Source organism: Vibrio hyugaensis (assembly GCF_002906655.1).
Lineage (GTDB): Bacteria > Pseudomonadota > Gammaproteobacteria > Enterobacterales > Vibrionaceae > Vibrio > Vibrio hyugaensis.
On the sequence record NZ_CP025794.1, the window covers coordinates 2,188,331 to 2,246,001 of the forward strand.

At 47.0% G+C, this 57,671-nt stretch carries 47 protein-coding genes, 3 tRNA genes and 3 rRNA genes (1 of these 53 cut by a window edge); 20 read left to right on the forward strand and 33 right to left on the reverse strand.

Translation table 11 applies throughout. From position 1 onward, the window contains the following. From glmU to C1S74_RS10915, 23 genes are all read right to left on the reverse strand, one after another. A protein-coding gene (gene glmU, locus C1S74_RS10805) for a bifunctional UDP-N-acetylglucosamine diphosphorylase/glucosamine-1-phosphate N-acetyltransferase GlmU (RefSeq protein WP_045401047.1) crosses the window boundary here: on the reverse strand, positions 1–735 show its 5' portion. 627 nt of this gene lie to the left of the window's left edge; only the first 735 of its 1,362 coding nucleotides appear in the window; the start codon lies at positions 733–735; its stop codon lies off the left edge, out of view. 148 nt (positions 736–883) lie between these two features. Next, positions 884–1,306, reverse strand: coding sequence for a F0F1 ATP synthase subunit epsilon (locus C1S74_RS10810; RefSeq protein WP_005429758.1), 423 nt, complete (start codon positions 1,304–1,306; stop codon positions 884–886). 18 nt (positions 1,307–1,324) lie between these two features. Beyond that, positions 1,325–2,728 (reverse strand): F0F1 ATP synthase subunit beta, encoded by a 1,404-nt coding sequence (gene atpD / locus C1S74_RS10815; RefSeq protein ID WP_038870187.1) that lies wholly within the window; start codon positions 2,726–2,728, stop codon positions 1,325–1,327. Positions 2,729–2,763: 35 nt separating this feature from the next. Next, a complete protein-coding gene (atpG, locus tag C1S74_RS10820) occupies positions 2,764–3,630 on the reverse strand; it encodes a F0F1 ATP synthase subunit gamma (protein WP_038870188.1) in 867 nt (288 codons plus the stop codon). A gap of 44 nt (positions 3,631–3,674) precedes the next feature. Continuing rightward, positions 3,675–5,216, reverse strand: coding sequence for a F0F1 ATP synthase subunit alpha (gene atpA / locus C1S74_RS10825; protein ID WP_038870189.1), 1,542 nt, complete (start codon positions 5,214–5,216; stop codon positions 3,675–3,677). Positions 5,217–5,229: 13 nt separating this feature from the next. Next, on the reverse strand, positions 5,230–5,763 hold the full coding sequence (gene atpH / locus C1S74_RS10830) for a F0F1 ATP synthase subunit delta (RefSeq protein WP_038870190.1): 534 nt from the start codon (positions 5,761–5,763) through the stop codon (positions 5,230–5,232). A 14-nt stretch (positions 5,764–5,777) separates the two neighbouring features. After that, the gene (gene atpF, locus C1S74_RS10835; protein ID WP_005451032.1) at positions 5,778–6,248 is read right to left on the reverse strand and encodes a F0F1 ATP synthase subunit B; all 471 of its coding nucleotides are present in this window, start codon (positions 6,246–6,248) and stop codon (positions 5,778–5,780) included. Positions 6,249–6,304: 56 nt separating this feature from the next. Beyond that, positions 6,305–6,562 carry a F0F1 ATP synthase subunit C gene (gene atpE, locus C1S74_RS10840; protein ID WP_005372317.1) on the reverse strand — a complete coding sequence of 86 codons (258 nt, stop codon included), beginning with the start codon at positions 6,560–6,562 and terminating at the stop codon, positions 6,305–6,307. A gap of 55 nt (positions 6,563–6,617) precedes the next feature. Further along, positions 6,618–7,430, reverse strand: coding sequence for a F0F1 ATP synthase subunit A (gene atpB, locus C1S74_RS10845; RefSeq protein WP_020195196.1), 813 nt, complete (start codon positions 7,428–7,430; stop codon positions 6,618–6,620). A gap of 8 nt (positions 7,431–7,438) precedes the next feature. After that, positions 7,439–7,828 (reverse strand): F0F1 ATP synthase subunit I, encoded by a 390-nt coding sequence (locus C1S74_RS10850; protein ID WP_038870191.1) that lies wholly within the window; start codon positions 7,826–7,828, stop codon positions 7,439–7,441. 191 nt (positions 7,829–8,019) lie between these two features. Then, positions 8,020–8,901 carry a ParB/RepB/Spo0J family partition protein gene (locus C1S74_RS10855; RefSeq protein WP_038875194.1) on the reverse strand — a complete coding sequence of 294 codons (882 nt, stop codon included), beginning with the start codon at positions 8,899–8,901 and terminating at the stop codon, positions 8,020–8,022. A 23-nt stretch (positions 8,902–8,924) separates the two neighbouring features. Then, positions 8,925–9,698 carry a ParA family protein gene (locus C1S74_RS10860; protein WP_038870193.1) on the reverse strand — a complete coding sequence of 258 codons (774 nt, stop codon included), beginning with the start codon at positions 9,696–9,698 and terminating at the stop codon, positions 8,925–8,927. 10 nt (positions 9,699–9,708) lie between these two features. After that, entirely contained in the window at positions 9,709–10,344 is a 636-nt protein-coding gene (gene rsmG / locus C1S74_RS10865; RefSeq protein ID WP_045401043.1) for a 16S rRNA (guanine(527)-N(7))-methyltransferase RsmG, read from the reverse strand. Next, positions 10,345–12,240 (reverse strand): tRNA uridine-5-carboxymethylaminomethyl(34) synthesis enzyme MnmG, encoded by a 1,896-nt coding sequence (gene mnmG, locus C1S74_RS10870; protein ID WP_045401041.1) that lies wholly within the window; start codon positions 12,238–12,240, stop codon positions 10,345–10,347. A 469-nt stretch (positions 12,241–12,709) separates the two neighbouring features. Then, positions 12,710–13,150, reverse strand: a complete 441-nt coding sequence (gene mioC, locus C1S74_RS10875) for an FMN-binding protein MioC (protein WP_045401038.1) — start codon at positions 13,148–13,150, stop codon at positions 12,710–12,712. A 99-nt stretch (positions 13,151–13,249) separates the two neighbouring features. Continuing rightward, the gene (mnmE, locus tag C1S74_RS10880; protein WP_045401036.1) at positions 13,250–14,611 is read right to left on the reverse strand and encodes a tRNA uridine-5-carboxymethylaminomethyl(34) synthesis GTPase MnmE; all 1,362 of its coding nucleotides are present in this window, start codon (positions 14,609–14,611) and stop codon (positions 13,250–13,252) included. 132 nt (positions 14,612–14,743) lie between these two features. Beyond that, the gene (gene yidC / locus C1S74_RS10885; RefSeq protein ID WP_039977916.1) at positions 14,744–16,366 is read right to left on the reverse strand and encodes a membrane protein insertase YidC; all 1,623 of its coding nucleotides are present in this window, start codon (positions 16,364–16,366) and stop codon (positions 14,744–14,746) included. 2 nt (positions 16,367–16,368) lie between these two features. Continuing rightward, a complete protein-coding gene (yidD, locus tag C1S74_RS10890; RefSeq protein WP_005451046.1) occupies positions 16,369–16,626 on the reverse strand; it encodes a membrane protein insertion efficiency factor YidD in 258 nt (85 codons plus the stop codon). Continuing rightward, positions 16,593–16,916 carry a ribonuclease P protein component gene (gene rnpA, locus C1S74_RS10895; protein ID WP_009699098.1) on the reverse strand — a complete coding sequence of 108 codons (324 nt, stop codon included), beginning with the start codon at positions 16,914–16,916 and terminating at the stop codon, positions 16,593–16,595. The genes yidD and rnpA overlap by 34 nt, the downstream gene beginning before the upstream one ends. Before the next feature lie 46 nt (positions 16,917–16,962). After that, positions 16,963–17,097, reverse strand: a complete 135-nt coding sequence (gene rpmH, locus C1S74_RS10900; RefSeq protein WP_005378825.1) for a 50S ribosomal protein L34 — start codon at positions 17,095–17,097, stop codon at positions 16,963–16,965. Positions 17,098–17,339: 242 nt separating this feature from the next. Beyond that, on the reverse strand, positions 17,340–18,077 hold the full coding sequence (locus tag C1S74_RS10905; RefSeq protein ID WP_045401032.1) for an amino acid ABC transporter ATP-binding protein: 738 nt from the start codon (positions 18,075–18,077) through the stop codon (positions 17,340–17,342). Next, positions 18,074–18,745, reverse strand: coding sequence for an amino acid ABC transporter permease (locus C1S74_RS10910; RefSeq protein WP_045401029.1), 672 nt, complete (start codon positions 18,743–18,745; stop codon positions 18,074–18,076). The genes C1S74_RS10905 and C1S74_RS10910 overlap by 4 nt, the downstream gene beginning before the upstream one ends. A 104-nt stretch (positions 18,746–18,849) precedes the next feature. After that, on the reverse strand, positions 18,850–19,611 hold the full coding sequence (locus C1S74_RS10915) for an amino acid ABC transporter substrate-binding protein (RefSeq protein WP_045401026.1): 762 nt from the start codon (positions 19,609–19,611) through the stop codon (positions 18,850–18,852). A 430-nt stretch (positions 19,612–20,041) separates the two neighbouring features. Between C1S74_RS10915 and dnaA the strand changes: the two genes are divergently transcribed. From dnaA to C1S74_RS10945, 5 genes are all read left to right on the forward strand, one after another. Then, complete coding sequence (gene dnaA, locus C1S74_RS10925; protein ID WP_038870205.1) at positions 20,042–21,448, forward strand: chromosomal replication initiator protein DnaA; 1,407 nt, start codon at positions 20,042–20,044, stop codon at positions 21,446–21,448. A 63-nt stretch (positions 21,449–21,511) separates the two neighbouring features. Further along, a complete protein-coding gene (gene dnaN, locus C1S74_RS10930) occupies positions 21,512–22,612 on the forward strand; it encodes a DNA polymerase III subunit beta (protein WP_045401023.1) in 1,101 nt (366 codons plus the stop codon). A 9-nt stretch (positions 22,613–22,621) separates the two neighbouring features. Next, positions 22,622–23,701, forward strand: coding sequence for a DNA replication/repair protein RecF (recF, locus tag C1S74_RS10935; RefSeq protein WP_038870208.1), 1,080 nt, complete (start codon positions 22,622–22,624; stop codon positions 23,699–23,701). 13 nt (positions 23,702–23,714) lie between these two features. Continuing rightward, positions 23,715–26,132 carry a DNA topoisomerase (ATP-hydrolyzing) subunit B gene (gene gyrB, locus C1S74_RS10940; protein ID WP_038875180.1) on the forward strand — a complete coding sequence of 806 codons (2,418 nt, stop codon included), beginning with the start codon at positions 23,715–23,717 and terminating at the stop codon, positions 26,130–26,132. 469 nt (positions 26,133–26,601) lie between these two features. Then, positions 26,602–27,039 (forward strand): Hsp20 family protein, encoded by a 438-nt coding sequence (locus C1S74_RS10945; protein WP_045401021.1) that lies wholly within the window; start codon positions 26,602–26,604, stop codon positions 27,037–27,039. Positions 27,040–27,175: 136 nt separating this feature from the next. Here the strand turns inward: C1S74_RS10945 and C1S74_RS10950 are convergent, their stop codons facing one another. The 4 genes from C1S74_RS10950 to glyQ all read right to left on the reverse strand — a co-directional run bounded on the left by C1S74_RS10950 (position 27,176) and on the right by glyQ (position 33,958). Continuing rightward, entirely contained in the window at positions 27,176–28,429 is a 1,254-nt protein-coding gene (locus C1S74_RS10950; RefSeq protein WP_045401020.1) for a valine--pyruvate transaminase, read from the reverse strand. A gap of 229 nt (positions 28,430–28,658) precedes the next feature. Continuing rightward, complete coding sequence (locus tag C1S74_RS10955; protein WP_045401017.1) at positions 28,659–30,743, reverse strand: alpha-amylase; 2,085 nt, start codon at positions 30,741–30,743, stop codon at positions 28,659–28,661. A 217-nt stretch (positions 30,744–30,960) separates the two neighbouring features. Beyond that, positions 30,961–33,027: a glycine--tRNA ligase subunit beta gene (glyS, locus tag C1S74_RS10960; RefSeq protein ID WP_045401015.1), complete on the reverse strand. Its 2,067-nt coding sequence runs from the start codon at positions 33,025–33,027 to the stop codon at positions 30,961–30,963. A gap of 13 nt (positions 33,028–33,040) precedes the next feature. Then, a complete protein-coding gene (glyQ, locus tag C1S74_RS10965) occupies positions 33,041–33,958 on the reverse strand; it encodes a glycine--tRNA ligase subunit alpha (protein WP_045401012.1) in 918 nt (305 codons plus the stop codon). 483 nt (positions 33,959–34,441) lie between these two features. Here glyQ and C1S74_RS10970 point away from each other — a divergent pair, with 483 nt between their 5' ends. Both C1S74_RS10970 and C1S74_RS10975 read left to right on the forward strand, forming a co-directional pair. Further along, positions 34,442–34,996 (forward strand): TMEM165/GDT1 family protein, encoded by a 555-nt coding sequence (locus C1S74_RS10970; RefSeq protein WP_045401010.1) that lies wholly within the window; start codon positions 34,442–34,444, stop codon positions 34,994–34,996. Positions 34,997–35,155: 159 nt separating this feature from the next. After that, a complete protein-coding gene (locus C1S74_RS10975) occupies positions 35,156–35,416 on the forward strand; it encodes a hypothetical protein (RefSeq protein ID WP_045401007.1) in 261 nt (86 codons plus the stop codon). Between the two features lie 109 nt (positions 35,417–35,525). Here C1S74_RS10975 and C1S74_RS10980 read toward each other — a convergent pair whose 3' ends face one another. After that, positions 35,526–36,962 carry an IS1182 family transposase gene (locus C1S74_RS10980; RefSeq protein ID WP_103415277.1) on the reverse strand — a complete coding sequence of 479 codons (1,437 nt, stop codon included), beginning with the start codon at positions 36,960–36,962 and terminating at the stop codon, positions 35,526–35,528. Between the two features lie 117 nt (positions 36,963–37,079). Continuing rightward, positions 37,080–37,328, reverse strand: a complete 249-nt coding sequence (tusA, locus tag C1S74_RS10985) for a sulfurtransferase TusA (RefSeq protein ID WP_005426051.1) — start codon at positions 37,326–37,328, stop codon at positions 37,080–37,082. Positions 37,329–37,460: 132 nt separating this feature from the next. Here tusA and C1S74_RS10990 point away from each other — a divergent pair, with 132 nt between their 5' ends. Further along, complete coding sequence (locus tag C1S74_RS10990) at positions 37,461–37,643, forward strand: hypothetical protein (RefSeq protein WP_005458692.1); 183 nt, start codon at positions 37,461–37,463, stop codon at positions 37,641–37,643. 278 nt (positions 37,644–37,921) lie between these two features. Here the strand turns inward: C1S74_RS10990 and C1S74_RS10995 are convergent, their stop codons facing one another. Next, positions 37,922–41,353: a DUF7151 family protein gene (locus C1S74_RS10995; RefSeq protein WP_156145315.1), complete on the reverse strand. Its 3,432-nt coding sequence runs from the start codon at positions 41,351–41,353 to the stop codon at positions 37,922–37,924. Between the two features lie 219 nt (positions 41,354–41,572). Here C1S74_RS10995 and C1S74_RS11000 point away from each other — a divergent pair, with 219 nt between their 5' ends. The 3 genes from C1S74_RS11000 (at position 41,573) to C1S74_RS11010 (ending at position 44,134) form a co-directional block, all read left to right on the forward strand. Beyond that, complete coding sequence (locus C1S74_RS11000) at positions 41,573–42,514, forward strand: LysR family transcriptional regulator (RefSeq protein ID WP_045398029.1); 942 nt, start codon at positions 41,573–41,575, stop codon at positions 42,512–42,514. A 69-nt stretch (positions 42,515–42,583) separates the two neighbouring features. Continuing rightward, on the forward strand, positions 42,584–43,147 hold the full coding sequence (locus tag C1S74_RS11005) for a c-type cytochrome (RefSeq protein WP_103415278.1): 564 nt from the start codon (positions 42,584–42,586) through the stop codon (positions 43,145–43,147). A gap of 66 nt (positions 43,148–43,213) precedes the next feature. Further along, entirely contained in the window at positions 43,214–44,134 is a 921-nt protein-coding gene (locus tag C1S74_RS11010; RefSeq protein ID WP_045398035.1) for a c-type cytochrome, read from the forward strand. Between the two features lie 67 nt (positions 44,135–44,201). On the opposite strand, the gene acuI is transcribed toward C1S74_RS11010, so the two are convergent. The 3 genes from acuI to fadB all read right to left on the reverse strand — a co-directional run bounded on the left by acuI (position 44,202) and on the right by fadB (position 48,810). Next, positions 44,202–45,182, reverse strand: a complete 981-nt coding sequence (gene acuI / locus C1S74_RS11015) for an acrylyl-CoA reductase (NADPH) (protein ID WP_045398013.1) — start codon at positions 45,180–45,182, stop codon at positions 44,202–44,204. 266 nt (positions 45,183–45,448) lie between these two features. Beyond that, on the reverse strand, positions 45,449–46,624 hold the full coding sequence (gene fadA, locus C1S74_RS11020; RefSeq protein WP_045398016.1) for an acetyl-CoA C-acyltransferase FadA: 1,176 nt from the start codon (positions 46,622–46,624) through the stop codon (positions 45,449–45,451). A 14-nt stretch (positions 46,625–46,638) separates the two neighbouring features. Continuing rightward, a complete protein-coding gene (gene fadB, locus C1S74_RS11025; RefSeq protein ID WP_045398019.1) occupies positions 46,639–48,810 on the reverse strand; it encodes a fatty acid oxidation complex subunit alpha FadB in 2,172 nt (723 codons plus the stop codon). Positions 48,811–49,079: 269 nt separating this feature from the next. Between fadB and C1S74_RS11030 the strand changes: the two genes are divergently transcribed. The 9 genes from C1S74_RS11030 (at position 49,080) to C1S74_RS11070 (ending at position 57,565) form a co-directional block, all read left to right on the forward strand. Further along, a complete protein-coding gene (locus C1S74_RS11030; RefSeq protein ID WP_045398021.1) occupies positions 49,080–49,703 on the forward strand; it encodes a YigZ family protein in 624 nt (207 codons plus the stop codon). A gap of 46 nt (positions 49,704–49,749) precedes the next feature. Beyond that, positions 49,750–51,207 (forward strand): TrkH family potassium uptake protein, encoded by a 1,458-nt coding sequence (locus C1S74_RS11035; RefSeq protein WP_045398023.1) that lies wholly within the window; start codon positions 49,750–49,752, stop codon positions 51,205–51,207. A gap of 9 nt (positions 51,208–51,216) precedes the next feature. Continuing rightward, entirely contained in the window at positions 51,217–51,744 is a 528-nt protein-coding gene (gene hemG, locus C1S74_RS11040; protein ID WP_045398026.1) for a menaquinone-dependent protoporphyrinogen IX dehydrogenase, read from the forward strand. Positions 51,745–52,262: 518 nt separating this feature from the next. After that, positions 52,263–53,815: ribosomal RNA gene (locus C1S74_RS11045) — 16S ribosomal RNA — on the forward strand. A gap of 65 nt (positions 53,816–53,880) precedes the next feature. Further along, positions 53,881–53,957: transfer RNA gene (locus C1S74_RS11050), tRNA-Ile, on the forward strand. 36 nt (positions 53,958–53,993) lie between these two features. Next, positions 53,994–54,069 (forward strand) — tRNA-Ala (locus C1S74_RS11055). A 291-nt stretch (positions 54,070–54,360) separates the two neighbouring features. After that, positions 54,361–57,251: ribosomal RNA gene (locus tag C1S74_RS11060) — 23S ribosomal RNA — on the forward strand. 88 nt (positions 57,252–57,339) lie between these two features. After that, positions 57,340–57,456 (forward strand): 5S ribosomal RNA (rrf, locus tag C1S74_RS11065). Together the 16S, 23S and 5S rRNA genes with 3 tRNA genes alongside form the textbook arrangement of a ribosomal RNA operon. A 32-nt stretch (positions 57,457–57,488) precedes the next feature. Next, positions 57,489–57,565, forward strand: a tRNA-Asp gene (locus C1S74_RS11070). Positions 57,566–57,671 lie beyond the last annotated feature (106 nt).

The following is a 57,671-nucleotide window of genomic DNA, read 5'->3' on the forward strand; positions in this document are numbered from 1 at the left end:
TAGCAGTTTCTGTGCTTGCATTGATTGGAATGCACGCTCTAAACGAGCCAGTTGAGCACGATCGTTAACGCCTTCCACTTCAATCGCGTTTACTGGGTGTACTGCCTCTACCGCACGACCTTCATCGTGCGCGGCCGCGATAACGTCAGTTAGGTAATATTCACCTTGCGCGTTTTCATTGTTCAAGCCAGCAAGCCAGCGTTTTAGATCACCACCAGTTGCTACCATTACGCCAGTGTTGATTTCTTTGATGAGCTTCTGCTCTTCTGTCGCATCTTTTTGTTCAACGATAGCCACAACAGGGCCATTTTTACGAATGATACGACCATAGCCCATTGGGTTATCCAGTATCACCGTTAGCAATGCGATACCACCCGTAGGCTGTGCATCTAAAAGGTTTTCAATAGTTTCCGCAGAAATCAGTGGAACATCGCCGTACAGTATTAGTACTTTCTCGTCATCTTCGAATTGCGGTGCAGCTTGATCAACCGCGTGACCAGTACCTAATTGCTCTGCCTGAAGCACCCATGTTACTGGCTCCTCTGCAAGCGTCTGCTTCATTTGATCACCACCGTGACCAAATACGAGGTGGATGTTTTGTGCGCCTAGGCCAGTACATGTATCGATAACATGTTTTGCCATCGGCTTCCCTGCCAAAGTATGTAGCACTTTAGGCATGTTCGAATACATACGAGTACCTTTACCCGCAGCAAGAATCACAGCACTGAATTTCATTATCAACCTATTGACGTTCTATTTTAATTGGGCGTTATTTTAAACAGCTTGAAGGGAATAGTTAATGGTGGGAGGTAAATTTCCTACTAAAATTAATCAAAAAGGCGACCAAATGGCCGCCTTTTTCATGCAACGTTGCTAATAGAGCTTAGCGACGCTTTTTGGTCAGCTCGATAACTCGTAGCTGAGCAATGGCTTTAGCCAGTTCACTGGCCGCTTGTGCGAAGTCCATGTCGCCATGCTGATTCTGGATTTGCTCCTCAGCGCGACGCTTGGCTTCTTCTGCCTTCGCTGCGTCTAGATCTTCACCACGAATCGCTGTATCAGCCAGTACTGTAGCAGTACCAGGCTGAACTTCGACCATACCACCAGAGACATAAATGAACTCTTCGTGGCCGTGCTGTTTCACAATACGCACCATACCAGGCTTAATAGCGGACAGGAGCGGAGTGTGGCCGTGGAAAATACCCAGCTCACCTTCGCTACCGGTCACCTGAAACGTTTCAACGCGACCTGAGAAAATGCGTTTCTCAGCGCTTACTACGTCTAGGTGAAAGGTTATTGGTGCCATATCGCCTCCTAGTTAGCCTTATAGCTTCTTCGCATTCTCGATAGCATCGTCAATCGAACCGCAGTACATGAACGCTTGCTCTGGAATGTCATCGTATTCACCAGCTAGTAGACCTTTAAAGCCACGTAGAGTCTCTTTAAGAGGTACGTAAACACCAGGGTCACCTGTAAATACTTCCGCTACGTGGTAAGGCTGAGTTAGGAAACGCTCAATCTTACGTGCACGAGATACAACTTGCTTATCTTCTTCAGATAGCTCGTCCATACCTAGAATCGCGATGATGTCTTTCAGCTCTTTGTAACGCTGAAGAGTCTGCTGAACACCACGAGCTGTGTCGTAGTGGTCTTGACCAACAACCAATGGATCTAGCATACGAGATGTAGAATCTAGTGGGTCGATCGCAGGGTATAGACCCATTGCTGCGATGTTACGGTTAAGTACAACCGTTGCATCCAAGTGCGCGAACGTTGTTGCTGGAGATGGGTCAGTCAAGTCATCCGCTGGTACGTATACCGCCTGTACAGACGTGATAGAACCTTGCTTAGTTGACGTGATACGCTCCTGCAGTACACCCATTTCTTCTGCAAGTGTAGGCTGGTAACCTACCGCAGATGGCATACGACCTAGAAGTGCTGATACTTCTGTACCTGCAAGTGTGTAACGGTAGATGTTATCGATAAACAATAGAACGTCACGACCTTCATCACGGAAACGCTCAGCCATCGTTAGACCTGTCAGAGCAACACGTAGACGGTTGCCCGGTGGCTCGTTCATCTGACCGTAAACCATTGCTACTTTTGATTCTTCAGGCTTCTCGATGTTTACAACACCCGCTTCCTGCATCTCAAAGTAGAAATCGTTACCTTCACGAGTACGCTCACCAACACCTGCAAACACAGATAGACCTGAGTGTTGAAGTGCGATGTTGTTGATAAGCTCCATCATGTTAACGGTCTTACCTACACCAGCACCACCGAATAGACCGATTTTACCACCCTTAGCGAATGGACAAATCAAGTCGATTACTTTAACACCGGTTTCTAGAAGTGCAGTTTCGTTTGATTGCTCTTCGTAGCTTGGTGCTTCACGGTGGATAGAGTAAAGCTCTTCCGCACCGATCTCACCACACTCATCAATCGCGTCACCTAGAACGTTCATGATACGACCTAGGGTTTTAGTACCTACTGGTACTGAAATTGGAGCGCCAGTGTTAACCACTTCAACTCCGCGACGTAAACCATCAGAGCTACCCATTACGATACAACGAACTACGCCACCGCCTAGCTGTTGCTGAACTTCAAGAACAAGACGCTCTTTTGAGTCCGTAACGTTTAGAGCGTCATATACACTAGGTACATTGCTCTGTGGGAACTCTACGTCGACTACCGCACCAATGATCTGTACGACCTTACCTGTAGCCATCGTTAATCCTCTAAACTATTTCGTTTAACCTAAGCTTAAACCGCTGCAGCACCTGATACGATTTCAGACAGTTCTTGTGTAATCGCAGCCTGACGGGCTTTGTTGTACACAAGTTCTAAGTCTTCAATCAGGTCACTCGCGTTATCCGTTGCAGCTTTCATCGCAATCATTCGAGCCGCTTGCTCACAAGCAAGGTTCTCAACCACACCTTGGTAAACCTGAGACTCTACGTAACGCACTAGAAGTGTGTCCAGTAGAGGCTTTGGTTCAGGTTCATAGATGTAATCCCATGAATGCTCACGCTGCATCTCTTCGCTGTCCGATTTAGGCAAAGGTAGCAATTGATCGATCGTTGGTTGCTGAACCATAGTATTCACAAATTTGTTAAACACTACGTACAGGCGATCCAATTCACCCTCATCGTATTTCTTTAGCATTACGCTTACAGAACCGATTAGGTCTTCAAGGCTTGGGCTATCACCCAGACCTGAAACCTGAGCAGCAACTTTTGCGCCACTGCTTTTGAAAAATGCTGTCGCTTTTGAACCAACAACTGCCAGTTCAACTTCTGCACCTTTCTCTTTCCAAGCCTGCATATCTGTCACAGCTTTTTTGAACACGTTAATGTTCAAGCCGCCACACAGGCCACGGTCTGTAGAAACGATGATGTAACCAACACGCTTGGCTTCACGCTCTTCTAGGTACGGATGACGGTACTCTAGGTTTGCGTTTGCCACATGACCGATCACTTTACGCATTGTTTCAGCGTATGGACGAGAAGCTTCCATTGCATCTTGAGAACGACGCATTTTTGAAGCTGCTACCATTTCCATCGCTTTCGTAATTTTCTGCGTGCTTTTAACACTACCGATTTTATTACGTATCTCTTTTGCGCCGGCCATCGTTACTCTCCGTTAGTTGGTGGCAGAAACTGCCACCGACCTAATTACCAAGTTTGGGTTGCTACGAAGTCGTCAGTCAGCTTCTTCAACTGAGCTTCAACTTCATCGTTGTACGCACCCGACTTGTCGATCTCAGCTGCAAATTCAGCGTATTGACCGCGAGCATACGATAGTAGAGCCGCTTCAAAATCTAGCAGTTTGTTTAGTTCAACATCTGCTAAATAGCCGCGCTCTGCCGCGAAGATAACTAGTGCTTGGTCAAATACAGACATTGGAGCGTACTGCTTCTGCTTCATTAGTTCTGTTACTTTTTGACCGTGGTCTAGCTGTTTCTTCGTCGCTTCATCAAGGTCAGACGAGAACTGTGCGAATGCAGCTAGTTCACGGTACTGAGCTAGTGCAGTACGGATACCGCCAGATAGCTTCTTGATGATTTTCGTCTGAGCTGAACCACCTACACGAGATACTGAGATACCTGGGTCAACGGCTGGGCGAACACCCGCGTTGAATAGCTCAGTTTGTAGGAAGATCTGACCATCGGTAATCGAGATTACGTTAGTCGGTACGAATGCTGAAACGTCACCTGCTTGAGTTTCGATGATAGGAAGAGCAGTTAGAGAACCAGTCTTACCTTTCACTTCACCGTTAGTGAAACGCTCTACGTACTCTTCGTTTACACGAGCTGCACGCTCTAGTAGACGAGAGTGTAAGTAGAATACGTCACCTGGGAATGCCTCACGGCCTGGTGGACGTTTTAGTAGTAGAGAGATCTGACGGTAAGCTACCGCTTGCTTAGATAGATCATCGTAAACAATCAGTGCGTCTTCACCGCGATCGCGGAAGTATTCACCCATCGCACAACCTGCGTATGGCGCTAGGTATTGTAGCGCTGCAGATTCAGAAGCGGATGCAACAACAACGATAGTGTTAGCTAGCGCGCCGTGCTCTTCTAGTTTGCGAACTACGTTAGCGATAGTCGATGCTTTCTGACCGATTGCTACGTAGATTGAGAAAATACCAGAGTCTTTCTGGTTGATAATCGCGTCGATCGCCATTGCTGTTTTACCAGTCTGACGGTCACCGATTACAAGTTCACGCTGACCACGACCGATTGGGATCATTGAGTCAACTGATTTGTAACCAGTTTGTACAGGTTGGTCTACCGATTTACGGTCGATTACACCTGGTGCGATTACTTCTACAGGCGAAGTCAGTTTTGCTTCGATTGGACCTTTACCATCGATAGGTTCACCTAGCGTGTTTACTACGCGACCTAGTAGTTCTGGACCAACTGGCACTTCAAGAATGCGGCCAGTACCTGTAACTTTCATGCCTTCCTTAAGGTCAGCATATGGGCCCATTACTACCGCACCAACCGAGTCACGCTCAAGGTTAAGTGCTAGTGCATAACGGCCACCCGGTAATTCAATCATTTCACCTTGCATCACGTCCGCTAGGCCGTGGATGCGGATGATACCATCGCTTACCGATACGATAGTACCCTCGTTGCGAGCTTCACTAACAACATCGAAAGATTCGATGCGTTGTTTGATTAGATCGCTAATTTCCGTGGAATTAAGTTGCATGCTCCAATCCCCATTAAGACTGCAATGCATCGCTCAGGCGGTTCAAACGACCTCGCGCTGAGTCATCGATGACTAGGTCTCCGGCTCGAATAATAACCCCACCAAGTAGGGTCTCATCTACGCTGCAATTCAGCTTCACTTTGCGTTCAAGACGCACTTCAAGTTTGCTGCCAATATTTGCTAGCTGTTCATCAGAAAGTTCGCTTGCTGAAATGACTTCAACATCGATTTCTTTCTCATGTTCTTTCTTCAATAAGAAGAATTGCTCACAAACATCGGGAAGGGCCGTTAAACGACCATTCTCAGCCATAACCTTAATCAGGTTTTGACCGTGCGCATCAACTTGTTCACCGCAAACTGCAACAAAAATTTCTGCCATTTTCTCGGCGGAAACAGAACCGGTTAAAAGTTCATTCATTTGTTCGTTTTTGGCAACTTCAGTAGCGAAAGACAACATTTGGCCCCATTGGTCCAACTGGTCTTTGTCTACAGCAAAGTCAAAAGCTGCTTTAGCATAGGGGCGTGCGATTGTAGTCAAATCAGACATATGCGCCCCCAGACTTAAAGTTTTGCAGTAATGTTGTCGAGAATATCTTTCTGAGCGTCTTTATCGATAGTACGCTCAAGGATTTTCTCGGCACCAGCTACAGCCAGAGTAGCAACTTGTTTGCGCAGCTCATCGCGTGCACGATTACGTTCAGCTTCAAGTTCTGCTTCCGCTTGCGCTAGGATTTTCTGGCGTTCTGCCTGAGCTTCCTCGCGAGCTTCATCAATAATTTGAGACTTACGCTTATTCGCTTGGTCGATGATCTCAGTTGCTGTGCGCTTCGCTTCTTTCATCTGATCAGAAGCGTTGGCTTGTGCTAGATCCAAGTCTTTTGCAGCACGTTCTGCTGCTTGAAGACCATCAGCAATTTTCTTCTGACGTTCTTCGATCGCTTGCATCAACGGTGGCCATACATACTTCATGCAGAACCACACAAATAGTGCGAACGAGATTGCTTGACCTAGCAGAGTTGCGTTTATATTCACAACAGCTACTCCCTTTTAAGAATCAACTACAAAAATACAATTAACAGAGTTGTTAATTAGCCTGCTAGTTGACCCACAAATGGGTTTGCGAAAGTGAATAGTAGCGCGATTACGATACCGATCATTGGAACCGCATCAAGTAGACCTGCGATGATGAACATCTTAACTTGTAGCATAGGAGCCATTTCTGGTTGACGTGCAGCACCTTCTAGGAATTTACCACCTAGCAGTGCGAAACCAATCGCTGTACCAAGAGAAGCAAGACCGACGATAATACCTACGGCGATTGCAGAAAAGCTCAGTAAAGTTTCCATTACTATCTCCAATTTATAGTTGTTGGCTTAGTGCCCAAATAAAAAGCTTAAAAAATTAATGATCAGCGTCTTCGTGTGCCATTGACAGGTAAACAATTGTCAACATCATGAATACGAAGGCTTGAATCGTAATAACCAAGATATGGAAGATTGCCCACGGTAGTGAACCCATCCATTGTAAGTACCATGGTAGCATTGCCGCACAAAGAATGAATACAACCTCACCCGCGAACATGTTACCGAATAGACGCATACCAAGAGAAAGAGGCTTCGCTAGTAGCGATACCACTTCGATCAGTAGGTTAAACGGAATCATTAGTGGGTGATTGAATGGATGTAGTGCAAGTTCTTTTGCGAATCCACCTAGACCTTTCACTTTGATGCTGTAGTAAATCATCAATGCGAAAACGCCTAGAGCCATAGCCATGGTGATATTCACATCAGCAGACGGTACAACCTTAAGGTAAGGAATACCTAGCCAATGCTCTGCTGGGTAAGGCAAGAAGTCGATCGGGACTAAGTCCATCACGTTCATCAAGAATACCCAACAAAAGATAGTCAGTGCTAAAGGCGCGATCAGTGGGTTGCGTCCATGGAACGTGTCTTTGACGTTTTCCGCGACAAATTCAACGATCATTTCTACAGCACACTGAAGCTTACCCGGTACACCCGCTGTTGTTCCCTTCGCTACTTTGTAAAAAATTCCGAGGAAAATTAAACCAGTAAACCAAGAAAAAAACAGGCTATCGATATGTACGTTCCAGAAACTTGCTTCATCCGCTACCAAGCCTAACTTAGCTAAAGAAAGGTTTGATAAGTGGTGGGCAATGTATCCGGACGATGTTAGCGCTTCACCTGGCGCAGCCATAACTCATCCTATTTTTTGTTGTTAATGAATAGCACTGGTGCACAGATATTAATACCTAGTACCAGCAAATAGGTTAGTTTGAGGGGAACAAGTTCCACCTGCATATACATGTAGGCAACGTAGAATAGCGCAACCGTGATGAGAATTTTCAGAGCTTCGCCTGTGAAAAATGAAGCTGCAATACGCTTTGCAGCGCGAGCCCCACTAAACATAAAAGCAAAGAGCGCGAATACTGCATTGGCAACGACAAAAATGCCACCACCAACCAACGCTGAAAATCCCCATTCAGGATTCACGGCCACCGCCATTCCTGCCGCCACAAAAATAACCGCGCCAGACTGGATCATTAACAATTGCTTTGCGAGCTCTCGTCCTGGTCTAGCTAACGCAGCTACCATGTATTCGTACCTCTAGTAATATCCACTTCGCACTAAACTCTATATGTGCAGGGAAATTGGCGAAAATTATACGGTGAGAACAATTGAATGCAATTATATTGCATCAAAAATTTACAGTTTTGTTTACAATCCGACAACTTTCACACAAAATTCGATTAAATTGATTAATTGACCTAAATCAATTATCTCATCTAGGCCTCTAGCTTGGCAATCAGTTGATCCAATTTGTGAGGCTCATCAAGACTTATCGTCACTTTCGCTTTGCCGTTTGCAGAACGGACCAAAGAAACCTTAGCATCAAGCAGTTGACTCAATTTATGCGACATTTGCTCCGCTTCGGTATCTTCTTGTTGCGCTTTTTGCTCATTTTGTGGCGCTAAGCACTTTTTTACTAACTGTTCGGTTTGGCGAACTGTCATTTGCTTCTTAGCGACTTGCAGGGCTACTTCAATTTGTTGTTCGCCTTCTAAAGCCAACAATGCTCGAGCATGACCCATTTCTAATTTTTTATTGGCGACCAGACCTTTTACGTCAATTTCTAATTGATTCAGACGTAATAAGTTACTGACGGTCGTTCTTGATTTGCCAATCACATCGGCCACTTGCTGATGAGTCAGCGTAAATTCATCTTGCAAACGCTCAAGCGCTTGCGCTTCTTCAATCACATTCAAGTCTTCACGTTGAATGTTCTCAATCAGCGCCATTGCGATGGCTGCTCGGTCTTCAACCTTTTTCACCAAGCAAGGAACACGTTTCAACCCTGCTTGCTTAGCAGCGCGCCAACGGCGCTCACCAGCGATAATTTCAAACTGACCGCCTGCGACTTGACGTACAACGATAGGTTGAATGATACCTTGTGATTGAATCGAAGCCGCTAGCTCTTCTAGGGCTTCTGGCGCCATATCTTTACGCGGTTGGTAAACACCCGGTTGCAATTGACCGATCGCTAAATCCGTCAGTTCACCATCTGCCGACAATGCTTGGCTGTGCGATGCAATATGCTGTTTTTCACGAGCCAGCGAACTGGTCGACAACAGCGCATCCAGTCCTTTTCCTAGACCACGCTTAGACATGGGATGAATTCCTTAGGTTAGAGTTAAACTGGGATTTCTTCGCGGCGGAGCATTTCGCCCGCTAGAGCAAGATACGCTTTGGCGCCTGCGGAGTACTTGTCATAGTACATTGCAGGTTTACCGTGGCTCGGCGCTTCGGCCAAACGCACATTACGTGGGATCACGGTACGGTAAACTTTACTACCAAAGTGTTTTTTAAGTTGATCGGATACTTCATTAGACAGGCGGTTACGTGGATCGTACATCGTACGCAGTAAACCTTCGATTTTGAGGTTTTCATTGACCACGGCCGCTAACTTGCTGATTGTATCCATAAGAGCAGTTAAACCTTCTAACGCAAAGTATTCACATTGCATCGGCACCAGCACAGAGTCGGCTGCGGCCATGGCATTGATTGTAAGAAGGTTTAGAGAAGGAGGACAATCAATAAAGATGAAATCATAGTTATCGCGAACTGGCGCAAGTGCGTTTTTTAAACGAACTTCGCGAGCGAACACTTCCATCAATTTGATTTCCGCAGCGGTAACATCTCCGTTCGCAGCGATAAGATCGTATTTACCAGTGGTTTCAGTGCAAACCACTTGTTCAAATGGGGTATCTTCAACCAGAAGATCATACGCCGTGGCGTCAACCATGTATTTGTCGACACCACTGGCCATAGTAGCATTACCTTGAGGGTCGAGATCGATCACCAAAACCTTGCGCTTTGTTGCCGCCATCGAAGCTGCTAAGTTAATGCACGTTGTTGTTTTGCCGACCCCACCTTTCTGGTTGGCGATTGCTACTATTTTACCCACGATTACCTCGCTAATTTTCCTTGCGCGATAAGATTACTAGATGACGATCACCTTCCAACTCAGGAACAGCTAAAGATATGATCTCTGTCACACTACACCATTCAGGAAGCTGATCCATTTCATCTTTAGGGTGCTGTCCTTTCAGTGCTAGGAACACCCCGTTATCTTGTTTAGGCAGATGGTGACACCATTCCACCATGTCCGTCATTGAAGCAAAAGCTCGACTCAGAACGCCATCAAATTTTTCTTCTGGTTGGAATTCTTCGACACGACTTTGAATAGGCGTCACATTTTTCAGACCTAGCGTATGAACCACTTGTTTAATAAAACGAATGCGTTTGCCTAGGCTATCTAGCAAGAAGAACGTTTTATCAGGACTCATTATGGCCAGAGGAATACCTGGTAAACCAGGACCAGTACCCACATCGATAAAACGCTCGCCTCGTAAGTGAGTGCTAACCACTATGCTATCAAGAATATGTTTCACTAACATCTCAAGTGGATCACGAACCGATGTGAGGTTATACGCTTTGTTCCACTTGTCGAGCAGTTCGACATAACCGACCAACTGCTCGCGTTGTTTTTCAGATACCTCTAAATCGGTTTTTTCGATTAGGGCATCCAGTTTTGTGCGTAGTGCGCTCATTTACTCGTCCTCGCCTTTTTTCAGCAAGCCGTGTTTTTTCAAATGAACCAGCAAAATAGAAATCGCCGCAGGGGTAATACCTGAAATTCGAGAGGCAATCCCGATACTTTCCGGTTTTGCTTCCGTCAACTTAGCTACAACTTCATTAGAAAGACCTTTCACGTCTTTGTAATCCAGATCGGTCGGTAACTTGGTATGCTCATGACGCAATGATTTTTCAATCTCTTCTTGCTGGCGCTTAATGTAACCGTCGTATTTCACTTGAATTTCAACTTGCTCTGATGCTTGTTGATCGTCGAGTGCTGGTGCGAACGCATCAAGTTGCGTCAGTTGTGAATACGAGATCTCAGGACGACGAAGAAGATCTTCACCGCTAGCTTCACGTGCCATTGGCGTTTTCAATAGCTTGTTTAGCTCATCGATACCTGCAGAATTCGGATTCATCCACGTCGATTTCAGACGTTGACGCTCGGTTTCCATGTTGTCGATTTTTTCATTGAAACGTGCCCAACGAACATCATCAATCAAACCAAGTTCTCGCGCTTTTTCCGTCAAACGTAGGTCGGCGTTATCTTCACGCAGCAACAGACGGTATTCAGCACGAGACGTAAACATGCGGTATGGTTCTTTGGTGCCCATGGTCGACAAATCGTCAATCAACACGCCCATGTAAGCTTGATCACGGCGTGGGCTCCAACCTTCTTTGTCTTGACTATGCAGACTGGCGTTCAGGCCAGCCATTAAACCTTGCGCTGCAGCTTCTTCGTAACCAGTCGTACCGTTGATTTGCCCAGCAAAGAATAGACCACTGATGAATTTGGTTTCGTACGTTTGCTTCAAATCACGAGGGTCGAAGAAATCGTACTCAATCGCGTAGCCTGGACGAACGATATGTGCGTTTTCAAAACCTTTCATTGAACGAACGATTTGTACTTGTACGTCAAATGGCAGGCTGGTGGATATACCGTTCGGGTATAACTCGTGCGTCGTTAGACCTTCTGGCTCGATGAAAATCTGATGGCTGTTTTTGTCTGCAAAGCGCATCACCTTGTCTTCGATAGAAGGGCAGTAACGTGGACCGATACCTTCGATCACACCCGCATACATTGGGCTACGATCGAGGTTATTACGGATCACCTCATGAGTTTGCTCATTGGTGTGCGTAATAAAACATGGGATTTGACGTGGATGTTGATCACGATTACCCATGAAAGAAAATACAGGCGTTGGATTATCACCATGTTGTGCTTCAAGCACTGAGAAATCAACACTGCGTGCATCAATACGTGGTGGTGTGCCCGTTTTTAGACGATCCACACGGAACGGCAGTTCGCGTAGTCGATCCGCTAATGCGATCGACGGTGGATCCCCAGCACGGCCACCAGATGAGCTTTCCATACCAATGTGGATCTTTCCGCCAAGGAAAGTACCAACGGTGAGCACCACCGCTTTCGCTCGGAATTTAAGACCCATTTGCGTAACCACACCAACCGCTCGATCTTGCTCAACAATCAGATCATCAACCGATTGCTGGAACAAAGTAAGGTTTGGGGCGTTTTCTAATGCATCGCGAACATACGCTTTGTACAACGCTCTGTCCGCTTGTGCACGTGTCGCACGTACTGCCGGACCTTTAGAGGCGTTCAGTGTTCGAAATTGAATACCTGCATGGTCGATAGCTTCTGCCATCAAACCGCCCATAGCATCCACTTCTTTTACTAAGTGACCTTTACCGATACCACCGATAGCTGGGTTACAAGACATTTGGCCTAATGTATCGATGTTATGGGTAAGGAGAAGCGTTTTTTGTCCTGTGCGTGCAGATGCGAGCGCGGCTTCCGTTCCTGCGTGTCCGCCACCGACAACAATGACGTCAAAGTTTTCGTGATAAAGCATGAACTGACCTCAGGTATTCAAAGGATTTAATGGACAGATAAAAAAGAGCGGTATTTTACCTTTTTTCTCTGTTAGAGAGAATCGTTTTCTCGCTTTTCAAATTTTAGTCTCCAAGACTATATATATAAGATCTATATATATGATCTTTTATTGGATCTATTATTAGGATCGACCATTTCTGTGGATAAGTAGAAAATGATCAACAAGATCATGGATCTTCTTTGGATCAAAAGTTGTGATCATGATTTGATCTGATCGAGGATTACCTGAGATCAAAATCGCTACTTATACACAGGGGTAAAAATGGATCAAAGTTATTATTTGGATAACTAAAGGAAAGTCACCGGATCTTAGTATACTTATCCACAGATGGCTTGCGCATTTTTTGAGCGGTTGAACGAAGGTTTTCGAGAAGAGTTATTCACAAAGAGGGAAATCAGAGCCGCCATGCGACTCTGAGAAAGGGAAATTACGCAGAAAAGCGCGATAGATTTTCGTTTAGCCACACTTCGGCAGCGTCTTCTGGTACGTCGTGATTGAGTACATCTATCTTAAGGCAATCAGTAAGTGGGGTGGCCCCAATATCTTCCAGCAAATCGTAAGCATGTTGGCCTGCTGCGCAGAACGTATCGTAACTTGAGTCGCCAATAGCAACGACGGCGAACTTCACGTCTGCCATCTTAGGTGGCGTGTTTTGTAGTGCTGCAATGAAAGGTTGAATATTATCCGGATACTCGCCAGCGCCATGAGTTGAAGTGACCACTAGCCAAGTGCCTTGATTTTCGATCGACGACAATTCAGGTTGGTTGTGGATCGTTGTTTCAAAGCCGTTTGCGTTGAGGAGATCACTTAAGTGATCTCCTACGTATTCCGCGCCACCTAAAGTACTGCCTGTAATAATGTGGATCATGTGTCTTCCTTATTGAGTCATACCAACGCCCGTAGGTACTTGAGCGTTAGTACAAAAAGAAACGCGGTGGTAAGCTCAAGCCTAACACCGCGCATTTTATTATTTGCCGATACAGAATGAAGAGAAAATTCGGCCGAGTAAGTCATCAGAGCTAAACTCACCGGTAATCTCATTGAGGTGCTGCTGAGTAATGCGTAGCTCTTCTGCGAGGATTTCCCCTGCCATGTACCCTTCTAGCTGCTCTTGGCCGATTTGAAGGTGTTGAGCTGCGCGTTCTAGCGCATCTAGGTGTCGACGGCGCGCCATAAAGCCACCTTCAGTGTTACCAGAAAAGCCCATGCACTCTTTTAAGTGAGTGCGTAAAGCATCCACACCCGCGCCCGTCTTCGCTGATAGGCGGATTAAGGTTGGATCATTGACGTGGCAGATCCCCATACTTTCACCGGTTTGATCCGCTTTATTACGGATCACTGTCATGCCCATATTGCTCGGCAAGCGATCGACAAAATCAGGCCAGATGTCTTTAGGATCGGTGGCGTCGGTTGTTGTACCGTCCACCATGAAAAGCACACGGTCAGCTTGTGCAATTTCGTCCCAAGCGCGTTCGATACCGATTTTCTCTACTTCATCTGAAGCGTCACGCAGACCAGCAGTATCGATGATGTGCAGTGGCATTCCATCAATATGGATGTGCTCTCGTAGTACGTCACGAGTAGTGCCTGCGATATCGGTTACGATGGCGGACTCTTTACCTGACAGCGCATTCAATAGGCTTGATTTACCCGCATTAGGACGACCTGCAATGACAACTTTCATGCCCTCGCGCATGATCGCACCTTGGTTAGCTTCTTTACGCACGGCATCAAGGTTGTCGATGATGGCTTGCAAGTCTCCAGACACTTTACCATCTGCAAGAAAGTCGATTTCTTCTTCAGGAAAGTCGATAGCTGCTTCTACGTAGATACGCAGATGAATAAGAGATTCCACCAGCGTTTGAATACGCTGTGAGAATTGACCTTGTAGCGACTGAAGTGCCGATTTTGCGGCTTCTTCAGAGCTAGCATCAATCAGGTCAGCGATTGCCTCTGCTTGGGTTAAATCCATCTTATCGTTTAGGAACGCGCGCTCAGAGAACTCACCAGGACGTGCAGCACGAACGCCCTCAATACCCAAGATGCGCTTGATCAGCATGTCCATTACCACAGGGCCACCGTGACCCTGCATCTCTAACACATCTTCGCCTGTGAACGAGTGTGGGTTAGGGAAGTAAAGGGCAATGCCTTGGTCCAGTACCGAACCGCTTTCTGATTGAAATGGCAGGTATTCTGCGTAGCGAGGCTTTAGGGTTTTACCGGTTACCTCTAGTGCTACTTGGTTGGCCTTAGGGCCAGAAACACGAATAATGCCGACACCGCCACGACCCGGTGCGGTTGCTTGAGCGACAATCGTATCTGTAGTCATAATCTTGCCTTTTGAGCTGGGCTATAGGGTTTGAAGTCCTAGGGAGCCATAACCATTAATTAGCTGAATTGTAATCAGCCAAAAACAAAAAGGCGACCTTTTGGCCGCCTTTCTTATTCTTTTACTAAAAGGTTACTTGGTGTGTAAGCCTTTTTTCTCCAGCGCTTTGTAAATCAAAGTTTGTTGGATCAGCGTAACGATGTTCGACACCAACCAGTATAGAACTAGGCCTGATGGGAAGAACAAGAAGAAGAAGGTGAACATAACCGGCATAAAGGTCATGATCTTCTGCTGCATTGGATCCGTTACTGTCGTTGGGCTCATTTTCTGGATTAGGAACATTGATGCACCCATCAGAAGTGGCAGGATGTAGTACGGGTCCTGCGCTGAAAGGTCATGAATCCAACCGAAGAATGGTGAGTGACGTAGCTCAACCGATTCCATTAGTGCCCAGTATAGCGCGATGAAGATTGGCATCTGTAGGATAAGAGGTAAACAGCCACCCAGTGGGTTCACTTTCTCTTTCTTATACAGTTCCATCATCTCTTGGCTCATACGCTGACGGTCATCACCGATACGTTCACGCATTGCTTGCAGTTTAGGCTGTAGCATGCGCATTTTCGCCATAGACGTGTATTGCGCTTTCGTTAGTGGGTACATTGCACCACGAACGATGAAGGTCAAACAGATGATTGCCACACCCCAGTTACCCACGAAGCTTTGGATGAAAGCAAGCAGTGAGTGAAGTGGTTTAGCGATGAACCATAACCAACCGTAGTCAACTACTAGGTCTAGGTTTGGTGCTACTGCTGCCATTTCATTTTGTAGTTTAGGGCCAACCCATAGCGTCGCTTCGAACTGAGCTTGGTCACCTGTTGCGATAGTTTTGTTCGGCATACGAACACCGATATCGCCAAGGTTACCAATTACGCGAGTGTATAGGTTTGTACCTGGTTCGTTACGTGGGATCCACGCTGCAGCGAAGTAGTGTTGGATCATTGCTGCCCAACCTTGGCCGTCTGCTAGGTTGATAGACAGGTTACGATCCTGCATATCTTCGAAGCTGTATTTCTTGTAACGAACATCTTCAGTTGAGTAAGCACCGCCACGGTAAGTTGGCATCGTGATGCTACCGCCTGCGTCCATTAGGTTTTGACGCAAGTGAGCGTACATACCAAAGGTTGCATTGTTACCTGAGTTGTTCACTACATCGTATTCTACGTTTAGCGCGTAGCTGCCACGTGTGAATACGTAAGTCTTAGTGTATTCGATACCGTTCGCAGTGAAAGTCATTGGAACACGCAGTTCGTCTTGACCGTCAGCCATAGTAAAGCTGTCTGCGCTCACGTTGTAGTGAGGACGGTTAGTGCTGCTTAGGTCAATACCTTGAGGACCCACTAGACCGCTCTGTGCGATGAACTGGTGGCCTTTAGTATCTTTAAGCAGAACGAAAGGGTCTGATGAATCAAGTTCAGCAGCGTATTTGTTTAGGTCGGCATGTACCACATCGCCACCAACGGTGTCGATCGACAGAGTTAAAACATCAGTCGTTACTGTGATAGTTTTTGCAGAAGCTTGCTGTTGACCAGGAACTGGGTCTAGATCGTCAGCAAAAGATGGTGCAGGTAGAGTACTGCTTGATTGAGCCTGTTCAACCGCTTGAGGTGCTGGGTTCTTTGCTACTTGCCATTGTTGAAATAGCAAGAAAGAAACCAGTGCCAGAGCGATGAGCAGGATATTACGTTGAGAATCCATCGTTAGTTATCTCTGTCTTGTTTTTGGACTGGTGGAACGGGGTCATACCCCCCTTCATTCAAAGGGTGGCATTTTAATAGACGTTTGCCTGATAACCAACATCCTTTTACAAAACCGTGAGCTCTCAAAGCTTCTAGTGCGTAAGTAGAACAAGTTGGTGTGAACCGGCAACGAGGACCAATCAAAGGGCTGATAAACCAGCGATACAGATTAACGAGCCCAATGGCTATCCACGTGAAGGGCGAGACAGGCGATGCCATAGCTTATCAAACAACTTAAATAGTTCCTCATTGCTTAAATCTTGCGCGCTTTTCTTGGCAATCACAACAAAATCTTTATTTGGAAGTTGATGTTGATTGTTACGAAAGCTTTCACGAGCCAAACGCTTAAAGCGGTTTCGACCGACAGCAGTTTTGATTTGCTTTTTCGGAACAGCTAAACCTAATCGTGGGTGAGAAAGTTTGTTATTGCGAGCAATGATGGTGAAATGAGGCGAGCCAGCTCGATGAGCTTGCTGGAAGACGTTTTGATAATGCTCGGGAGTTAACAAGCGTAACTCCCGATTAAACGCGTACGTGTTCAAAATAAACTAGCGATTATTTTGATAGGCGCGCACGGCCTTTTGCACGACGTGCGTTGATAACTTTACGACCGTTCTTAGTTGCCATGCGAGCACGGAAGCCGTGAGTACGCTTGCGCTTTAGAACTGTAGGTTGAAAAGTGCGTTTCATGATAATTACCTTTACTGATCAGTAGTTTTAGGTTCTTGTTAAACCCGGCGTGGGCAATATGCTTTCTTATATAAAGAAACTCTTTATATAGAGAGAAGCAACCGACGCCTCTCAACAAAGAGGCGGAATTGTAATCACACTCACATAATGTGTCAATGACTCATGAGTACGAAATTCCGGCCGAGCGATTATACGTAGTGTGAGTAAAATCTCAAGGATCGATTGATCTTGATGCTTGATCTTTACTCTATCCCCACTTGGTTAAGGAATTTTTGCAGTCGAGGATCTTGTGGATTATCGAAGATATCTTGTGGAGAACCTTGCTCGACAATGTTGCCTTCGGCCATAAAGATCACTCGGTCAGCGACTTCTTTCGCAAATTGCATTTCATGTGTGACCACCAGCATGGTCTGATGTTGGTTAGCTAACTTCTTCATTAATGAGAGAACTTCTCCAACCCATTCAGGATCCAACGCAGAAGTTGGCTCATCAAACAGCAGCAGTTCAGGTTGAAGTGCCATCGCTCGACCGATACCCACACGTTGTTGTTGGCCACCAGACAATGCCGCTGGATAACTTTCGCCTTTATCACCAAGACCGATGTCATCCAGAATCTCTTGAGCACGCTGAAGTGCGTCGTCTTTCTTCCAACCGCGTACCGTGATCAAGCCCTCTGCAATGTTCTGACGCGCATTCATATGGGCAAACAAGGCATAGTTTTGGAAAACAAACCCAGTGCGGCGTCGCAGGGCTAATACTTCGGCTTTGGTATGCTTTTGTGTGTCGACGGAAATGTCATCGATGGTGATGCGACCTTCATCCGCTTGCTCAAGAAAGTTCACCGTGCGCAGCAAAGTCGATTTACCCGTACCGCTGGACCCTATAATGACGATGATCTCACCTTGTTGGATATCGAGATCAATGCCTTTTAACACTTCAGTGTCACCAAAGCGTTTGTGGATGTTTTCTAATTTGATCATCGTACGTACGCCTTATTCAATTTCGCTTCTGCCCAGATTTGTACTCGCGTCAGAATCACAACCACCCCCCAGTAAATTAGGGCTACAGCAAGAAACGCTTCAAAGAAACGGAAACTCGATGACGCTTCCATTTGTGCTTTGGCCATGATTTCTGCCACACCAAGGGTGAAGGCGAGGGAAGTCGACTTAATCATATCGATGAAGTAGTTCATCAAAGATGGCAATGCAACTCGGGTTGCTTGCGGCAAAATAACGCGGCGCATGGCTTGTGGGGTTGTCATTCCGACCGATAAGCTCGCTTCCATTTGGCTACGATCAATGCCGATGATTGCGGCTCGGATGCTTTCCGCCATATACGCGGCAAAATGCAGTGTTAAACCAATCACTGCCGCTGAGAAGGCATCAAGACCGACCATGATCGGGAAGATTTGTGGTAAGCCGTAGTAAAGTAAAAACAGTTGAACTAAAAGTGGGGTCCCACGGAAGAAGCTGATGTAAAGTTGGCTCAATTGATCGAGAACTGGCAGCTTAAATACGCGAATATTAGCTAAAACGATGGCTAAAATCAGTGAAAAGACCAATCCCCATGTGGCCATTTCCATGGTTGTGCCAAGATACTTGAGCAGTATTGGCAGCAGTTCCAACATGTAATTAAAATCAAATCCCATACGACTTACCTTGAGAAAAGAAAAGGTGGAATACGAAGTCCCACCTTGTCATTGAGTTAAAAAAGACGCGAGATAAAGCTCTGCGTCCTAAAAGAAGAAAAGTTTTACTTAGTGATGTCGGCACCAAACCATTTCACAGAAATCTTCTCTACTGTTCCGTCGGCGCGCATTTCTGCAAGTGCTTTATTCACTTCCGCCTGTAGCTTACGACCTTTTTCGTTATCAACGAATGGCCAAGCGTTTTCGATGGTTTCAAATGGTTCACCTGCCAGTTGCAGCGGTAGACCTGTTTTCTTAATCAGTTCTAGTGCAGACAAACGGTCCATGATAAAGGCATCAGCACGACCTAGCGCCACATCATGTTCAATACCCGTATCGTAAGTCTTGATGTTGATCTTGCCGTCTTTGTCGTAACTGCGAAGCAACTGCTCAAAGTTAGAGCCTAGGTTAACTGCAACCGTTTTGCCTGCTAGGTCTTCCACGTCTTGGATGCTGTCGTTGCCTTTACGTACCGTGATTTGAGCGCCATCTACCACGTATGGGTCAGCAAATAGGTATTTCGCTTTACGTGCGTCTGTCATGGTGATTTGGTTCGAGATGGTATCAATACGACCTGTTTCTAGCAGGCCAAACAAACCAGAAAAGTTCGCTGTGACGTATTCGATCTTGTAGTCGTTACGTTTACCGACTTCATCCCACATATCCACTTCGAAGCCTTGCAGCTTATCTTGCTTCACAAAGGTGAATGGGAAGTAGCGGCCAGACATGCCTACTTTTACTTCAGTAGCGGCAGTGTCGACAGCTGCTTGAACAGTCGCAGCAGACAAAGCGATGGCTGCAACGGCAACCTTAATCCAGTTTTTCATAATACATCTCCATACTTTTATGGTTGGAAATACTACTGTCAGTTAGCTCAATTAAATAAATAACCAAGTGCAATAACCTAGTCCTGAGAGTAATAAGATCGTATTTGGTATAGAGAGTAGGCAAAAATTAGCAATAAATGATGAAAAAACGATCGAAAAGAGCAGGAGTGGCGATCAAAAAACAACGGTGACGGAAAATTCATACACAGAGTTATCACCAATTACTGGATCTGACGGATTTTGCCCAAATGTGGATCGTTGTGTGGGCAATCTTGGGGCAAGATGTGTTGATCTCTCTATGTTCAGCTAAATAATTGTGAATAACTTAGATCTTATTCACTGGATCGTCGATCAATTGCTGGCGATCTTGGTTATCAACAGGTAAAATTGCCAGTCTTTTCCGATAATTCAAATACTCAGTGGGGGCACCGTGTCATCTTCGCTTTGGTTGCAATGTTTGCAGCAGCTTCAAGAAGAGCTACCAGCTACAGAATTCAGCATGTGGGTTCGTCCGTTACAAGCGGAGCTCAATGACAATACTCTCACTCTGTTCGCCCCAAACCGCTTTGTTTTGGATTGGGTTCGTGACAAGTACCTGAACAGCATCAACCGTTTACTGCAAGAATACTGCGGTAACGACGTCCCTAGCTTGCGCTTTGAAGTGGGCAGCCGCCCAGTTGCAGCGCCTAAGCCGGTACCGACACGTACGCCGGCCGATGTAGCTGCTGAGTCTTCAGCGCCTGCACAATTGCAAGCTCGTAAACCTGTACATAAAACGTGGGATGACGACGCTCAAGCGATCGCGAACATCAACCACCGCTCAAACGTGAACCCGAAACACAAGTTCAACAATTTCGTTGAAGGTAAGTCGAACCAACTTGGTTTAGCGGCAGCACGTCAGGTTTCAGATAACCCAGGCGCAGCCTACAACCCACTTTTCCTATATGGTGGTACGGGTTTAGGTAAAACGCACTTGCTTCACGCTGTAGGCAACGCGATTGTGGATAACAATCCAAACGCAAAAGTGGTGTACATGCACTCTGAGCGTTTTGTGCAAGATATGGTAAAAGCACTGCAAAACAACGCGATTGAAGAATTCAAACGTTACTACCGCAGTGTTGATGCACTTCTTATCGATGACATCCAATTCTTTGCTAATAAAGAGCGTTCACAGGAAGAATTTTTCCATACCTTCAACGCGTTATTGGAAGGCAACCAACAGATCATTCTAACGTCTGACCGTTATCCAAAAGAGATCAGCGGTGTAGAAGATCGTCTGAAATCTCGTTTTGGTTGGGGGCTGACTGTTGCGATCGAGCCACCAGAACTTGAAACGCGCGTGGCGATCTTGATGAAGAAAGCGGAAGACCATCAAATCCACCTAGCGGATGAAGTGGCCTTCTTTATTGCTAAGCGTCTACGCTCAAATGTTCGTGAGCTCGAAGGTGCACTGAACCGCGTTATCGCAAACGCAAACTTTACGGGTCGTCCAATTACGATTGATTTCGTTCGTGAAGCGCTACGTGACTTGTTGGCACTGCAAGAAAAGCTTGTGACCATCGACAACATTCAAAAGACGGTGGCGGAATACTACAAAATTAAAGTGGCGGACCTGCTGTCTAAACGTCGCTCTCGCTCGGTTGCTCGTCCTCGCCAGTTGGCAATGGCATTAGCAAAAGAGCTGACCAACCACAGCTTGCCGGAAATCGGCGATGCATTTGGTGGTCGTGACCACACCACGGTACTGCATGCTTGCCGCAAGATTGAGCAGCTGCGTGAAGAGAGCCACGATATTAAAGAAGATTACTCTAACTTGATTCGCACCCTGTCTTCTTAATCGGTTAGAATGACAGTATTCCAAGCAAATCATTAATTGAGCTGACAGCGTAAAGAGCCAAGCATGAAATTTACTATTGAACGTAGTCATTTAATCAAACCGCTACAACAGGTTTCGGGCGCATTAGGTGGCCGGCCGACCCTACCAATTCTGGGTAACCTACTGCTGAAAGTAGAAGATAATGTGTTATCCATGACCGCGACCGACTTGGAAGTGGAATTGGTGAGCAAAGTGACTCTAGAAGGGGATTTTGAAGCGGGCAGCATTACCGTTCCTTCTCGTAAGTTTCTCGATATCTGCCGTGGTCTTCCAGATGACTCTATCATCACCTTCGTGCTGGAAGGCGATCGTGTACAAGTTCGTTCTGGTCGTAGCCGTTTCTCACTGGCAACACTTCCAGCGAACGATTTTCCGAACATTGAAGATTGGCAGAGTGAAGTTGAAGTGTCACTGACTCAGTCTGATCTACGTACACTGATCGAAAAAACACAGTTCTCAATGGCGAACCAAGACGTTCGTTATTACCTAAACGGCATGCTGTTTGAAATCGACAGTACGACGCTACGCAGTGTAGCGACTGATGGTCACCGTATGGCAGTATCTCAAACACAACTGGGTGCAGATTTTGCGCAAAAGCAAATCATCGTGCCACGTAAAGGCGTACAAGAGCTGGTTAAGCTGATGGATGCGCCAGAGCAACCTGTTGTACTACAAATCGGTAGTTCAAATGTGCGTGCAGAAGTGAACAACTTCATTTTTACTTCTAAGCTCGTTGATGGCCGTTTCCCAGATTATCGCCGCGTAATGCCGCAAAGTACCAATAAAACATTAGAAGCAAGCTGTGATGAATTACGCCAAGCGTTTTCTCGCGCTGCCATTCTTTCTAATGAAAAATTCCGTGGTGTTCGCGTGAACCTTGCTGGTAGCGAAATGCGCATTACGGCGAACAACCCAGAGCAAGAAGAAGCAGAAGAGATGCTGGACGTAACCTTTGAAGGTGACGCGATCGAAATCGGCTTCAACGTAAGCTACGTGCTGGATGTGCTTAATACATTGCGCTGTGAAAAAGTGCGTGTGTCGATGTCGGATGCCAACGCCAGTGCGTTGATTGAAAACGCAGACGACGACAGTGCCATGTATGTGGTAATGCCAATTCGTCTATAAGCCATCTGAATGCCACTTTCTCGCCTTATCATTCAGCAATTTCGAAACATTAAAGCCTGTGATATTCATTTATCGACAGGCTTTAACTTTCTTATTGGACCGAACGGCAGCGGTAAAACCAGTGTCTTAGAAGCGATTTATTTGCTCGGACACGGACGCTCTTTCAAGAGCTCGTTGACCGGACGAATCATCCAAAATGAGTGTGATGAACTGTTTGTTCATGGTCGTTTTTTGAACTCGGATCAATTTGAGCTACCTATCGGCATTAATAAGCAGCGTGATGGCTCAACAGAGGTTAAAATAGGCGGTCAATCTGGGCAAAAACTGGCGCAGCTTGCACAAGTTCTGCCGTTGCAGTTGATACATCCAGAAGGGTTTGATCTCCTTACGGATGGACCTAAACATCGCCGTGCATTCATCGATTGGGGTGTGTTTCATACGGAACCCGCTTTTTATGATGCGTGGGGGCGATTTAAACGTCTCAACAAGCAACGTAATGCACTGTTAAAAACCGCTAACAGTTATCGAGAGCTCAGTTATTGGGATCAAGAGATGGCTAGGTTGGCTGAAAATATCAGCCAATGGCGTGCGCATTACATCGAACAGATGAAAACCGTAGCGGAAACCATCTGCCAGACATTTTTGCCAGAATTTGAGATCCAATTAAAGTATTATCGTGGATGGGATAAAGACACACCCTATCATGAGATACTAGAAAAGAATTTCGAGCGTGATCAGTCATTGGGGTACACCTTTAGTGGCCCGAATAAGGCTGATTTGCGAATTAAAGTGAATGGAACACCAGTAGAAGATGTTCTTTCACGCGGTCAGTTAAAACTCATGGTGTGTGCATTGCGTGTAGCGCAGGGACAACATCTTACCGAGATGACCGGAAAACAATGTATTTACCTAATTGACGACTTTGCGTCGGAATTAGACAGCCAACGTCGCAAGCGTCTTGCTGACTGCTTAAAAGAGACGGGCGCACAAGTATTTGTAAGCTCTATCACTGATAGCCAAATCGCCGATATGTTGGACGATACGGGCAAATTGTTTCATGTGGAACATGGCAGGATAGAGTCAAACTAGAAGAGAGAAACTCATGTCTGAAAATTACGATTCATCGAGTATTAAGGTACTAAAGGGTCTGGATGCGGTTCGTAAGCGTCCAGGTATGTACATTGGCGACACGGACGATGGCACCGGTCTTCACCACATGGTCTTTGAGGTGGTGGATAACTCAATTGATGAAGCGTTGGCAGGTCACTGTAAAGACATCGTTGTGACAATTCATGAGGATAACTCGGTTTCAGTTACGGATGATGGTCGTGGCATTCCAACAGAATTGCACCCAGAAGAAAAAGTATCAGCAGCAGAAGTTATCATGACGGTACTTCACGCTGGTGGTAAGTTCGACGATAACTCATACAAAGTATCGGGCGGTCTTCACGGCGTAGGTGTTTCAGTAGTAAACGCACTGTCTGAAAAAGTAGTACTGACTATCCATCGTGGCGGTCATATCCATACGCAAACTTACCACCATGGTGAACCTCAAGCGCCACTAGCGGTTGTGGGCGATACAGACCAAACGGGTACACAAATCCGTTTTTGGCCAAGTGCTGAAACCTTCACAAATATCGAATTCCATTACGATATCCTAGCAAAACGTCTACGTGAGCTTTCTTTCCTAAACTCTGGTGTTTCTATCAAGCTGGTTGATGAGCGTGAAGCAGACAAGAGTGACCACTTCATGTTTGAAGGTGGTATTCAAGCGTTCGTTGATCACCTAAACACCAACAAAACACCAATCATCGAGAAAATCTTCCACTTCGATTTTGAACGTGAAGATGGCATTGCAGTAGAAGTGGCAATGCAATGGAACGATGGCTTCCAAGAGAACATCTACTGTTTCACTAACAACATCCCGCAACGCGATGGTGGTACTCACCTTGCTGGTTTCCGTGCTGCGTTAACGCGTACGCTGAATACCTTTATGGATAAAGAGGGTTTCTCTAAGAAAGCGAAAACAGCAACGTCGGGTGATGATGCTCGTGAAGGTCTAACTGCAGTTGTTTCGGTTAAAGTGCCAGATCCTAAGTTCTCTAGCCAAACTAAAGACAAACTGGTTTCTTCTGAAGTTAAATCAGCGGTTGAATCAGCAATGGGTGAGAAACTGTCTGAGTTCCTGATCGAGAACCCGACAGAAGCTAAGATGGTTTGTTCTAAAATCATCGATGCTGCTCGTGCTCGTGAAGCAGCGCGTAAAGCTCGTGAAATGACTCGTCGTAAAGGCGCGCTAGACCTAGCTGGTCTGCCAGGCAAACTTGCAGACTGTCAGGAAAAAGATCCAGCACTCTCTGAACTATACATAGTGGAGGGTGATTCGGCAGGCGGCTCCGCAAAACAAGGCCGTAACCGTAAGAACCAAGCAATCCTACCGCTAAAAGGTAAGATTCTTAACGTAGAAAAAGCGCGTTTCGACAAGATGCTTTCTTCTCAAGAAGTAGCAACGCTGATCACGGCACTAGGCTGTGGTATCGGTCGTGACGAGTACAACCCGGACAAACTGCGTTACCACAACATCATCATCATGACCGATGCTGACGTCGATGGTTCGCACATCCGTACGCTACTGTTGACCTTCTTCTACCGTCAAATGCCAGAGCTTATCGAGCGTGGCTACGTGTACATCGCTCAGCCACCACTTTACAAAGTGAAAAAAGGCAAACAAGAGCAGTACATCAAAGACGAAGACGCGATGAACCAATACCAAGTGGCTTTGGCACTTGATAACGCATCTCTACACGTAAACGCAGAAGCGCCAGCATTGGCAGGCGAAGCGCTAGAGAAGCTAGTTCAGCAATACAACGCTGGTATCAAACTGGCGGATCGCATGAGCCGTCGTTACCCAAGCGCGCTAGTTCATGAGCTAATCTACACGCCGCGCCTAACGGCAGAGCAATGCCACGATGCTGCAGCAGTAGAAGCGTGGACAAAACAGCTAGTTGAACAGCTAAACGCGAAAGAAGTGGGCGCAAGCCAATACAGCTTCGAAGTTGAGCAACACGAAGAGCTAGGTCTAAACCTACCTAAGATTATCGTACGTACTCACGGTGTGACGCATGACTACGCACTAAGCATCGACCTATTGAACTCGAAAGAGTACAACAAGCTAGCTGAGCTTTCTGAAGCACTAGATGGCCTGATTGAGGAAGGCGCTTACATCAAACGTGGCGAGCGTACTCAGCCTGTAACAAGCTTTGCATCTGCACTTGAGTGGTTAATCAAAGAGTCGCGTCGTGGTCTAAGTCTACAGCGCTACAAAGGTCTAGGTGAGATGAACCCAGATCAGCTTTGGGAAACCACAATGGACCCTGAGACACGTCGTATGATGCAAGTAACCATTGAAGATGCGGTAGGCGCAGACCAATTGTTCACAACGCTAATGGGTGACCAAGTTGAGCCGCGTCGTAACTTCATCGAAGAGAACGCGCTTAAAGTAGCAAACCTAGACGTGTAGTCTTACAGACTCAGTCAACTCATACTAAAAACGCCATCTCGCAAGAGGTGGCGTTTTTTTATGGGGGTAGAAACGAGATAAAAGAGTCGAGATACGAGAACGGCTGCGCCCTATGAATATGGGAACGCTTCGAGAGGGAGGAACGACCGAGTCGGGGAGCTAAAAATATTTTCATCGTAGCCCTTGAAAGCCCATTTTTCGACCTTATATCTAGTTATGAAGAGGGATGTCTAACTTGCTCAACAAGAGAAGAACAGCGCCTCTGGAATCGCTAAACGAGATCGCTCAGGAGAGGATACTCAGTATTAGCACACAACTTGACCCTAGATTCGACATCATGTCCCCGCACCTAAAGAGTAGGTCAGAGGAATGAATCATCGGATCCCTTAGCTCGGCGTTTTCTTGCATAAATGCGCCACGTGGATGACCTTCATCTGGGCTAAGACTATTGCTTAAAAGAGGATAGATTATGCGTAATGTAGATTTCTCACCACTATACCGTAATGCAATTGGCTTTGACCGTCTGTTTAACCTGATGGAAGCAAGCTCTGCGAAGAACACTTCTGGCGGTTACCCTCCATACAACATCGAGCAAAAAGACGAGCACAACTACCGTATTACTATGGCAGTCGCTGGTTTTGCTGAAGATCAACTCGATTTGACTCAAAACGAAAACATGTTGATCGTGAAGGGCGAGCGTAAAGCCGAAGAAGGTAAAAACTACGTTTACCAAGGCATTGCAGAACGCGATTTTGAACGTAAATTCCAACTCGCGGATTACGTAAAAGTTGTCGGTGCATCAATGGAAAACGGTCTGCTTCATGTTGATTTAGTTCGTGAAATTCCAGAAGCGATGCAACCGCGTAAGATTGCTATCGGTGGTAACAACCTGATTGAAAAAAGCTAATCAGCTAAAGACATTTCAGTTAACCACACGGTTATAGAATGAGAAAGAGCGCCTTCCATTACGGAAAAGGGCGCTCTTTTTAGTTTGGGGTTTTAAAAGCCGCTATTTCAAAGAGAAGCGGCTGAGTTCAATCGGTCTATTTACCTTCGCGGTAAGCCTTTTCCACTTCTTCTGCAATAATCGCAATGCCTTTTTGCATCATCTCATCGCCTTGAACGTAGTTCATACGCAAGCATTGGTGTGCATGATCCCACTCGTCTTTCTGACCAATAAAGAAGTATTCTCCCGGAACAATCAAAACCCCACGCGCTTTCAAGCGTTGGTACAGTTCCATTGTCGTAATTGGCAGTTCATCGAACCATAGCCACAAGAATATAGCGCCCTCTGGTTTGTGGATACGGAAGCGCTCATCGGTAATCGCTTCTTGTAGTAGTTCAACCGCTCGTTGTGACTTCTGCTTGTAGAACGGCTTAATCACCTCTGAACTCAGTTTAAGCAGATCGCCTTTACCAATGATGTGGTTTGCCAACGCTGGACCAACGCTGCCTGGAGCTAGGCTGATGATGCCGTTCATATTGGTCAACGCTTGCGTGATTTCCTCACTCGCAATCACAATCCCACAACGCACGCCCGGCAAACCAAGCTTAGATAGGCTCATGCATAGGATGGTGTTTTCATTCCAGAACGGTTCGACATCTTCAAAAATGATGTTCGGGAAAGGCAGACCGTAGGCGTTATCGATGATCAGCGGAATGTTGTTCTCACGTGCTAGCTTGTCCAGTTTACGAACTTCCTCATCTGTCAGGACGTTACCTGTTGGATTAGTTGGGCGAGACGCGCAGATTGCCGCAACAGAGTCATCGACCGTGAGCTGCTCAAAATCGACGTGGTATTTAAACAGACCGTTATCTAACAGCTCTATCTCTGGGTGATAAGAGACAAAGATATCTTCATCAATGCCTGCATCACCATAACCGATGTACTCAGGCGCGATAGGCAGTAGCACTTTCTTGTGTGAGCCGTCTGGCTGTTTACCTGCCAACAAGTTAAATAAGTAGAAAAAGCCACTTTGGCTGCCGTTAGTTAGGCTGATGTTCTTCTCTGAAATATCCCAGCCGTAAGTTTCACGGAATAACTGAGCCAGCGCTTTAACGAACGCATCTTTGCCCTGCGGGCCATCATAGTTGGCGAGGGCGGCGACGAGCTTTCCACTGGCGAGCATTTCCTCACTGGCTTGGCGAAAGTAATCGAGCATGGCAGGAATGGCGGCTGGGTTACCTCCACCGAGCATGATGGCACCTGGTGTGCGCAGACCATCATTTAAATCGTCCATTAACTGCGTGATACCTGAATACTGATTAAATTTTTCACCAAACTTTGAGAACTGCATTTGTCGTTATACCTAATTCATTGTGATTGCTTTATGTGTCTTAACGCCAGCCTTTGACTGGTCAATAGGATAATCCTTGACCTTACCTCAATGTCTATACGACGCAAAGTGTGAATTGAGCCGAAAAAGAAAAAAGTGTGTCATCAAACCAGAGGTACGAGATAAAAAGGCAAAAAGAGCAATAAAAAAGGGAAGCTTATGCTTCCCTTGCTGGTGGATAGAGTGTGAGTTACTCACCGGTGTAAACAATCAGCACCTTGTCGTCTTGGTATTGGCGTTCGAACGCGTAGTAACCTTCTTGGTTGCGAGTGATGTGCTTACCTTGAGCAACTGCTGGGTGGCGTTTACGGAATTCACCCAACTTTTGCCAATGTTGCAGTAGATCTTCTCGCTCGCCATGAATCTTATCCCATGGCATATCTGAGCGTGTGCCTTGGTGGGCGTCTGAACCAGTAATGCCAAAATCACGAGCTATCTCATCACCGTAATAGATCTGTACTGCACCCGGAGCCAGCATCAGTGCATTCGCGGCACGTGCTTGGTCATCAAAGCTGCGGCTGCGCGCTGACCAAAACAGCTGTGTATCGTGTGAAGACAGGTAGCTCAACACGTTGAACTCAGGGTCGGTATTGATGCGCTCTGCATAGCGGCGGTAATCATTATCAAGTTGAGCGAAACACTTCAGCGCTTTTGGTGCCACATCAGATTGGAACTCGAAGTTGATGATGGAATCGAAGCCGTTATCGAAATACGGGCTCTTCACTACGCTGTGTGCCCACACTTCACCCGTCATCCAGAAAGGTAGATCATCCAAGGCTTTATCTGGGTTGTTTTGCTTCCACTGGGCAAGCGCCTGAGTGGTGCTGGCTTTCAACTCTGCCCACGCTTCCATTTCAACGTGTTTGGCAGTGTCGACGCGGAAGCCATCAATGCCGTAGTCGCGCACCCAATCGGATAACCACGTAATCAGATGTTCACTCGGGGTTTGCAACTCATCTTGCGCATTGGTGTCTTTATTGCGGAAGAAGTTTGGTAATCCGGTTTTCTGAGTCGATTCGGTTTTTAGATCCGGTAGGTAGTTCAAAGACATGGTGATGTCGTTGTAGCCCGGAGCATCGTAGTCACCAATGTCGGTGCGGATCCAATCTTTGCCCCACCATTTATCCCACGCTTCGCTATCACCGTATTTGATGTAGTCGTTGAAGCTGTGCCAGCTTTGTCCTGATTTTGGCTGCCAGTCGGTCCATTTTTCACCAAGGACTTCTTTGGCTTCTTGGTCATCAAGGTAAAGCTGACCAAATCCAAACTCCTGCATGTCTGCTAATGTTGCGTAGCCAGTGTGGTTCATGACTACATCCCAAATCACGCGGATGCCTTTCTTGTGGGCGGTATCGACGAAGGTTCTGAGTTCATCTTCGGTACCCATGTTGGCATCAAGCTTGGTCCAGTCTTGATGGTAGTAGCCGTGATAGCCGTAGTGCTTAAAGTCGCCTTTATCGCCGCCACCAACCCAGCCATGGATCTGTTCCAGTGGTGAGGTTATCCAGATAGCATTCACACCAAGTGATTCGATGTAATCGAGTTTTTTCGTCAGACCCGCTAAGTCACCACCGTGGAAGGTACCAATCTCGTATTTACCGTCTTTGCTGCGACCGTAGCTGTTGTCGTTGTCTGGGTTGCCGTTATAGAAGCGGTCAGTCATGACGAAGTACACCGTCGCGTTGTCCCAGCTGAATGGTTTATCGGCTTGCTGTTCAACTTCTTCTAGCAGTAATAGACCTTGGCTCATAGGACCCGGCTGCATGGTGACGCTGCCATTGGCGACTGTGGCTTCTTGTCCGGTTAAGGCATCACGAACGACAGTGCCATCATTAAAGGTTTGAGCAACGTTGATGGTTTTTGGCGCGTCAGTTGCAACAGGGCAAGAGTAGGTGACGTCCTGACTCTGCTTTGGTTTGATTTTTACCGTTAGCTCGTTGGTGGTTGGATTGAGCGTAAATTGATAGGTATTGGCTTTGAAGATGCGCAGCGGCATTTGTGCATCAGTGGCGCAGTTATCCATTTTTAATGGACGATTGAATTTAATGCGATCTTCTTCTGCTAGAGCAAAGCTACTGCCACAGCTTTGCTTGCTGTCAGCAATGGTAAAGGTATGACTGCCTTTTTCGAGTTTTTGCTCGGCGACAAGTAAGCCTTGCGAGTTTTCCTCAAAAACAGCGGTATCATCACCAACGCTTAATACGATGGCATTTTCTGGAATCTGGCTGCAGGCGCTCAGTAGACCGATAGAGAGTGCGAGAATTGTTTTTTTCATTGTGTCCTTCCCCCGAATAAACAGTCCAGTTATAGCAAAACTGTGCCTCTACAATCCGAGCTCTACACCAACAAGTTAAACGCGTCTCACCCTACAAATTTTAGTCTTGTTCACAAAACGAATAATAAGCGTCGCCGTCATCAGTTTGAAGGCAACAAAAAAGGGAAGCAGACGCTTCCCTTTTCCTTATCTCTTAATCACTTCGAAGAGTAACGAATTACTTTTGAAGCAAAGAAATGTCTGCGATCTGTAGGAACAGGTTACGCAGGTTGCTTAGTAGTGTTAGACGGTTCTTCTTAAGTGCTTCGTCGTCTGCCATTACCATTACGTTATCAAAGAACGCATCAACTGGTTCACGTAGGTCAGCTAGCTTGCTTAGTGCTTCTTGGTAGTTACCCGTTGCAAACGCTGGCTCTAGTGCTTCTGTCATTACTTCAACGCTTTCTGCTAGTGCTTTATCTGCGTCTTCTTGTAGAAGTGCTAGGTCGATGTCTGCTGCTAGTTCGCCGTCGAATTTCGCTAGGATGTTACCTACACGCTTGTTCGCTGCTGCTAGAGACTCTGCTGCTTCTAGTTCACGGAAGTGAGAAACCGCTTTAACTCGTTGGTCGAAGTCTGCTGGCTTAGTCGGACGACGAGCTAGAACCGCTTGAATGATGTCTACGCTGAAGCCTTCGTCTTGGTACCAAGCACGGAAACGACCAAGCATGAACTCGATAACGTCTTGTTCAACGTTGTCGTTGGTTAGACGGTCGCCAAACAGTGACTTCGCTTTCGCTACTAGGTCTACAAGATCTAGGTTGTAGCCGTATTCAACGATGATACGTAGTACACCTAGAGATGCGCGGCGTAGTGCGAATGGGTCGCTGCCTTTAGGCGCTTGACCGATACCGAAGATACCTACGATAGTGTCTAGCTTGTCTGCCATTGCAACTGCAGTTGAAACGCCGTTAGATGGCAGTTCATCACCAGCGAAACGAGGCATGTATTGCTCGTTCAGTGCTACTGCAACTTCTTCTGCTTCACCGTCGTGACGAGCGTAGTGCATGCCCATGACTCCTTGAGTATCCGTAAATTCGAATACCATTGAGGTCATTAGGTCACATTTTGCTAGTAGACCAGCACGCTTTGATTTCTCAACGTCAGCACCGATTTGCTCTGCAATGTAGCCAGCAAGTTCTGTGATGCGGTCTGTTTTGTCTTTGATAGTACCCAGTTGCTTTTGGAAGATCGCTTGCTCTAGTTCAGGCAGACGGTCGATAAGCGGACGCTTACGGTCTGTGTTGAAGAAGAATTCTGCGTCAGCAAGACGAGGGCGAACCACTTTCTCGTTACCTTCGATTACGTAACGAGGTTCTTTTGATTCGATGTTTGATACGAAGATGAAGTTAGGTAGTAGCTTCTTGTTTTCGTCATAAACAGGGAAGTACTTCTGGTCACCTTTCATGGTGTAAACCAACGCTTCAGAAGGCACTTTTAGGAACTCTTCTTCAAACTTCGCTGTTAGTACCACTGGCCATTCAACCAGAGACGTTACTTCTTCTACTAGGTCATCTTCTAGGTCAGCGTTACCGCCAACCGCTGCCGCCGCTTTTTGTGCGTCAGCTAGGATGATTGCTTTACGCGCTTCGTAATCTGCCATTACTTTACCGCGCTCTTCTAGGATCGCAGGGTACTGCTCAGCAGAATCGATAGTGAACTCTTGCTCACCCATGAAGCGGTGACCACGGATAGTGCGGTCAGAAGCGACACCAAGGATCTCGCCTTCGATTAGGTCGCTGCCCATTAGCATGGTTAGCGTCTTAACTGGACGGATAAATTGAGTCGTTTTGTTACCCCAGCGCATTGGTTTTGCGATAGGTAGGTTTGCTAGTGCTTTCGCTGCAAGTTCAACTACGATCTCAGACGTTGGCTGACCTTTCACTTCTTGTTTGAACAGTAGCCATTCACCTTTGTCTGTAACCATGCGATCCGCTTGGTCAACCGTGATGCCACAACCGCGTGCCCAGCCTTGAGCTGCTTTTGTTGGGTTGCCTTCCGCGTCAAACGCTGCAGAAACCGCAGGGCCACGTTTTTCAACAACTTTGTCAGACTGGCTGTCTGCTAGTGCTGCTACTTTTAGTGCAAGACGACGAGGTGCCGCGAACCATTTCACGCCTTCGTGAGCAAGCTCAGCGCCTTTTAGTTCTGCTTCGAAGTTTGCTGCGAATGCTTCAGCTAGAGTGCGAAGTTGCGTTGGTGGTAGCTCTTCTGTACCTAGCTCGATTAGAAATTCTTTTGCCATGCTACTCTACCCCTTACGCTTGTTCTTTCTTACACATTGGGAAGCCAAGAGCTTCACGCGATGCGTAGTATGCTTCTGCAACTGCTTTAGTCAGGTTGCGGATGCGTAGGATGTAACGTTGGCGTTCAGTTACTGAGATCGCTTTACGTGCGTCTAGTAGGTTGAATGCGTGACCAGCTTTTAGAATGCGTTCGTAAGCAGGTAGTGGCAGTGGCTTTTCAAGCTTAAGCAGCTCTTTACACTCTTTCTCACACTGTTCGAAGAAACCAAATAGGAATTCAACGTCTGCGTGCTCGAAGTTGTAAGTTGATTGCTCTACTTCGTTTTGGTGGAAGATATCACCGTAAGTCACGGCACTGCCGTCCGGTGCGATGTTCCAAACTAGATCGTAAACAGAGTCTACTTCTTGGATGTACATTGCTAGACGTTCGATACCGTAAGTGATCTCACCAGTTACTGGCTTACACTCAAGGCCGCCAACTTGCTGGAAGTAAGTAAACTGAGTTACTTCCATGCCGTTTAGCCAAACTTCCCAGCCTAGACCCCAAGCGCCTAGTGTTGGGTTTTCCCAGTTGTCTTCTACGAAACGGATGTCGTGAACAAGTGGGTCGACACCAAGAACCTCTAGAGAACCTAGGTACAACTCTTGGATATTGTCTGGCGATGGTTTTAGCGCTACTTGGAATTGGTAGTAGTGCTGAAGACGGTTAGGGTTTTCACCATAACGGCCATCAGTAGGACGACGTGAAGGTTGTACGTAAGCTGTAGACATTGGCTCTGGGCCAAGTGCTCGTAGACAGGTCATTGGGTGAGAGGTACCCGCACCAACTTCCATATCTAGTGGTTGAACAATGGTACAACCATTCTGAGCCCAATAATCCTGCAGCGCGAGGATCATTCCCTGGAAGGTTTTGATATCGTATTTTTGCATAAGTCAGGTTCGCGCGATTCTCTTATTACTCGTGAATTCGTCTCTTTTGTTGGGTTTTCTTGCCTCAACAATGGCGATTCAAAGTAATTACGGTTGAATAAATTAACAATCAAGTATACCCAGATATTGAGCATGGGAGTAGAGCTAATCTTGATTAATTCGTGGGCAATTTTCTCCTTTAATGGATTTTTACCGCGTTATCTGCTGAATTTTTCCTAAAAGGGAGTTTTCGCTGTCTTTCACTCTTGAGGTGATGGGGAAACATGGCTAGAATTGCGCCTGTCTTTGGGGAGTAGCTTACCCGATGAAATGTCTGTTTCATCTGGTTCGTTCGTCAACATAATTGGTGCAAAATCACCATGGCGCTCGAGACTCATCAACCCGATGAGTTTAGCAAGACCTTAGACAAATCATCACTAACCGGGGTGGGGCGTGAGATTTGTCTTAGGTTAAATATAATAATCCCGCCCCAATGAGCATGTCGTGAGCGTTTTAGCTATTTCAATTACTACTGTAGCGTTAGCAGAAATTGGCGATAAGACCCAATTGCTATCTCTATTACTTGCCAGTCGTTACCGAAAACCGATCCCTATTATTGCAGCAATCTTTTTGGCTACTATTGCCAACCACGCTTTGGCTGCATGGTTAGGTGTGGTAGTGGCCGATTATCTGTCTCCAGAGATCCTGAAATGGGTGCTGGTGATCAGTTTTATTGCCATGGCGGCGTGGGTGCTGATCCCAGATAAATTGGATGATGATGAGCAGATATCCAATCGCGGTCCTTTTATTGCCAGCTTTATTGCTTTCTTTGTTGCTGAGATTGGCGATAAAACTCAGATTGCCACTTCTATTTTAGGCGCGCAGTACGCCGATGCATTGAGTTGGGTAATTCTGGGTACGACGATCGGTATGTTATTGGCCAATGTGCCTGTGGTTTTGATTGGTAAATTATCCGCCGACAAGATGCCTCTTGGAGCCATTCGTAAAGTAACTGCATTCCTATTTGTTGCTTTGGCTATTGGTGCCGCGTTATTCTGATTTCTTGTCCGTAAATGGTGTGAATTATCAATAACTAGTCGAGTAATGCACAAGTTCAAACTCTGGCTCAAAATCATTCAGGACCGTGACGGATGACATATTAGTGTCATACTTGTCATGGTAATTTAATGGTGTGAATGATAGCGAGAGGGCAAGTTTATGCTTACACGTTACATGGGTATGACCCCAAAGAGTCAGAGTTATTTATTCACCTTTGGTTTAGCGCTGTGCTTGTTAGCTATGGTGCTGACTGATATGTGGTTGCCAATTGTGGCAGGGTCCTTCATTCTCACTGGTTTGACGGTGGAAGCGTGGATTCGGGTAGCTCACATTATTCCTATGCATGAAGAAATGCGTGCGATGAAGCAACAATTGAATAAGCTACAATCAGAAATTCGCACTCTAGAATACGATGAATAAAACAAACGGCAGCCTTTTGGCTGCCGTTTCAGATTGATGACGAACCCCACCTTTTTCGGTGGGGTTCTTTTTTATAAGCGACCGTAGGTCGCGATCGCGATATTTTTCGCTATACCAGATTTAATCTGTTCCAACTCTTAAACAAGTATTTAGAAGCTAATATTTGTCTTATTTGAGCCATATTGAACCCCATTTTTTGTAAATAACTCATTACTAGAGCTATCTTCTTGATGTTTTGAGCTGCGGCAGCTAACCAACACTGCATTTGCACTTTGCTTAGCCCACGGAAGCGGGCATAACGGTGTCCATGGTGCTGCTTAGCATCAGCGAAGCTTCTTTCTACCGTCTCACTTCTTCGTCTATACTTCTTCTTCCCATAGGGAGAGAGCCGCATTTGGTTCGCTCTCTCCACTGCATCTGTATAGATGTGTCTGGTGATGACTTTCTTCATGTTTTTACTTTGAGTACAGTCATTTCGCATTGGGCAGAGCACGCATTCTTTCGGGTCTGAGTGATACTCTCTATAAGCATCTCGTGACGTCGTTTTGTAGATAAGCGTTTGCCCATTTGGACATCGATAACTGTCACTCTCTTTGTGGTAGATAAAGTGCTTCTTCTTGAACGTGTTCTTTGTTCTTGATGGCCTACGGTAGCCGAACACACCTAAGATATTTCGGCGCTCTAATGACTCTGCCACGGGAGCGGTAAAATAGCCGGCATCGAGACCAACAGCTATAGGGTTAAGGTTGAACTGCTCTAGCGTGTAGTCCAGTCGTTCAATATAGGGTTGAGAGTCATTGATATTACCTGCCGTCGCATGAGTGTCGACGATGATCCCATGCAGACCATCGACGGTACGATGGTCAAGGTAGAAGAAGCCTTGTGGTTTATTGTCTCTCGTCATAAAACCACTTTCTGGGTCTGTAGTACTGACTTTCGTATTCTTTGTTTTAGGCTCGGATACTCGTGCCTTAAGCGACTTCTTTCCTTCTCGTTCTCGGTCTAATGCAACGTCTTCATCAAGCATGTCGAGGTAAGCACTGGCTCGAACGTCTCTGACCTCATTGGTGTGTTTATTTTTGTTAGCGTTTGCTTTGAGGTGAGTGCTGTCGGTAAAGAGTTGCTGCCCAGCGACCAAGCCTTTGGCCATAGCCTGCTCAACGATGTTGATAAAGATACGTTCGAATACGTCGGTATTATTGAAGCGGCGAATACGGTTTTGGCTCAGTGTTGAAGCATGGATAACCTTCTCCGTTAACGACATGCGCAAGAACCAACGATAGGCTACATTGACTTCAATCTCTTTAACGAGCTGTCGCTCGCTTTTGATTCCGAAGAGGTAGCCAATAAAAATGATTTTGAAAAGTCGAACAGGGTCAACAGGTGGTCGACCGTTATCTTGACAATAGAGGTGAGCGACTTGGTCCCGGATAAATTCGAAGTCTATGGCTTTATCAATTTTGCGGACTAAATGGTCTTTAGGAACTAACTGCTCCATCGTCACCATTTCAAATTCGTATTGTTGAGGAGAAGGATCTTGTAGCATATTGGAGTATCCATTTTTCGATACCCCTATTAGATCAAAGGTCTAGCCTGATGGCTAGACCTTTGTCAGCAGTCTGAAACGGCAGCCTTTTGGCTGCCGTTTTTGATCTTGCTGAGATTATTCCAAACCTTTCTTAATCAGGTACTGGTATGGAAGCTGTTCCGTTTGTGCCGCTATCAACTGGTGATCCATGAATCGGCAGAAGCTCGGGATATCTCGAGTCGTTGATGGGTCGTCTGCTTTCACTAGCAATACTTCACCATCTTGCATGTTTCGAATTGTCTTCCTGACCATCATCACTGGCTCTGGGCAGCGTAATCCTTCCGCCTCTAAGGTTTTTGTCGCCAGTTCAGGATTAAAACTCATAATGTGATTCTCGTAACTAACTGAGCGGTGAATTTTACTTTCGTTGAAAAAATATTCAATAACCACTTGGCAAACCGAATTTTTTGATTTACTTTAAATTAACAATTCGGTAACAACTGGCAAGGAGAGACGATGTTAACAGCGTTAGACAGACTGACTATCTATTCGGTTTTATGCTTCATCTCGTTTTGTGCATTAGTGCTTAGAACGCCAGCTGAGACCTCATTGATGCCTCTTGCAGGCATGAGTGCAACGATTATCGGGATTTGGATTGAGATGCACAAATGGTCAGGTGCATCAGAGCAAGAAAATTAGCACTTCTTGCTGTAATCGAAACCTATTGATATATACGCTCACCAAATTTAACGACACTTCATTCCGACACTATCCCCATTTTTCTTGGGCTTCCCCGCTGAAAGGCGGGATTTTTTTGCCTGTGATTTTCAAACCGCGTCCCCATTATAGACGGCATTTTTCTGTGATGGAGCTTTTTACTGATTCAGTTGTTAGTGTCCTAGGCAATAAGAATGAGCTAAAAAAATGCCCCAACCAACAGGTTAGGGCATTGAGTGTGTTACGGTTATCTCACGAGGTTAGAATATTTCTACTACAGGTAAGTTATCGCCCATTTCTTGAACGGGACGATCTTCATCGTAATCCAGTCCATTACCGACCGAGTAGTCATAGAGATAAAGGCTACCGGTTTCACCGTATTCACTGTATCCCCAACACTTCACGTCATGGTTATACAAAAGGGCACACATTTGGTAACCGCCGCCAGCGATATCAACCGCATAGCGATCGGTGCCGAGGTCAACTTCAGGAGCATTCAATGGCGTTTCACCAACGTCATCGCCCCACAGGATCTCTTGATCAAGACCCGCGGTGCCTTCGGTGCTGTCACCCCAACAGTTGAGGGTATGATCTTCAAACAGGGCACAAATCGCGCTGTAGCCGATTACCAACGTTTTGAGTGGCGCTGAGGTTTTCACATCAATAAAGCTAAGGCTGTCGCCCATTTCGTTACCAAAGTTGCCATTGTTATCAACGTCGACCCCAGCAACCCAATCGAAACCGCCTTTGCCTTCACATTCCACATCATTCAGCGCGTATTGGTTCAATTGAGAAATCAAATTGCTGTCAAACGAGGTGGTGCATTCTCCACGCGTTCGGTAGAACTCACCGTTATCCACGGAGCCATTGTCATTTTCGTCGATGAAGTACTCGATCGTGTAGCCCTGACCATTGTTACAGGTGTTCTCGGTAACTGACACCACGACGGGGCCGTTGCCATTACCACAGTAACTGAATTGCCAGTCTTGGCCTGCATCACCGATGTGATCATCACTGCGAGCTTGGCCACCTTGACCGCTACCGTTGTTGCCCCAACATTTCAAACGGTTGTTATCAAACGCGACACAGGTGTTCTCGTAGCCAGCAAAAATGTCGACAGGAATACCGTCGTTGTCAAGGTCGATTGCTTGCAAGAAATCGCCCATTTCGTTGGTATCATCGCCAATGTCGTTGCCATCGGGATCGTCATTACCGAGTGCATGATCCCCATTGTCGCCCCAGCATTTCACGCTGTTATCGGAAAGGATCGCACAGGTGTGTTGATAGCCAGCGGCCACTTTCACGGCGGTCAGTCGTACGCCAAGCGCATCGTTACCTAAATCTACGCTTGGCATGTTGTTGCCCAGTTCATCGCTGCTGTCACCAATGCTGGTGGTTTCACCATGGCCCAATCGACCACTGTTGCCTGAGCCCCAGCATTTTAAGCTGTCATCGCTTAAGATGGCGCAGGTGTGGCCTTCACCAATATCAAAGTCTTTGACGGTGAGGTTGTCACCGAGTGCAACGGCCGGAATGGCATTGCCCAGCTCCGCGGCGTCGTCACCGATGGTGTTACCGCCGTTCGCCACACGACCATTGGAGTCACTGCCCCAGCAACGCAGTTCGTTGGCGTCAGTCAGCATACAGCCGTGGTAGCCACCAATTTGCAATTTGCTGAAGACAAAGTCGCCAAGTTGTGACGATTGGATTTGCTCGGCGAGCGTGGTGCCATCTAGCTGGCCATTACTGTTATCGTCGATACCGTAAAGCACCATAGAACCACCCAGCGCACACAGTTGAGGAATGTCCATTCGCTCGGGTTCTGTCGTCAGGCGATTGAGGGTTTCGGTATTACATTGATTGCGACCTCCTGTCACTTCATCGTCACTCAGAATGCCATCAAGGTTGGTATCTGCGCCGAATTCAGTGCGAGTGCCACCCCAGTTGGTACAGTATGTGTCTCCCTTTTCAAGCGCTACGGTGTTCATGAGGGTTGGGTAGTTTTCATCGTCACAACGGTAGAAAATATCGGCTTCACCAAAATCAATACCAACTTCATCGCTGTCGCCTGTTGCAAACGCATAGCCGTTGTATCCCCAGCAGCGGACTAAGCTATCTTGGGTGATCATACAGGTGCCGTAATAGCTACCCGCAAGTTGTGCAGGCACAGGCTCAATCGCCAGTGAGGCGCTGGCTTGTGAGAAATTAATCCCATCACTGGTGGCAGTGAGGGTGAATGATTCCAGCTCTTCTTTGTCGGTATCATCTAGGATCGTGAGTGGGATCGGGTACTCACGATAGCCCGCGGTCAAGTCGACGCTTTCTGGTGCGCTAAAGTCTTGATCTTTTTCAGCATCGCCAGAGGTGGTGATGAGTACGGTTTGATCGGAGCAAAGTTTGTGCTCAAACACCACGCTGGCACTCACGTCACCTTGGTCTTCAAAGACGCGCTGTGAAGCAAATTGAATCGATGCGCTTGGCAAGGTTTCACCATTATCGGTGATGTTGGCAAAGGCACTGTAGTTGCCTTCATCGCTATTTACTTGCAGCAGCAGCATTTCGTCACATTCATAGGTGGCGTCACTGATCAAAGGAATGCGAATTTCTTTGCTGGTTTCCCCTGGTGTGAACGTCAGTGTGCCTGCCATAGCTTCGAAGTCTTCGTTGGCGGTAGCTGTGATACTGACGGTGCCGTAGGTGAAGTCGAGCGCATTGTCTTGAGCTTCTGACAATGAAAGAGTAAAGACAATATCATCATCGTTTTCATTCACGTTTGAGCCAAGTACACTTACTTCTAGTGGGTGGAAATCCTCGCCATTACACAGGTATTCACTTGATTGGATTTCATCGCTGTCGAGCACATCATTCCGGTTGAGATCCAGCCCTACATCGATTTTTGAACCGCCGTTGGCGCAGTTTGCGCCCGCCAATTCAGGGGTTATCTCAATTAAAGAGTTAATCCCGTCTTGACCATTGCTGCCATCGGCACCATCATTTCCGTCTGCTCCGTCTGCTCCGTCTGCTCCGTCTGCTCCGTCTGCTCCGTCTGCTCCGTCTGCTCCGTCTGCTCCGTCTGCTCCGTCGCTCCCATCCGCACTGTTTGAACCATTACAAATATAACGTTGATTGGTGATCTCACTGTCATCAAGTTGCTGGTTGCGATCGGTATCGAGACCGCTATTGATGATGGTGCCGCCCGTCGCACAGTCTGCACCGCTTGGCTCGTCGGTCAGTTTGATTAGCGAGAAGTAACCGGCGTTGTTGGCAAAAGTCGCGCTGTCATTACACAAATAGAATTGATACAGCGTTTCTTCTTCATTCAATTGACCATCGGCGTCATAATCAAAGCCAGTATCAATACGCTGACCACCGGTGACACATTGGCCGGCTTCCGCTTCCGCATGAGTTTGGAACAACGCGTTGATGGTTTGATTGTTGTCACTTTTATTACAGATCACCTGTTGGTCGGTCATTTCCTGATCACTGAGTTGACCGTCGCCATTGCTGTCGAAGCCTGTGAAAAATTGCTGACCACCGTAGAGGCAGGCCGCACCAGTAGCTATTTGTGTTGATTGGAAAAGAAAGGCGTTGGCGACATCGGAATTATTGGCCGCGTCGACGGGATTGCTGTCTCCACCACAGCCGGCCAGTACCAGAATGGGTACGGAGTAAAGCGCAAATTTTATCATCATGCATCCTTGCATCGTATGTTTATGTGAATTTATTTTATAAAATCATTTAGTTAGCGTTTGTTGTTTCTGATGTGTTAAATATTAACAAGGCCTGACGCCGATGCTCAAGGGGACTTTAATGCCTGTCTTACTTTTGAGATGAATGTGTTTAGTAAGTTAGTGTGGTTTCAATGTTCATATTGTGTGAGCATTGTAGTTGAAAGTAGAGTGGGGCAAATCGTGGAATTAGAAGACATCTATCGTCGAGATCTTAACTTATTGGTCGCGCTTCGCGTGCTAATTGAAGAGAGCAGCGTCAGCAAAGCAGCAACGCGTCTGAATTTAAGCCAATCGGCTATGAGCCGCGTACTCGGTCGATTACGTGATTTGCTCGGCGATCCGTTGTTTACACGCCAAGGTCAGCACTTAATACCGACGCAAAAGGCGTTAGAAATCGATCGCTCTTTGGGGGACCCTCTGGAGTCACTGCGCCAATTACTTTCTCCACGAGAGTTTGACCCGCGTAGCTGTGATCAAACTTTTAATATTGCCACGACGGATTATGCGATGCAGACCATTCTGCCTTTCGCATTACCACGTATCTATCAAGAAGCGCCGAATGTATCGTTTAACTTTTTGCCGCTGCAACACGATCGTTTGTCTGATCAGTTAACTTATGAAGGCGCGGACTTAGCGATTTGTCGCCCTACGGGGCCGGTTGAACCATTACGTAGTGAAGTGTTAGGGCGAGTCGGTGTGCTGTGTATGCTCTCTAAGCAACACCCTTTGGCGAATGAAGAGATGAGCTTAGACGATTACTTAAGTTACCCACATGCAATGATTGCGATCAGTGATGGGGTAAAAGCGTTGATTGAACAAGCCTTAATGGAAAAGCCAAAACGTAAAATGGTGCTTCGTGCTTATCATCTGGAAGCCGCGCTGGCGATCGTTGATACGTTACCCATCATCATTACGGTACCTGCGGATTTAGCTTACTTGGTTGCCGATCGTTATGATTTGGTGGTGAAGCCATTACCATTCCAATTCACGCCGTTTGAGTACTCAATGATTTGGCATGCTCGCTGTGAGCACTCGCCCGCTCAAGAGTGGTTGCGTGCAGTGGTTCGTGAAGAGTGTAGCCGGCTTATTGCCAAACGAATTGAAGACATGGGGTTGGGTTGATTTGATTGAATAATTGCGAACTTGTCCTAGTGTTTTAATTACAACCATAATAAAACACTAGGAAGTTCTATGAGCAAGCAACGCCACGGAAGCGCAGTGCTTTCGATGTCATTTTTGTCGCTCGGTTTATCTTTTTCTGTTGTTGCAGAGCAATCTGTAGTGGAAGTTTGTGCCGATTGCCATGGGCAAGATGGACAAGCGAGAGAAAACACCATCCCCAACCTATGGGGGTTATCGGAATCTTATCTAACAAGCCAAGTTAAAGCGTTTCGCGAACAAAAACGCACCAGCACCTTCATGCAACCAATCGTGCATGACCTCACTGATGAACAAATCAAACAAGCCGTCGCTCACTATGTAGCTCAGCCTGACGCTAAAACATTCACCATTAAATGGCGTGGTGAAACGTGGCCGGGAGATATATCTCTGGGAGAACAAATCGCATACAGCGGTAAATGGCAAGATAACGTACCTGCTTGCGTGAGTTGCCACGGCCCGAGCGGCGTAGGCGTTGACCCTTCCTTTCCTCGACTTGCTGGGCAAAATGCGGATTATCTAAAAAAAACAGTTGATGGCTTGGAAGCAAGACAAGCGTCCACCGGGTGTGCTGGGCTCTATGGTGTCGATATCTAAGGCGCTCAGTGACGAAGAAATTGCTGCGGTATCGGATTACTTCGCTAACCTAGGGGAGCAATGATTATGAATCGATACATTTTGTACATTGTTCTGCTTGCTCCTATGGTGATGGCTGAAGACGCCTACACTGAACTGCATGAGATAGGTTCGATGCGTGATCTTAAAGATAACGAAACGCATCATCAGCCTCAAGATTGGCAAAGTTTACCAGAGGGAGAGTTAGGCGAATCCATCAAACGTGGTTATTCGTTGTTTATGAACACGCAGCAGCTGCACAAGTCAGGTAAAGTGAACAACGGCATGAACTGCACTAACTGCCACATTGGTGGTGGTCAGGTAGCCGATGCCGCGCCAATGTGGGCTGCGTATGTTTCTTACCCCGCGTATCGTGGTAAGAATAAACGCGTGAATACCTTTGGAGATCGTCTGCAAGGCTGCTTTCTTTATTCTATGAATGCGAAAGATGGCAAACCACCAGAGGTATTGAGCCAAGAGATCAAAGACCTCAACGCCTATTCCTATTGGGTGTCGTTTGGGGGGGTGGTAGATAACAACCTACCCGGACGTGGATTTGCGAATATTGATAAACCAAAGCAAGAACCTGATTTCGCTCGTGGGGAAGAGGTTTATCAAAAGCAATGTGCGGTTTGCCATGCAGAAAATGGGCAGGGACGACAAGTTGCTGAGCGTTACGTGTTCCCGCCATTATGGGGCAAAGACAGCTACAACTGGGGGGCAGGGATGCATCGTATCAACACGGCAGCGGCTTTCATTAAAGCCAATATGCCGCTTGGGCAGGGCTATAGTTTAAGTGATCAAGATGCTTGGGATGTGGCGCTGTACATTAACAGCCATGAGCGTCCACAGGAGCCAAGGTTTAAGGGGAATGTCGAGCAGACCAAAGAAGCATTCCATCAGCACAACGGAACCTATGGTCTGCCAAGTCCGCTCGATAAGCACATCCTTGGCTCTCAAGCGTATTAACTCAAACGCAATACAGCAAAAAGCCGGCAATGAACCGGCTTTGTTTATTCTATCGAGTTGCTAACGCTTATAGCTTGATAACCACACGACCCGTTACTTGGCCGTTCGTGATGTCTTCTGCGTATTTTGGCGCTTCAGCTAGTTCTACTTCAGTACAAGCTTGTTCGAAGTAGCTGTCTGGTAGTAGCTCTACCAATTTTTCCCATGCTGCTGTACGTTTTTCAAATGGGCATGAAACAGAATCCACACCTTGTAGACGAACGTTACGTAGGATGAACGGCATCACTGTCGTTGGTAGATCGAAACCACCTGCAAGACCACAAGCCGCGACTGCGCTGTTGTAATCCATTTGCGCCAACACTTTTGCTAGTACTTTGCTACCTACGGTATCAACGGCACCTGCCCATACTTGTTTTTCGAGTGGGCGAGCTGGCTCTTCAAATTCAACACGGTCGATGATGCGGCTAGCACCTAACTTTTCTAGTAGCGGGCCATTTTGTTCAACACGACCAGTTACGGCCGCAACTTTGTAACCAAGCTGAGCTAGAAGCGTTACTGCTACTGAGCCTACACCGCCGCTTGCGCCTGTCACTAGGATTTCTCCTGCTTCAGGTTTGATGCCCGCATCCAATAGAGCCTGAACACATAACATGCCAGTGAAGCCTGCAGTACCCACCATCATTGCTTTCTTGCTGTCTAGACCTTTTGGTAATGGCACTAGCCAATCCGCTTTTAGACGAGCACGTTGAGACATGCCGCCCCAATGGTTTTCACCTACGCCCCAACCAGTAAGGACAACTTTGTCACCTGCTTGGTAGCGGCCGTCTTCTGAGCTTACTACCGTGCCTGCTAGGTCAATACCCGGCACCATCGGGAAGTTACGGATGATTTTACCTTTACCTGTGATCGCAAGGCCGTCTTTGTAGTTCAACGATGAGTAATCAACGTCAATCAGAACGTCGCCTTCAGGCAATTGTGTTTCATCGATTTGCTCGATGCTAGCGATAGTACGTTTGTCTTCTTGATTTAGAACTAGAGCATTAAACATAAGGTTCTCCGATTGTGCGGTAGCGTGACTCTGGGTCACATGCAGCAAGATATCAACTGGTGCTAAGTGTATGTCTTCTTTGTCTATGAATAAAATGAAACTTGAGCATTTAATGTATGCTTTTTATGCATGTGAGCAATGTTTGGCGCAAAACAAAGGGCGACATCAGATGCCGCCCTTAAGTGTAATACTAAAAATTTTCAGTATTGGTTCATTTGTTCGTGATTGTTGGGCTGATCACTACGACTTAGCGATTCTCAAGCAATCTAAGGTCGCTCAAATACGGTCGCAATCCCCTGACCTAAACCAATACACATGGTTGCGAGACCGTATTTTGCGTCTTTAGCTTCCATGAGGTTGATTAGCGTCGTTGAGATACGTGAGCCAGAACAGCCAAGTGGGTGCCCCAATGCAATCGCACCGCCATTGAGGTTGACCTTCTCATCCATTACATCAAGTAGGCCTAGGTCTTTTGCACATGGCAGAGATTGTGCCGCAAATGCTTCGTTTAGCTCAACCACATCCATGTCTTCAATTGATAGACCTGCGCGCTTAAGTGCTTTCTGTGTAGCTGGTACAGGACCATAACCCATGATGGAAGGATCGCAGCCCGCAATGGCCATGCCTTTGATGCGTGCACGAATCTTCAAGCCAAGTTCATTGGCTTTCTCTTCACTCATGATCAACATCGCTGATGCACCATCAGACAGCGCCGATGATGTACCGGCTGTTACTGTGCCGTTAGTAGGGTCGAATACTGGACGAAGTTGAGATAGGCCTTCAACGGATGTTTCAGGACGAATCACTTCATCGTGATCTAGAGTGAATAGCGTGCCGTCTGCTGCGTGGCCTTCAATCGGTAGGATTTCGCTTTTAAAGCGACCCTCTACGGTTGCAGCATGTGCACGAGCATGAGAACGCGCAGCAAACTCGTCTTGCTGCTCACGGCTAATACCATGCAACTTACCAAGCATTTCTGCCGTTAAGCCCATCATGCCTGCTGCTTTTGCTACCGTCTTTGACATACCTGGGTGGAAGTCCACGCCGTGATTCATTGGTACGTGTCCCATGTGTTCGACACCACCAATTAGACAGATTTCAGCATCGCCAGTCATGATGGCACGTGTTCCATCGTGTAGCGCTTGCATTGATGAGCCACACAGGCGGTTAACCGTCACCGCACCAATTTCAATCGGAAGACCTGCAAGCAAAGCGGCATTACGTGCAACGTTAAAACCTTGTTCTAGTGTTTGTTGTACACAGCCCCAGTAGATATCTTCAATCTCACTTGGGTTCACCTGTGGGTTACGCGCCAGAATACCTTTCATTAGGCGCGCAGATAGGTCTTCTGCTCGTGTATGACGGAAAGCACCACCTTTAGAGCGACCCATTGGAGTACGTAGGCAATCGACTACGACAACGTTTCTTGTTTGATTAGTCATTTTAGAATCCCTCCTTAGATAGAACCTTGCTGTTGTGCACCGTAAAAGCTTTCACCTTTCGCCGCCATATCAATCAGCATCTGCGGTACTTGGTACATTGCACCTAGTTCTGAGTATTGTTTTGCCATGGCAACAAACTCAGCGATACCTATACTATCTAGGTAACGGAATACGCCGCCGCGGAATGGAGGGAAGCCAAGCCCATAAACCAATGCCATATCTGCTTCCTGAGGAGTGGCGATGATGCCTTCTTGTAGACACAGTACCACTTCGTTGATCATTGGAATCATCATGCGTTGAATGATGGTCTGCTCGTCAAAGTCCTGCTTATCGGCACAAACGTCAGCGAGTACCGACAAGATTTCTTCAGAGAAGGTTTTCTTCGGTTTACCTTTTCTATCAATGGTGTAGCTGTAGAAGCCATTACCATTTTTCTGGCCGTATTTATCTGCTTCGAACAGTGCATCGATCGCGTCACGACCTTGTTTGCCCATGCGCTCAGGGAAACCTTGCGCCATCACGGCTTGTGCGTGGTGGGCGGTATCAATACCAACAACATCGAGCAAGTATGCAGGTCCCATCGGCCAGCCAAACTTACGCTCCATGATTTTGTCGATTTTCGTAAAGTCAGCACCATCACGAAGTAGCATGCTGAAGCCGCCAAAGTATGGGAATAGAACGCGGTTAACAAAGAATCCTGGGCAGTCATTGACGACAATTGGTGATTTGCCCATTTTCGCTGCGTATGCAACAACACGATTGATGGTTTCATCAGAGGTGTGCTCACCACGGATGATCTCAACAAGAGGCATACGATGCACAGGGTTAAAGAAGTGCATACCACAGAAGTTTTCTGGGCGTTTTAGCGATTTCGCCAAAAGGTTAATTGGAATTGTCGAGGTGTTTGAGGTTATAACGGTGTCGTCACCGACATGCGCTTCTACTTCACTTAGAACTGCGGCTTTTACTTTCGGGTTTTCAACCACGGCTTCAACAATCACGTCTGATTCTTCGATACCCGCGTAATGTAAGCTTGGTGTGATAGACGCTAAGATGCCTGCCATCTTAAAGCCGTCAATGCGACCACGAGATAGGCGTTTATTCAGCAGTTTAGAGGCTTCGGTCATTCCTAAATCGAGTGATGGTTGTGCGATGTCTTTCATTAAGACTGGGACGCCTTTTAATGCAGATTGGTAGGCGATACCGCCACCCATGATCCCCGCACCAAGAACGGCTGCACGTTGTGTATCTTTACTCGCTGACTTGGCTGACTTTTTAGCAAGCCCTTTGATGTATTGGTCATTAAGGAAGAGACCAACCAGTGATTTTGCTTCTTCTGACTTAGCCAGTTTTACGAAGTGTTTGCGCTCAATGTCTAGTGCTTCATTGCGAGCGAAGCGCGCGCCTTCTTCAATAGTAACAACCGCTGTCATTGGTGCAGGGTAGTGAGGACCTGCTTTTTGTGCCACCAGCCCCTTCGCCATGGTAAAGCTCATCATTGATTCAAGCTTACTTAGTGTGAGTGGTGATGTCTTTTGTTTGCGACGAGCTTGCCAGTCTAGCTTCTCGTTGATTGCCGATGTCAGTGTTTGTAGTGCTGACTCGTAAAGTGCGTCGCTATCAACAACCGCATCAAGAAGACCAATCTTCAATGCTTCATCCGCACGATACGCTTTACCTTGCGTGATCACTTCCATTGCACTGTCGGCACCGATAACTCGTGGCAGACGTACGCAACCGCCAAAGCCAGGCATGATGCCTAATTTTGTTTCTGGTAGACCGATGCTGGTGGTTTTGTCACCAATTCGCATATCAGTTGCAAGCACGCACTCACAACCGCCACCTAACGTGTGACCTTTTAGTACCGAGATAGTCGGGACAGGCAAGTCTTCCAGCTTGTTGAAGATGCTGTTAGCAAATTGCAGCCACTGATCGAGCTCAGCGTCTGTCTTAGCAAAAAGACCTAAGAATTCAGTGATGTCCGCGCCAACAATGAACGCGTCTTTATCTGAGGTGAGCATCAAGCCCTTCAGCCCTTGGTGCGCTATTAGGGCATCAAGAGCTTTGTCGAGTGACTCTAGTGTTGCTAGATCGAGCTTGTTTACGGATTTTGGAGAGCAGAAGCTAAGCTCTGCAATGCCATCTTGTACTTCCTTTACCTGTAGGGTTTCGGCTTGGTAAATCATTGTCTATCTCCATGACATACAATCTTGGATTGTCTGTATACCGATTTGATGCGGGCTGAGCGCCGTATAGGGCAGCAAATTGATATAGAGGAAAGTCGTTATATTTGTTGTTCTGGTTTGACCAGTGAAGTTAGTTTGGACCTCGCATTGGTTAATTTCAATACATTTTTTAAACAAGTGTTTAACATTGTGCGCTGGTGCAGATCTTATGCGACTCACAATTCCGTCTCGTGATAGACTTTGGACAAAGAGAAAAGTGACCTAATCCTATGAATGACAAGCCTTATCTTATCCCTGCCGCGCCTGCTCAATTTGAAGAAGAAATCAAAAAGAGCGTCTTTATTACCTATTTGGCTCATACGCCGAACATAGAGGCTGCAAAGGCGTTCGTAGAGCAGATCAAAACCAAGCACTCTGATGCAAGGCATAACTGCTGGGGATTTGTTGCGGGTCGACCAGAAGATTCGATGAAGTGGGGGTTTAGCGATGACGGAGAACCATCGGGGACAGCCGGAAAACCGATCCTAGCTCAATTGTCTGGTTCTGGTGTAGGAGAACTCACAGCTGTTGTTACTCGATATTCTGGTGGCATTAAGTTAGGCACGGGTGGTTTGGTGAAAGCTTATGGTGGCGGTGTGCAACAAGCGCTCAAGCTGCTTCAAACAATTGAGAAAAAAATAACCACAAAACTCCGTCTAGAGTTAGACTATGGTTTTATGCCTATCGCACAGTCGATCATGCCCCAGTTTGGTGCGGTTGAAGTTGAAGCTGAGTACAGCGATCAGGTGGTATTAGTGTTGGAAATTGAGCTACGTGAAGTGAGCGCCTTTACCCAAACTATCATCAACAAAAGCGGTGCAAAGGCAATTGTCACCCCTATAGACGGACAATAATGAAATATAGGAAGCCACAGGGACAGCTTCGCTAGTCAATTAATCCATGCAATTTCGTTCAATTATTCGAATCGTCGGGCTATTGCTCGCGCTTTTTAGTGTCACAATGCTCGCGCCAGCATTGGTCGCGCTTATCTATCGAGATGGTGCGGGTGTACCTTTTGTCACGACTTTCTTCGTACTTCTATTGTGTGGTGGGATATGTTGGTTCCCAAACCGCAGGTATAAACACGAGCTTAAAGCGCGTGATGGCTTTCTTATTGTTGTTCTTTTCTGGACCGTACTTGGTAGTGCAGGCTCTATTCCTTTTCTGATCTCAGATAACCCCAATGTATCTGTGACTGACGCTTTTTTTGAGTCTTTCTCTGCTTTAACGACAACGGGTGCGACGGTGATCGTCGGGCTCGACGAGTTGCCAAAAGCGATTCTCTTTTATCGCCAGCTTCTGCAGTGGTTTGGCGGTATGGGGATCATCGTATTAGCCGTTGCAATCCTACCAGTGCTTGGTATCGGTGGTATGCAGCTTTATCGTGCAGAAATCCCAGGGCCAGTCAAAGATACTAAGATGACGCCGCGTATTGCCGAAACGGCTAAAGCGCTATGGTATATCTATTTAAGTCTGACGATCGCATGTGCTGCAGCATTTTGGGTTGCGGGAATGACGCCATTCGATGCGATTAGCCATAGCTTCTCAACCATTGCTATCGGTGGTTTCTCTACGCACGATGCCAGCATGGGCTATTTCGATAGCTATGCCATTAACATGATCACCGTTGTCTTCTTGTTAATCTCAGCATGTAACTATTCTTTGCACTTCGCCGCGTTTGCGTCTGGCGGCGTGCATCCTAAATACTATTGGAAAGATCCAGAGTTCCGCGCGTTCATCTTTATACAAGTTGTTTTGTTCTTGGTGTGCTTCTTATTATTGTTGAATCACCATTCTTACGACTCAACCTATGATGCATTCGATCAAGCGCTTTTTCAGACCGTGTCCATCTCAACTACGGCTGGCTTTACCACAACCGGCTTTGCTGATTGGCCATTATTCTTACCAGTGCTGTTGTTGTTCTCTTCTTTTATAGGTGGTTGTGCTGGTTCGACTGGCGGCGGCATGAAAGTGATCCGTATTCTGCTACTGACCTTACAAGGCGCGCGTGAGCTGAAGCGTTTGGTGCACCCTCGTGCGGTTTACACCATCAAAGTGGGTGGCAGTGCTCTGCCGCAAAGAGTCGTTGATGCGGTTTGGGGATTCTTCTCTGCTTACGCTTTGGTGTTCGTGGTTTGTATGTTGGGCTTGATTGCTACAGGGATGGATGAGCTAAGCGCGTTCTCTGCGGTTGCAGCAACGCTCAACAACTTAGGTCCAGGTTTGGGTGAAGTTGCGCTTCACTTTGGCGATGTGAACGACAAAGCAAAATGGGTATTGATTGTTTCTATGCTGTTTGGCCGTTTGGAAATCTTTACCTTACTTATTCTACTTACGCCGACGTTTTGGCGTAGCTAAGGGGAAATCGTGGCAAAAGCATTATTTCTATATTCCTCCCGTGAAGGGCAGACTAAAAAAATTCTCCACTATATAGATGAGAAGCTAACAGACTTCGAATGCGAGCTGGTGGATTTACATAATGTTGAGATGATTGATTTTAGCCAATACGACAGGGTATTGATTGGAGCGTCTATTCGTTATGGTCATCTTAATAAGAAGCTGTACCAGTTTATTGAGCGAAACCTCAATCAACTTGAACAAAGTAAAGTGGCGTTTTTCTGCGTAAACCTAACCGCTCGTAAAGAAGACCAAGGAAAGGATACGCCAGAGGGTAGTGCTTACATTCGTAAGTTCCTAATCAAGTCGCCTTGGAAACCAACCTTAATCGGTGTTTTTGCTGGTGCTCTTTATTACCCACGTTACGGATGGTTCGACAAAACTATGATTAAGTTCATTATGTCGATGACAGGTGGTGAAACCGATACGACCAAAGAAGTGGAATACACCAATTGGGAAAAAGTGGCTCTTTTCGCAGATAAATTCAAAGAACTGTAGAAATAACGTGCTCTTTTGACCGCTTTTGAAGCAAATTTATCCGAACGATAAAAAAATCAAAAAAAACGAGAAAAAGGGCTTGCCAATGTGATCGCAATCTCTATAATGCCACCTCGCTGACACGGCAACGCTTCGAAAGAAACGAGGTTGAGTTAGCAAGCCAATTAGCCAAGCGGAAACGCTTGAAAGAAAGTTTGAAAAAAGTGATTGACACTAAACTTTAACTCGCTAAAATGGCCGTCCGATTTGAGCAAGGCTCAATAGGAAAGCTCTTTAACAATATAGACCTATCAATCTGTGTGGGCACTCGTTGATGATAATCCAATTAGAAACTTCGGTTTCAAATTAGGTTTCAATGAACTGAGTGACCAATCAAGACTTCTTTTGGCAACATTAGGGGACTTGGCACAGTCAATTCATTATCATTCTGTTGGAATGATAATAGCTTTAAAATTACTTCTTACTTTCGAGTAAGGATGAGTTTTGAAGTCAGTATTCGTTGAGCCGAACAAAATCTTAAATTGAAGAGTTTGATCATGGCTCAGATTGAACGCTGGCGGCAGGCCTAACACATGCAAGTCGAGCGGAAACGACTTAACTGAACCTTCGGGGAACGTTAAGGGCGTCGAGCGGCGGACGGGTGAGTAATGCCTAGGAAATTGCCCTGATGTGGGGGATAACCATTGGAAACGATGGCTAATACCGCATGATGCCTACGGGCCAAAGAGGGGGACCTTAGGGCCTCTCGCGTCAGGATATGCCTAGGTGGGATTAGCTAGTTGGTGAGGTAATGGCTCACCAAGGCGACGATCCCTAGCTGGTCTGAGAGGATGATCAGCCACACTGGAACTGAGACACGGTCCAGACTCCTACGGGAGGCAGCAGTGGGGAATATTGCACAATGGGCGCAAGCCTGATGCAGCCATGCCGCGTGTGTGAAGAAGGCCTTCGGGTTGTAAAGCACTTTCAGTCGTGAGGAAGGTAGTGTAGTTAATAGCTGCATTATTTGACGTTAGCGACAGAAGAAGCACCGGCTAACTCCGTGCCAGCAGCCGCGGTAATACGGAGGGTGCGAGCGTTAATCGGAATTACTGGGCGTAAAGCGCATGCAGGTGGTTTGTTAAGTCAGATGTGAAAGCCCGGGGCTCAACCTCGGAATAGCATTTGAAACTGGCAGACTAGAGTACTGTAGAGGGGGGTAGAATTTCAGGTGTAGCGGTGAAATGCGTAGAGATCTGAAGGAATACCGGTGGCGAAGGCGGCCCCCTGGACAGATACTGACACTCAGATGCGAAAGCGTGGGGAGCAAACAGGATTAGATACCCTGGTAGTCCACGCCGTAAACGATGTCTACTTGGAGGTTGTGGCCTTGAGCCGTGGCTTTCGGAGCTAACGCGTTAAGTAGACCGCCTGGGGAGTACGGTCGCAAGATTAAAACTCAAATGAATTGACGGGGGCCCGCACAAGCGGTGGAGCATGTGGTTTAATTCGATGCAACGCGAAGAACCTTACCTACTCTTGACATCCAGAGAACTTTCCAGAGATGGATTGGTGCCTTCGGGAACTCTGAGACAGGTGCTGCATGGCTGTCGTCAGCTCGTGTTGTGAAATGTTGGGTTAAGTCCCGCAACGAGCGCAACCCTTATCCTTGTTTGCCAGCGAGTAATGTCGGGAACTCCAGGGAGACTGCCGGTGATAAACCGGAGGAAGGTGGGGACGACGTCAAGTCATCATGGCCCTTACGAGTAGGGCTACACACGTGCTACAATGGCGCATACAGAGGGCAGCAAGCTAGCGATAGTGAGCGAATCCCAAAAAGTGCGTCGTAGTCCGGATTGGAGTCTGCAACTCGACTCCATGAAGTCGGAATCGCTAGTAATCGTGGATCAGAATGCCACGGTGAATACGTTCCCGGGCCTTGTACACACCGCCCGTCACACCATGGGAGTGGGCTGCAAAAGAAGTAGGTAGTTTAACCTTCGGGAGGACGCTTACCACTTTGTGGTTCATGACTGGGGTGAAGTCGTAACAAGGTAGCGCTAGGGGAACCTGGCGCTGGATCACCTCCTTATACGATGATTACTCACGATGAGTGTCCACACAGATTGATACGGTTTATAAGTAAGAGACGATACTGGGTCTGTAGCTCAGGTGGTTAGAGCGTTCGCCTGATAAGCGAGAGGTCGGTGGTTCGAGTCCACTCAGACCCACCAATTTCCTTGGAAATTGGCACACAGTATCACACTGATGGGGCTATAGCTCAGCTGGGAGAGCGCCTGCCTTGCACGCAGGAGGTCTGCGGTTCGATCCCGCATAGCTCCACCATCTTTAAGCGCATTCGATGAGTGCTTTTAAAAATGGTTTTCATCAGAAAATCTAGCTCTTTAACAATTTGGAAAGCTGACAAAACAAACTTTTAAGTTTGTTTGTAAAGTTCTCAATGTTTGTCTTTATGACAAACACCAAAAAACACATTCAAGTGTTCTTGGGAATATCACTTTTACTGTGATTATTCGAAATTGAGTCCGGCAAAATCGATATGTCTCTCGCTCATTCAAATAATGAGAGACAACTTTGGTGATTTGAACATCAACTCGAAACTCCTTCGGGTTGTATGGTTAAGTGACTAAGCGTACACGGTGGATGCCTTGGCAGTCAGAGGCGATGAAGGACGTATTAACTTGCGATAAGCCCAGATTAGGTAGTAAAAACCACTTGAGTCTGGGATTTCCGAATGGGGAAACCCACTAGCATAAGCTAGTATCGCTGCGTGAATACATAGCGCAGCGAGGCGAACCGGGGGAACTGAAACATCTAAGTACCCCGAGGAAAAGAAATCAACCGAGATTCCGAAAGTAGCGGCGAGCGAAATTGGACTAGCCCTTAAGCTTTATATGCGTTAGACGAACGGTCTGGAAAGTCCGGCAATAAAGGGTGATAGCCCCGTAGTTGACAACGCACATTCAGTGAAATCGAGTAGGGCGGGACACGTGATATCCTGTCTGAATATGGGGGGACCATCCTCCAAGGCTAAATACTACTGACTGACCGATAGTGAACCAGTACCGTGAGGGAAAGGCGAAAAGAACCCCTGTGAGGGGAGTGAAATAGAACCTGAAACCGTGTACGTACAAGCAGTAGGAGCACCTTCGTGGTGTGACTGCGTACCTTTTGTATAATGGGTCAGCGACTTATATTCAGTGGCAAGGTTAACCATCTAGGGGAGCCGTAGCGAAAGCGAGTGTTAACTGCGCGACTTAGTCGCTGGATATAGACCCGAAACCAGGTGATCTAGCCATGGGCAGGTTGAAGATTGAGTAACATCAATTGGAGGACCGAACCGACTAATGTTGAAAAATTAGCGGATGACTTGTGGCTAGGGGTGAAAGGCCAATCAAACCTGGAGATAGCTGGTTCTCCCCGAAAGCTATTTAGGTAGCGCCTCGGACGAATACTACTGGGGGTAGAGCACTGTTAAGGCTAGGGGGTCATCCCGACTTACCAACCCTTTGCAAACTCCGAATACCAGTAAGTACTATCCGGGAGACACACGGCGGGTGCTAACGTCCGTCGTGGAGAGGGAAACAACCCAGACCGCCAGCTAAGGTCCCAAATTATTACTAAGTGGGAAACGATGTGGGAAGGCTCAGACAGCCAGGATGTTGGCTTAGAAGCAGCCATCATTTAAAGAAAGCGTAATAGCTCACTGGTCGAGTCGGCCTGCGCGGAAGATGTAACGGGGCTAAGTAATAAACCGAAGCTGCGGCAATGAAGTTTACTTCATTGGGTAGGGGAGCGTTCTGTAAGCCGTTGAAGGTGTGTTGTAAAGCATGCTGGAGGTATCAGAAGTGCGAATGCTGACATGAGTAACGATAAAGGGGGTGAAAAACCTCCTCGCCGGAAGACCAAGGGTTCCTGTCCAACGTTAATCGGGGCAGGGTAAGTCGACCCCTAAGGCGAGGCCGAAAGGCGTAGTCGATGGGAAACGGGTTAATATTCCCGTACTTCTTACAATTGCGATGGGGGGACGGAGAAGGCTAGGTGGGCCTGGCGACGGTTGTCCAGGTTCAAGTGCGTAGGCTGAAGAGTTAGGTAAATCCGGCTCTTCTTAAGGCTGAGACACGACGTCGAGCTACTACGGTAGTGAAGTCATTGATGCCATGCTTCCAGGAAAAGCCTCTAAGCTTCAGATTGTAAGGAATCGTACCCCAAACCGACACAGGTGGTCGGGTAGAGAATACCAAGGCGCTTGAGAGAACTCGGGTGAAGGAACTAGGCAAAATGGTACCGTAACTTCGGGAGAAGGTACGCTCTTGATGGTGAAGTCCCTTGCGGATGGAGCTGACGAGAGTCGCAGATACCAGGTGGCTGCAACTGTTTATTAAAAACACAGCACTGTGCAAAATCGTAAGATGACGTATACGGTGTGACGCCTGCCCGGTGCCGGAAGGTTAATTGATGGGGTTAGACTTCGGTCGAAGCTCTTGATCGAAGCCCCGGTAAACGGCGGCCGTAACTATAACGGTCCTAAGGTAGCGAAATTCCTTGTCGGGTAAGTTCCGACCTGCACGAATGGCGTAATGATGGCCACGCTGTCTCCACCCGAGACTCAGTGAAATTGAAATCGCTGTGAAGATGCAGTGTACCCGCGGCTAGACGGAAAGACCCCGTGAACCTTTACTACAGCTTGGCACTGAACATTGACCCTACATGTGTAGGATAGGTGGGAGGCTTTGAAGCACAGTCGCTAGATTGTGTGGAGCCGTCCTTGAAATACCACCCTTGTAGTGTTGATGTTCTAACGTCGACCCCTAATCGGGGTTGCGGACAGTGCCTGGTGGGTAGTTTGACTGGGGCGGTCTCCTCCCAAAGAGTAACGGAGGAGCACGAAGGTGGGCTAATCACGGTTGGACATCGTGAGGTTAGTGCAATGGCATAAGCCCGCTTGACTGCGAGAATGACAATTCGAGCAGGTGCGAAAGCAGGTCATAGTGATCCGGTGGTTCTGTATGGAAGGGCCATCGCTCAACGGATAAAAGGTACTCCGGGGATAACAGGCTGATACCGCCCAAGAGTTCATATCGACGGCGGTGTTTGGCACCTCGATGTCGGCTCATCACATCCTGGGGCTGAAGTCGGTCCCAAGGGTATGGCTGTTCGCCATTTAAAGTGGTACGCGAGCTGGGTTTAGAACGTCGTGAGACAGTTCGGTCCCTATCTGCCGTGGGCGTTGGAAGATTGAAGGGGGCTGCTCCTAGTACGAGAGGACCGGAGTGGACGAACCTCTGGTGTTCGGGTTGTGTCGCCAGACGCATTGCCCGGTAGCTAAGTTCGGAATCGATAACCGCTGAAAGCATCTAAGCGGGAAGCGAGCCCTGAGATGAGTCTTCCCTGATACTTTAAGTATCCTAAAGGGTTGTTCGAGACTAGAACGTTGATAGGCAGGGTGTGTAAGCGTTGTGAGGCGTTGAGCTAACCTGTACTAATTGCCCGTGAGGCTTAACCATACAACACCCAAGGGGTTTTGATGGACTCAATGCAAGAACGATTGAATGTGTAAGAACTTAGAAACAGCTTTCCGAATTAAAGAATTTGCTTGGCGACCATAGCGATTTGGACCCACCTGACTTCCATTCCGAACTCAGAAGTGAAACGAATTAGCGCCGATGGTAGTGTGGGGTTTCCCCATGTGAGAGTAGGACATCGCCAGGCTTTAAATTTAGACTTAAATGTCTAACCAGTGCGGAGCGGTAGTTCAGTTGGTTAGAATACCGGCCTGTCACGCCGGGGGTCGCGGGTTCGAGTCCCGTCCGCTCCGCCACTTATTTAGAAAGCCTTGCTAGAAATAGCAAGGCTTTCGTCGTTTCTAGAGCCTTCAATTTCCTACTTGCTCTAGCCTTATTTACCATTAAGCTCCCTCCTTCTCA

Excerpts from the sequence above, each read along its gene's own strand:
- C1S74_RS10810 (WP_005429758.1), bottom strand. The coding sequence starts at position 1,306 with ATGGCACCAATAACCTTTCACCTAGACGTAGTAAGCGCTGAGAAACGC.
- atpD (WP_038870187.1), bottom strand. The coding sequence starts at position 2,728 with ATGGCTACAGGTAAGGTCGTACAGATCATTGGTGCGGTAGTCGACGTA.
- atpG (WP_038870188.1), bottom strand. The coding sequence starts at position 3,630 with ATGGCCGGCGCAAAAGAGATACGTAATAAAATCGGTAGTGTTAAAAGC.
- atpA (WP_038870189.1), bottom strand. The coding sequence starts at position 5,216 with ATGCAACTTAATTCCACGGAAATTAGCGATCTAATCAAACAACGCATC.
- atpH (WP_038870190.1), bottom strand. The coding sequence starts at position 5,763 with ATGTCTGATTTGACTACAATCGCACGCCCCTATGCTAAAGCAGCTTTT.
- atpE (WP_005372317.1), bottom strand. The coding sequence starts at position 6,562 with ATGGAAACTTTACTGAGCTTTTCTGCAATCGCCGTAGGTATTATCGTC.
- atpB (WP_020195196.1), bottom strand. The coding sequence starts at position 7,430 with ATGGCTGCGCCAGGTGAAGCGCTAACATCGTCCGGATACATTGCCCAC.
- C1S74_RS10850 (WP_038870191.1), bottom strand. The coding sequence starts at position 7,828 with ATGGTAGCTGCGTTAGCTAGACCAGGACGAGAGCTCGCAAAGCAATTG.
- C1S74_RS10855 (WP_038875194.1), bottom strand. The coding sequence starts at position 8,901 with ATGTCTAAGCGTGGTCTAGGAAAAGGACTGGATGCGCTGTTGTCGACC.
- rsmG (WP_045401043.1), bottom strand. The coding sequence starts at position 10,344 with ATGAGCGCACTACGCACAAAACTGGATGCCCTAATCGAAAAAACCGAT.
- mnmG (WP_045401041.1), bottom strand. The coding sequence starts at position 12,240 with ATGCTTTATCACGAAAACTTTGACGTCATTGTTGTCGGTGGCGGACAC.
- mioC (WP_045401038.1), bottom strand. The coding sequence starts at position 13,150 with ATGATCCACATTATTACAGGCAGTACTTTAGGTGGCGCGGAATACGTA.
- mnmE (WP_045401036.1), bottom strand. The coding sequence starts at position 14,611 with ATGACTACAGATACGATTGTCGCTCAAGCAACCGCACCGGGTCGTGGC.
- yidC (WP_039977916.1), bottom strand. The coding sequence starts at position 16,366 with ATGGATTCTCAACGTAATATCCTGCTCATCGCTCTGGCACTGGTTTCT.
- yidD (WP_005451046.1), bottom strand. The coding sequence starts at position 16,626 with ATGGCATCGCCTGTCTCGCCCTTCACGTGGATAGCCATTGGGCTCGTT.
- rpmH (WP_005378825.1), bottom strand. The coding sequence starts at position 17,097 with ATGAAACGCACTTTTCAACCTACAGTTCTAAAGCGCAAGCGTACTCAC.
- C1S74_RS10905 (WP_045401032.1), bottom strand. The coding sequence starts at position 18,077 with ATGATCAAATTAGAAAACATCCACAAACGCTTTGGTGACACTGAAGTG.
- C1S74_RS10910 (WP_045401029.1), bottom strand. The coding sequence starts at position 18,745 with ATGGGATTTGATTTTAATTACATGTTGGAACTGCTGCCAATACTGCTC.
- C1S74_RS10915 (WP_045401026.1), bottom strand. The coding sequence starts at position 19,611 with ATGAAAAACTGGATTAAGGTTGCCGTTGCAGCCATCGCTTTGTCTGCT.
- dnaN (WP_045401023.1), top strand. The coding sequence starts at position 21,512 with ATGAAATTTACTATTGAACGTAGTCATTTAATCAAACCGCTACAACAG.
- recF (WP_038870208.1), top strand. The coding sequence starts at position 22,622 with ATGCCACTTTCTCGCCTTATCATTCAGCAATTTCGAAACATTAAAGCC.
- gyrB (WP_038875180.1), top strand. The coding sequence starts at position 23,715 with ATGTCTGAAAATTACGATTCATCGAGTATTAAGGTACTAAAGGGTCTG.
- C1S74_RS10945 (WP_045401021.1), top strand. The coding sequence starts at position 26,602 with ATGCGTAATGTAGATTTCTCACCACTATACCGTAATGCAATTGGCTTT.
- C1S74_RS10950 (WP_045401020.1), bottom strand. The coding sequence starts at position 28,429 with ATGCAGTTCTCAAAGTTTGGTGAAAAATTTAATCAGTATTCAGGTATC.
- C1S74_RS10955 (WP_045401017.1), bottom strand. The coding sequence starts at position 30,743 with ATGAAAAAAACAATTCTCGCACTCTCTATCGGTCTACTGAGCGCCTGC.
- glyS (WP_045401015.1), bottom strand. The coding sequence starts at position 33,027 with ATGGCAAAAGAATTTCTAATCGAGCTAGGTACAGAAGAGCTACCACCA.
- glyQ (WP_045401012.1), bottom strand. The coding sequence starts at position 33,958 with ATGCAAAAATACGATATCAAAACCTTCCAGGGAATGATCCTCGCGCTG.
- C1S74_RS10975 (WP_045401007.1), top strand. The coding sequence starts at position 35,156 with ATGCTTACACGTTACATGGGTATGACCCCAAAGAGTCAGAGTTATTTA.
- C1S74_RS10980 (WP_103415277.1), bottom strand. The coding sequence starts at position 36,962 with ATGCTACAAGATCCTTCTCCTCAACAATACGAATTTGAAATGGTGACG.
- tusA (WP_005426051.1), bottom strand. The coding sequence starts at position 37,328 with ATGAGTTTTAATCCTGAACTGGCGACAAAAACCTTAGAGGCGGAAGGA.
- C1S74_RS10990 (WP_005458692.1), top strand. The coding sequence starts at position 37,461 with ATGTTAACAGCGTTAGACAGACTGACTATCTATTCGGTTTTATGCTTC.
- C1S74_RS10995 (WP_156145315.1), bottom strand. The coding sequence starts at position 41,353 with ATGATGATAAAATTTGCGCTTTACTCCGTACCCATTCTGGTACTGGCC.
- C1S74_RS11005 (WP_103415278.1), top strand. The coding sequence starts at position 42,584 with ATGAGCAAGCAACGCCACGGAAGCGCAGTGCTTTCGATGTCATTTTTG.
- C1S74_RS11010 (WP_045398035.1), top strand. The coding sequence starts at position 43,214 with ATGAATCGATACATTTTGTACATTGTTCTGCTTGCTCCTATGGTGATG.
- acuI (WP_045398013.1), bottom strand. The coding sequence starts at position 45,182 with ATGTTTAATGCTCTAGTTCTAAATCAAGAAGACAAACGTACTATCGCT.
- fadA (WP_045398016.1), bottom strand. The coding sequence starts at position 46,624 with ATGACTAATCAAACAAGAAACGTTGTCGTAGTCGATTGCCTACGTACT.
- fadB (WP_045398019.1), bottom strand. The coding sequence starts at position 48,810 with ATGATTTACCAAGCCGAAACCCTACAGGTAAAGGAAGTACAAGATGGC.
- C1S74_RS11030 (WP_045398021.1), top strand. The coding sequence starts at position 49,080 with ATGAATGACAAGCCTTATCTTATCCCTGCCGCGCCTGCTCAATTTGAA.
- C1S74_RS11035 (WP_045398023.1), top strand. The coding sequence starts at position 49,750 with ATGCAATTTCGTTCAATTATTCGAATCGTCGGGCTATTGCTCGCGCTT.